The organism is Streptomyces yamdrokensis, from assembly GCF_053890455.1.
The window spans coordinates 3021803-3079473 of the sequence record NZ_CM132679.1 but is presented as its reverse complement, the minus strand read 5'-3'; the positions used below and the strand labels follow the sequence as shown (position 1 = coordinate 3079473).

At 71.0% G+C, this 57671-nt stretch carries 39 protein-coding genes and 3 rRNA genes (2 of these 42 running past the window's edge); 27 read left to right on the top strand and 15 right to left on the bottom strand.

Features of this window, described 5'->3' with window-relative positions; translation table 11 throughout:
• The 3 genes in view from ACWZEH_RS13350 to ACWZEH_RS13340 are tightly spaced (at most 54 nt apart) and all read right to left on the bottom strand, a layout consistent with a single transcriptional unit that may run on beyond the window.
• Positions 1-609 carry the 5' portion of a coenzyme F420-0:L-glutamate ligase gene (locus ACWZEH_RS13350; protein WP_456198376.1) on the bottom strand. The gene continues 741 nt to the left of window position 1, outside the view, so 609 of the gene's 1350 nt are visible here — the first part of the coding sequence; the start codon lies at positions 607-609; its stop codon lies beyond the left edge, outside the window.
• On the bottom strand, positions 606-1664 hold the full coding sequence (locus ACWZEH_RS13345; protein WP_456198374.1) for a 2-phospho-L-lactate transferase: 1059 nt from the start codon (positions 1662-1664) through the stop codon (positions 606-608). Before ACWZEH_RS13345 ends, ACWZEH_RS13350 begins: the two co-directional genes overlap by 4 nt.
• 54 nt (positions 1665-1718) lie before the next feature.
• Positions 1719-2300 carry a cysteine dioxygenase gene (locus ACWZEH_RS13340; protein WP_456198372.1) on the bottom strand — a complete coding sequence of 194 codons (582 nt, stop codon included), beginning with the start codon at positions 2298-2300 and terminating at the stop codon, positions 1719-1721.
• A gap of 803 nt (positions 2301-3103) precedes the next feature.
• Between ACWZEH_RS13340 and ACWZEH_RS13335 the strand changes: the two genes are divergently transcribed.
• The 3 genes from ACWZEH_RS13335 (at position 3104) to ACWZEH_RS13325 (ending at position 9034) form a co-directional block, all read left to right on the top strand.
• Complete coding sequence (locus ACWZEH_RS13335; protein ID WP_003990679.1) at positions 3104-3367, top strand: WhiB family transcriptional regulator; 264 nt, start codon at positions 3104-3106, stop codon at positions 3365-3367.
• Positions 3368-3596: 229 nt separating this feature from the next.
• Positions 3597-7463 (top strand): glycosyltransferase family 2 protein, encoded by a 3867-nt coding sequence (locus ACWZEH_RS13330; protein ID WP_456198370.1) that lies wholly within the window; start codon positions 3597-3599, stop codon positions 7461-7463.
• Complete coding sequence (locus ACWZEH_RS13325; protein ID WP_456198368.1) at positions 7460-9034, top strand: DUF5719 family protein; 1575 nt, start codon at positions 7460-7462, stop codon at positions 9032-9034. The genes ACWZEH_RS13330 and ACWZEH_RS13325 overlap by 4 nt, the downstream gene beginning before the upstream one ends.
• Positions 9035-9057: 23 nt before the next feature.
• On the opposite strand, the gene ACWZEH_RS13320 is transcribed toward ACWZEH_RS13325, so the two are convergent.
• Positions 9058-9507 carry a metallopeptidase family protein gene (locus ACWZEH_RS13320; RefSeq protein ID WP_456198366.1) on the bottom strand — a complete coding sequence of 150 codons (450 nt, stop codon included), beginning with the start codon at positions 9505-9507 and terminating at the stop codon, positions 9058-9060.
• 331 nt (positions 9508-9838) lie between these two features.
• Here ACWZEH_RS13320 and ACWZEH_RS13315 point away from each other — a divergent pair, with 331 nt between their 5' ends.
• The 8 genes from ACWZEH_RS13315 (at position 9839) to ACWZEH_RS13280 (ending at position 18856) form a co-directional block, all read left to right on the top strand.
• Positions 9839-10252, top strand: a complete 414-nt coding sequence (locus ACWZEH_RS13315) for a DUF3499 domain-containing protein (RefSeq protein ID WP_456198364.1) — start codon at positions 9839-9841, stop codon at positions 10250-10252.
• A 252-nt stretch (positions 10253-10504) separates the two neighbouring features.
• Positions 10505-11869: a phosphomannomutase/phosphoglucomutase gene (locus ACWZEH_RS13310; RefSeq protein WP_456198362.1), complete on the top strand. Its 1365-nt coding sequence runs from the start codon at positions 10505-10507 to the stop codon at positions 11867-11869.
• Between the two features lie 502 nt (positions 11870-12371).
• Positions 12372-12542 carry a Trm112 family protein gene (locus ACWZEH_RS13305; RefSeq protein ID WP_456198360.1) on the top strand — a complete coding sequence of 57 codons (171 nt, stop codon included), beginning with the start codon at positions 12372-12374 and terminating at the stop codon, positions 12540-12542.
• 80 nt (positions 12543-12622) lie between these two features.
• Positions 12623-13750 (top strand): SIS domain-containing protein, encoded by a 1128-nt coding sequence (locus ACWZEH_RS13300; RefSeq protein WP_456199583.1) that lies wholly within the window; start codon positions 12623-12625, stop codon positions 13748-13750.
• 163 nt (positions 13751-13913) lie between these two features.
• Positions 13914-15065: a mannose-6-phosphate isomerase, class I gene (gene manA, locus ACWZEH_RS13295; protein ID WP_456198358.1), complete on the top strand. Its 1152-nt coding sequence runs from the start codon at positions 13914-13916 to the stop codon at positions 15063-15065.
• 145 nt (positions 15066-15210) lie between these two features.
• Positions 15211-16185, top strand: a complete 975-nt coding sequence (locus ACWZEH_RS13290) for a cation diffusion facilitator family transporter (RefSeq protein ID WP_456198356.1) — start codon at positions 15211-15213, stop codon at positions 16183-16185.
• A gap of 412 nt (positions 16186-16597) precedes the next feature.
• Positions 16598-18055 carry an adenosylhomocysteinase gene (gene ahcY / locus ACWZEH_RS13285; RefSeq protein WP_456198354.1) on the top strand — a complete coding sequence of 486 codons (1458 nt, stop codon included), beginning with the start codon at positions 16598-16600 and terminating at the stop codon, positions 18053-18055.
• Positions 18056-18241: 186 nt separating this feature from the next.
• Positions 18242-18856 carry a hypothetical protein gene (locus tag ACWZEH_RS13280; RefSeq protein WP_456198352.1) on the top strand — a complete coding sequence of 205 codons (615 nt, stop codon included), beginning with the start codon at positions 18242-18244 and terminating at the stop codon, positions 18854-18856.
• 42 nt (positions 18857-18898) lie between these two features.
• Here the strand turns inward: ACWZEH_RS13280 and ACWZEH_RS13275 are convergent, their stop codons facing one another.
• On the bottom strand, positions 18899-19831 hold the full coding sequence (locus ACWZEH_RS13275; RefSeq protein WP_456198350.1) for an RDD family protein: 933 nt from the start codon (positions 19829-19831) through the stop codon (positions 18899-18901).
• A gap of 174 nt (positions 19832-20005) precedes the next feature.
• On the opposite strand from ACWZEH_RS13275, the gene ACWZEH_RS13270 reads away from it, so the two are divergent.
• The 4 genes from ACWZEH_RS13270 to rrf all read left to right on the top strand — a co-directional run bounded on the left by ACWZEH_RS13270 (position 20006) and on the right by rrf (position 26782).
• Positions 20006-21013: a stage II sporulation protein M gene (locus ACWZEH_RS13270; protein ID WP_456198349.1), complete on the top strand. Its 1008-nt coding sequence runs from the start codon at positions 20006-20008 to the stop codon at positions 21011-21013.
• 585 nt (positions 21014-21598) lie between these two features.
• Positions 21599-23128, top strand: a 16S ribosomal RNA gene (locus tag ACWZEH_RS13265).
• A gap of 318 nt (positions 23129-23446) precedes the next feature.
• Positions 23447-26566: ribosomal RNA gene (locus tag ACWZEH_RS13260) — 23S ribosomal RNA — on the top strand.
• Positions 26567-26665: 99 nt separating this feature from the next.
• A 5S ribosomal RNA gene (gene rrf / locus ACWZEH_RS13255) occupies positions 26666-26782 on the top strand.
• Together the 16S, 23S and 5S rRNA genes form the textbook arrangement of a ribosomal RNA operon.
• Positions 26783-26892: 110 nt before the next feature.
• On the opposite strand, the gene ACWZEH_RS13250 is transcribed toward rrf, so the two are convergent.
• The 5 genes from ACWZEH_RS13250 to ACWZEH_RS13230 are packed head-to-tail and all read right to left on the bottom strand — an operon-like array spanning position 26893 to position 32518.
• Positions 26893-28203: a DUF58 domain-containing protein gene (locus tag ACWZEH_RS13250; protein ID WP_456198347.1), complete on the bottom strand. Its 1311-nt coding sequence runs from the start codon at positions 28201-28203 to the stop codon at positions 26893-26895.
• Positions 28203-29192 (bottom strand): AAA family ATPase, encoded by a 990-nt coding sequence (locus ACWZEH_RS13245; RefSeq protein ID WP_456198345.1) that lies wholly within the window; start codon positions 29190-29192, stop codon positions 28203-28205. The genes ACWZEH_RS13250 and ACWZEH_RS13245 overlap by 1 nt, the downstream gene beginning before the upstream one ends.
• Positions 29192-30388 carry a DUF4350 domain-containing protein gene (locus ACWZEH_RS13240; RefSeq protein WP_456198343.1) on the bottom strand — a complete coding sequence of 399 codons (1197 nt, stop codon included), beginning with the start codon at positions 30386-30388 and terminating at the stop codon, positions 29192-29194. The genes ACWZEH_RS13245 and ACWZEH_RS13240 overlap by 1 nt, the downstream gene beginning before the upstream one ends.
• Positions 30385-31134, bottom strand: coding sequence for a DUF4129 domain-containing protein (locus ACWZEH_RS13235; RefSeq protein WP_456198342.1), 750 nt, complete (start codon positions 31132-31134; stop codon positions 30385-30387). The genes ACWZEH_RS13240 and ACWZEH_RS13235 overlap by 4 nt, the downstream gene beginning before the upstream one ends.
• Positions 31135-31165: 31 nt before the next feature.
• Positions 31166-32518: a hypothetical protein gene (locus ACWZEH_RS13230; RefSeq protein ID WP_456198340.1), complete on the bottom strand. Its 1353-nt coding sequence runs from the start codon at positions 32516-32518 to the stop codon at positions 31166-31168.
• Between the two features lie 138 nt (positions 32519-32656).
• Here ACWZEH_RS13230 and mtnA point away from each other — a divergent pair, with 138 nt between their 5' ends.
• The 7 genes from mtnA to ACWZEH_RS13195 all read left to right on the top strand — a co-directional run bounded on the left by mtnA (position 32657) and on the right by ACWZEH_RS13195 (position 41633).
• On the top strand, positions 32657-33805 hold the full coding sequence (mtnA, locus tag ACWZEH_RS13225; RefSeq protein WP_456198338.1) for an S-methyl-5-thioribose-1-phosphate isomerase: 1149 nt from the start codon (positions 32657-32659) through the stop codon (positions 33803-33805).
• Between the two features lie 4 nt (positions 33806-33809).
• Entirely contained in the window at positions 33810-34499 is a 690-nt protein-coding gene (mtrA, locus tag ACWZEH_RS13220; RefSeq protein WP_193478414.1) for a two-component system response regulator MtrA, read from the top strand.
• Position 34500: 1 nt separating this feature from the next.
• Positions 34501-36669, top strand: a complete 2169-nt coding sequence (mtrB, locus tag ACWZEH_RS13215; protein ID WP_456198336.1) for an MtrAB system histidine kinase MtrB — start codon at positions 34501-34503, stop codon at positions 36667-36669.
• On the top strand, positions 36659-38524 hold the full coding sequence (locus ACWZEH_RS13210; protein ID WP_456198334.1) for an LpqB family beta-propeller domain-containing protein: 1866 nt from the start codon (positions 36659-36661) through the stop codon (positions 38522-38524). The genes mtrB and ACWZEH_RS13210 overlap by 11 nt, the downstream gene beginning before the upstream one ends.
• A gap of 125 nt (positions 38525-38649) precedes the next feature.
• Positions 38650-39639 (top strand): ComF family protein, encoded by a 990-nt coding sequence (locus tag ACWZEH_RS13205; protein WP_456198332.1) that lies wholly within the window; start codon positions 38650-38652, stop codon positions 39637-39639.
• Between the two features lie 311 nt (positions 39640-39950).
• Complete coding sequence (hpf, locus tag ACWZEH_RS13200) at positions 39951-40643, top strand: ribosome hibernation-promoting factor, HPF/YfiA family (RefSeq protein ID WP_456198330.1); 693 nt, start codon at positions 39951-39953, stop codon at positions 40641-40643.
• Positions 40644-40850: 207 nt separating this feature from the next.
• Positions 40851-41633 (top strand): response regulator, encoded by a 783-nt coding sequence (locus ACWZEH_RS13195; protein WP_456198328.1) that lies wholly within the window; start codon positions 40851-40853, stop codon positions 41631-41633.
• 6 nt (positions 41634-41639) lie between these two features.
• Here ACWZEH_RS13195 and ACWZEH_RS13190 read toward each other — a convergent pair whose 3' ends face one another.
• Together ACWZEH_RS13190 and ACWZEH_RS13185 are read right to left on the bottom strand one after the other, a co-directional pair.
• Complete coding sequence (locus ACWZEH_RS13190; protein ID WP_456198326.1) at positions 41640-42827, bottom strand: winged helix-turn-helix domain-containing protein; 1188 nt, start codon at positions 42825-42827, stop codon at positions 41640-41642.
• A 427-nt stretch (positions 42828-43254) separates the two neighbouring features.
• Positions 43255-43824, bottom strand: a complete 570-nt coding sequence (locus tag ACWZEH_RS13185; protein WP_456198324.1) for a GNAT family N-acetyltransferase — start codon at positions 43822-43824, stop codon at positions 43255-43257.
• A gap of 277 nt (positions 43825-44101) precedes the next feature.
• Here ACWZEH_RS13185 and secA point away from each other — a divergent pair, with 277 nt between their 5' ends.
• A complete protein-coding gene (gene secA / locus ACWZEH_RS13180) occupies positions 44102-46939 on the top strand; it encodes a preprotein translocase subunit SecA (protein WP_456198322.1) in 2838 nt (945 codons plus the stop codon).
• Between the two features lie 118 nt (positions 46940-47057).
• On the opposite strand, the gene ACWZEH_RS13175 is transcribed toward secA, so the two are convergent.
• Positions 47058-47837, bottom strand: a complete 780-nt coding sequence (locus ACWZEH_RS13175) for an Rv3235 family protein (protein WP_456198321.1) — start codon at positions 47835-47837, stop codon at positions 47058-47060.
• A gap of 360 nt (positions 47838-48197) precedes the next feature.
• Between ACWZEH_RS13175 and ACWZEH_RS13170 the strand changes: the two genes are divergently transcribed.
• The 3 genes from ACWZEH_RS13170 (at position 48198) to ACWZEH_RS13160 (ending at position 55280) form a co-directional block, all read left to right on the top strand.
• Entirely contained in the window at positions 48198-48713 is a 516-nt protein-coding gene (locus ACWZEH_RS13170; RefSeq protein WP_456198319.1) for a DUF6912 family protein, read from the top strand.
• 464 nt (positions 48714-49177) lie between these two features.
• Positions 49178-49843 (top strand): HAD family hydrolase, encoded by a 666-nt coding sequence (locus ACWZEH_RS13165; protein ID WP_456198317.1) that lies wholly within the window; start codon positions 49178-49180, stop codon positions 49841-49843.
• A gap of 508 nt (positions 49844-50351) precedes the next feature.
• On the top strand, positions 50352-55280 hold the full coding sequence (locus tag ACWZEH_RS13160) for an NAD-glutamate dehydrogenase (protein WP_456198316.1): 4929 nt from the start codon (positions 50352-50354) through the stop codon (positions 55278-55280).
• Positions 55281-55371: 91 nt separating this feature from the next.
• Here ACWZEH_RS13160 and ACWZEH_RS13155 read toward each other — a convergent pair whose 3' ends face one another.
• On the bottom strand, positions 55372-56289 hold the full coding sequence (locus tag ACWZEH_RS13155) for an ABC transporter ATP-binding protein (RefSeq protein WP_456198314.1): 918 nt from the start codon (positions 56287-56289) through the stop codon (positions 55372-55374).
• Complete coding sequence (locus ACWZEH_RS13150; protein ID WP_456198312.1) at positions 56282-57208, bottom strand: ABC transporter permease; 927 nt, start codon at positions 57206-57208, stop codon at positions 56282-56284. Before ACWZEH_RS13150 ends, ACWZEH_RS13155 begins: the two co-directional genes overlap by 8 nt.
• Before the next feature lie 325 nt (positions 57209-57533).
• Here ACWZEH_RS13150 and ACWZEH_RS13145 point away from each other — a divergent pair, with 325 nt between their 5' ends.
• Positions 57534-57671, top strand: the start of a protein-coding gene (locus ACWZEH_RS13145; protein WP_456198310.1) for a TetR/AcrR family transcriptional regulator. The gene runs 501 nt beyond the window's last position; the window shows 138 of its 639 coding nt (coding positions 1-138); it begins with the start codon at positions 57534-57536; the stop codon falls past the right edge of the window.

Below are 57671 nucleotides of genomic sequence, written 5' to 3'. Positions count from 1 at the left end.
GTCGCCCGCCGCGGCGAGTTCGTCGGCGGTGGCGACCACGGTGGCGCCCAGCGGATTGCCGTACGCGTCCGTTCCACCGCGCAGGTCGTCCAGGACGTGGACGCCCGCGGCGCCGATCGCGACGTCCGTCAGTCCCGCCCGCCAGGGGCGTCCGAAGGTGTCGGTGACCAGCACGCCGACCGTGACCCCGAGGGTGTCCCGCAGGCCCTCGCGGATCGCCCGCGCGGACGCGTCCGGATCCTCGGGGAGCAACAGCACCGTGCCGAAGGGCGTGTTGGAGGCGTCGACCCCGGCCGCGGCCATGACGAGGCCCTGCCGGTTCTCGACGATGCGCAGGGGACCGCGCCGGGCCACCACCCGTACCGTCTCCGCGTCGATCGCGGCCTCCCGGTCGGCGGCCTCCCGCACCCGGCCCTCCGCCTTGGAGACGATCTTGGAGGTGACGAGCAGCACGTCCCCGTCGGCCAGCCCCGGCTCCGCGGCCGCGATCAGCTTCGCGAGGTCGTCCCCCTGCCGGACCTCGGGCAGCCCCGCGACGGCCCACACCCGGTAGCCGCCGGACGCCGCGTCACCCGCGGGTACGCCGTCGTGCGCACGCGTGCCGTTCAAACCGCCCGCACCTCCTCCGCCAGAGCGAGCGCCTCCCGGGCCATCCGCGCGGTGGCGTCGACGTCGGTCATCATCAGGGGCACGGCCCGGCAGCGGATGCCCGCCTCCTCGACGTGCTCCGCGCTCGCCGCGTCGACCGTGTCGACCAGCCAGCCGTCCAGCAGGCCCGAGCCGTAGTGCTCGGCCACCGCCCGCGCCGTGGATTCGACTCCCACCGCCGCGAGCACCTTGTCGGCCATGCCGCGTACGGGCGAGTCGCCGACGATCGGCGACAGGCCGACCACCGGCACGCCCGCCTCGGCGATCGCCTCCCGGATGCCGGGGACGGAGAGGATCGTGCCGATGGAGACGACCGGATTGGACGGCGGGAAGAGGATCACGTCGGCCGCGGCGATCGCCTCCAGCACCCCCGGCGCCGGCTTCGCCTGCTCCGCGCCGACCGGCACGACCGCCTCGGCCGGGACCGACGCCCGCAGCCGCACCCAGTACTCCTGGAAGTGGATCGCCCTGCGCGTCCCGGAACCCGGCGCGGAGCCTGCCGCGGAGTCCGGCGCGGAGTCCGGCGGGTTCTCCCCGGTCCCGGACCCCGCCGACGGCCCCGCCGACGGGTCACCGTCGGGCAGGGTGACGGCGACATGCGTCTCCACGCGGTCGTCGGTCATCGGGATCAGCCGGACGCCCGGCTGCCAGCGCTCGCAGAGGGCCTGGGTCACCGCGCTCAGCGGATAGCCGGCGGCGAGCATCTGCGTCCGCACGATGTGCGTGGCGAAGTCCCGGTCGCCGAGCCCGAACCACCCCGGGCCGACGCCGTACGCCGCCAGCTCCTCCTTGAGCCGGAAGCTCTCGTCGGTCCGCCCCCAGCCCCGTTCCTCGTCGATGCCGCCGCCGAGGGTGTACATAACCGTGTCGAGGTCCGGGCAGACCTTCAGCCCGAAGAGGTGGATGTCGTCCCCGGTGTTGCCGATGACCGTGATGTCCGCGTCCGGCACGGCCCGCTTCAGACCGCGCAGGAAACGGGCACCGCCGATGCCGCCTGCCAGAACCACAATGCGCATGGGAAACAGTCTGTCAGCCGCCGGGCGGGACGCGGCACCGTGCCGGCCGGTCCGTCACACGGGCGGCCGGGCGGGGGCGTGCGTGGCGGGCCGGGCGGCCGGCCTGCGCTCCGTCCGTGCCTCGCGCTGCAGGGCGGCCGGGTGCATCGGCATCTCGGTCAGGCCCGGGTAGTACACGTGCAGGCTGACCGCCGGCTCCAGCGCGTCGTTGACGACCTCGTGCGCGTAGCCCGGGGCGAAGACCCGCTCCGTGCCCGCGGTCAGCGTGCGTGTGCCGCGTTCGGTGCGCTCGGTGAGGGAGCCGTCCAGGACGGTCAGGATGCCGGAGGAACGGCCGTGGTCGTGCGGACCGCTGCCCTGTCCGGGCACCCAGGACAGCAGCCACACCTCGTAGCCGACGGGGGTCTCCCCTGCTCGGGCGGAGCCGGGAGCCCGGGGAACGGCGCGCAGCCGGTGGTACCAGCGGCTGCTCGCGTCGTACCGCACCAGATGCTCCCACTGGGACCGGTCGGCGGCGAGCGAGCGGGCCAGGCCGACGAACTCGGCGACGGTCGTCGGGTGCTCGCGCGGGGGTTGCAGGAGGTGCGGTACTTCGAGGATGTCGCCGGCGATCTGGAGGTCACTGTCGCTGTTCATGGATGCGGTGGTTCCTCGGCGGAGAAGCGGTCGGGAAGGGTCGGTGAGCGGTGGGGGAGCGGTGAAGAAGCACTCGGGAGGCGGGGGGTGCGGCCGCCGTGCGGGCCGTGCGGAGAACCGGCCTGTCACAGACGACGTGCCGCGTGTGTCCGGGTCACGGACGGCGGCGGGAAGTGCCCTGATGGGAGCGGAGGGGACAGCGGTCGAGTCGAGGGTGACTCGAAGGGCCGGAGCGCGTTGGGCTCAACAACCGGAACAGCGACAGCTACAGCGAGCGTGGGCAGCACCGAGGGACCCGGCGGAGCGGGTCGAGGCGAGTGCCGGGTTCGCGAGCATGTCCACAAGGACAGCGGCTCACACCTCCAGTGTCAACTCGACGCCCGGATCGTGGGACACGGTTCACCTCATCAGGTTCACCTGTGAGGCGAAAGGTTTGCTCACGTGGTTCCGGGGACACAAGGGGCACACGGTCGGGTGCGCAAGTGCCGTTGCGACCCTGTGATCCGAATGTGATCCGGGTCGCTGTGGCGTGAGTGGGCCAACGGGATCGATCGCCCGGGCGTCCTCCTCCGTGGAGGCTCTGCGGGGGGCGGGTCGCCCTGAGGGTCCATCAGCGTGTCAACGTTTATGGCGATTTGAACACTTTCGGCTTGGGCTTGGTTCCGCAGAGTGAATAAGGGAGCCAATAGCAGATCTCGGCTTGACTCGCCCGGATCGGCGCACTTGTAATTTCACTCGTGTCGTTCGGCCGGAATCGGTAACGGCAGCATCACGGGGACGCGAAAGACGGACGAGGGGCGCACATGACGGAGCTGGTGCAGCAACTGCTGGTCGACGACGCGGACGAGGAGCTCGGCTGGCAGGAGCGCGCGCTGTGCGCCCAGACCGACCCCGAGTCGTTCTTCCCCGAGAAGGGCGGCTCCACCCGGGAGGCCAAGAAGGTCTGCCTCTCCTGTGAAGTCCGCTCCGAGTGTCTCGAATACGCCCTCGCCAACGACGAGCGCTTCGGCATCTGGGGCGGCCTGTCCGAGCGTGAGCGCCGTCGGCTGAAGAAGGCCGCCGTCTGAGGGGCGACGCGTCGCGCACGCCGCACCGTATGCGCGCCTTGTCCGTTCATGCGTCAGATGGCCGGAATGTATCCGCAGTTCACTTGCGACCCGTCGCGTGTGGGTTGTCCACAGGCGGCGGGCCGCCTTGCTGCCCAGCCGATAGTGTGGTTGCTCGTCCGAGACGCCACGCCGCCCCCACCGGGCACGGGCGTCCCCCACAGTCCACTGAACCGGGGCCCGTACCTCGATGTCCGTGCACAGCCACCCGGCAGCCCGCCAAGACGCCGCTGCCGCACCAGAGTTCCCGCGTCATGTGGTGACCGCGGTCCTCGTCTCCCACGACGGAGCCCGCTGGCTGCCCGACGCGCTCGCCGGGCTACTCGGCCAGGAACGCCCCGTCCAGTTCGCCATGGGCGCCGACACCGGCAGTGCGGACGACTCCGCCCGGCTGGTCACCGAAGCCCTCGGCGACGACCACGTCCTGCACCTCGCCCGGCGCACCGGCTTCGGCCAGGCCGTCGAGGAGTGTCACCGTGCCGCGCCGGACCTCACCCCGGACGACCTGCCCTACCTGAAGCGGCCCAGCGGCTGGGACCCGGTCACGCGCAGCTGGCACGACGACGCGTACGACCTGCCCGACCTCCCGCACGGGGAACCGGTGCAGTGGCTGTGGCTGCTGCACGACGACTGCGCCCCCGAACCCGACGCGCTGGCCCGGCTGCTGGGCGTCGTGGAGAACGAGTACGAACTCGGCCGGGACGACGTCGCCGTCGTCGGCCCCAAGCTCCGCGGCTGGTACGACCGCCGGCAACTGCTGGAGGTCGGTGTCTCCATCGCCAACTCCGGCCGCCGCTGGACCGGCCTGGACCGCCGTGAGCAGGACCAGGGACAGCACGACCAGGTCCGGTCCGTCCTGTCGGTGTCCACCGCGGGCATGCTGATCCGCCGCGACGTCTTCGACGAACTCGGCGGATTCGACCGGCACCTGCCCCTGATGCGGGACGACGTGGACCTGTGCTGGCGCGCGCACGCGGCGGGACACCGGGTGCTCGTCGCCCCCGACGCGGTCGTACGGCACGCCGAGGCCGCCTCCCGCGAGCGCCGCGCCGTCGACTGCGTGGGCCGCACCGCCGCCTCCCCGCACAAGGTGGACAAGGCGGGCGCCGTCCACACCCTGCTCGTCAACACCCGCACCGCGGCACTGCCCTGGGTGCTGCTGCGGCTCGTCCTCGGCACCGTGCTGCGGACCTTCGCCTACCTCGTCGGCAAGGTCCCCGGGCAGGCCGTGGACGAGATACGCGGCCTCGTGGGCACTCTGCTGCGGCCCGAACGCATCCTCGCCGGACGGCGCCGCCGCGGCGGCCCGCAGATCGACAAGGGCGAACTGCGGGCGCTGTTCCCGCCCCCCGGCGCGACCGTCCGCGTCACCGTCGAGCAGGCCGCGAGCAGCCTCGTCCGCCGCTCCGACCCCGAGATCACCACCGGCGCCGGACGGCACGGCGGCGCCGTCGAGTCCGGCCCCGGCGGGGACGACGCCGACTTCATCGAGGTCGAGCAGTTCGCCCGGCTCAAGCGGATCGCCCGCAAGCCCGGCCCGGTGCTCTTCCTGCTCCTGCTGCTCGTCTCCCTCGCGGCCTGCCGCACCCTGCTCGGCAGCGGCGCGCTCGCGGGCGGCGCCCTGCTGCCCGCCCCCGCCGGCTCCGGCGAGCTGTGGGCGCGCTACACGGACGCCTGGCACGCGGTGGGCGCCGGCGGCACCGGTTCCGCACCGCCCTACCTCGCCCTCGTGGCGTCCCTGGCCACCCTGATGCTCGGCTCGGCCGGGCTCGCCGTGACGGTCCTGCTCATCGGCTCGGTGCCGCTGGCCGGCCTCACCGCCTACTTCGCCTCCCGCCCGCTCGTCGAGTCCCGGCTGCTGCGCGCCTGGGCCGCCGTCGCCTACGCCTTCCTGCCCGCCGTCGCGGGCGCCCTCGCCGGCGGCCGGATCGGCACCGCCGTCCTCGCCGTGCTGCTGCCGCTGATCGCCCGCGCGGGCATCGCCGCGAGCGGACTCACCGACGACCCCGGTGTCCGTGGCAGCTGGCGCGCGACCTGGGCGTACGCGCTGTTGCTCACCCTCGCCACCGCGTTCACCCCGATCGTGTGGCCCATCGCCCTGTCCCTCGGCCTCGGCGTCCTCGCCCTGCGCAGGTCCGACCTCCTGGCCCACGGGCTCCGCTTCCTGGCCCAGCTCGGCACCCCGCTGCTGGTCCTCGCCCCCTGGTCGCTGTCGCTGCTCCCGTTCGGCTTCTTCCAGGAGGCGGGCCTGGAGTACGGCGCCTCCGCCGCCTCCGCCCTCGACCTGCTCGGCGCGAGCCCCGGCGGCCCCGGCGCGGTAGGCGGACCGGTGCTCGTCGGCATCGTGCTCGCCGCCCTCGCGGCCCTGCTCCGCTCCGAGCGACTCGTCGCCATCCGCGCCGCCTGGACGGCCGCCCTGGTCGGACTCGTCTTCGCGGTCCTGTCCAACGGCTCCACCTGGGCGGGGCCCGCGACCCTCGTCTACGGCATCGCCCTGCTGGCCGCGGCCACGCTCGGCGCCGACGGGGCCCGCGCGCGTGTCGCCGAGCAGAGCTTCGGCTGGCGCCAGCCGGTCGCCGTGCTGATCGCCCTCGCCTGCGCGGCCGGCCCGTTGCTGGCCGCCGCCGGCTGGGTGCTCCGCGGCGCCGACGGACCGCTCGAGCGGCGCGACCCCGTGCAGGTGCCCGCGTTCGTCGCCGAGGAGAGCGGCACCCGCGACCAGGCCCGCACCCTCGTCCTCGACAGCGCCTTTGCCGCCCGCGTCGACTACGTACTGGTCCGCGGCTCCGGTGCCCGCATGGGCGACGCCGAGACCGCCGCCGCGAGCGGTGTGACCACCGGGCTCGACAAGATCGTCGCCAACCTCGTCGCCGGCTCCGGCGCCGACCAGGCCGACCAGCTCGGCGGATTCGCGGTGCGCTACGTCCTCGTCCACCCGGGCGCTCCCCGTGAGGTCACCCGCGTCCTGGACGCCACGCCCGGCCTGACCCGGCTCAGCCAGCAGGCGGGTGGCGCGCTGTGGCGCGTAGACCAGAACGTGGCCCGCGCGACCATCGTCCCCGCCGAGGGCGGCGAGGGCGAGCCGCAGGCCGTGGCCGCCGGACCGGTCGGGATCAGCACCGAGATCCCCGACGGCGCCGAGGGGCGCGTCCTGCGCCTGGCCGACGCCGCGGCCGAGGGCTGGACCGCCACCCTCGACGGCAAGCCGCTGACCCGCACCACGGTCGACGGCTGGGCCCAGGGCTTCCGGCTCCCGGCCGCCGGCGGACAGTTGGCCGTCACCTACGAGGACCCGTTCACCCACACCGTGTGGCTGTGGGCGCAGGGGCTGCTCGCCGTCGTCCTCGTCGTACTCGCGCTGCCCGGCCGGCGCCGCGACGTCGACGACGACATGCCCGAGGAGCCGGCCGTCCCTGAAGAGGCGCTCGCCGGTGACGGCCGCCGCGCCCGGCGCCTGCGCGCCCAGGCGGAGGCGGAAGCCGCGGCCGCCGCCGGGGAAGCAGGCGCGGACGACGGTGTGACCGGGAGGGCGGACGACGAATTCGACGTCCCCCGGGAACCGGCTCCCGCGGCCGTTTTGCAGCAGCGGCCCTACGACGAATGGGACGCGTCGAGCTACCCGGACCCGGATCCGGACCCCGGGTACGACGGCGCCTACAGCGCAGCCGCCCCGTACCCGCAGGGAGAGCAGCAGCCGCCGTCACAACAGGGGCAGCAACAGCGGTACGCGACGGACGGTTACGGACAGCCGTACCCGGCGGACCCGTACCAGGCCGGCCAGGCCGGCCAGGCCGGCCAGTACGACCAGGCCGGCCAGTACGACCAGGCCGGCCAGTACGACCAGGCCGGCCAGTACGACCCGTACGCCTACGACGGCACGCCCCAGCAGCCGCAGTACGACCCGAGCGCGTACGACCCGTCGGCGTACGGGCAGGGCTACGGGGGTCACGACGGCTACGACCAGACCTACGCACAGGGCTACGACGCGTCGTACGACCCCGAGCAGCCGCACCGCCCCCAGCCGGGCAGTGAGCGTCCCGACGGGAGCCAGCAGTGAACCGCACCACCCTGTCCCTGATCGCGGGAGCCACCGCACTCGCCGCCGTCACCGGCTTCGCCGTCCTGACCGCGCCGGACCCCACGGCCGCGGACGACGGCGTCGCGGCGGCGGCGGCCCACCTGCCCGTGGAGCGCTCGAGCCTGCTGTGCCCGGCGCCCAGCGGCTCCGACCTCGCCGAGACGACGTACACGTCCTTCACGCCCGTCACGAAGGGCACGGAGAGCGAGGGCAGTGCCCGGCTCCAGCCGGCCGCCACGGGACAGCCCGCGGAGGAGGGCGAGGAGGGCACGGAGGAGGGCACGGACGAAGACGCCGAGGAGGGCGCAGAGGACGGCGACGGGGAGAAGGACACCGGGTCCGCGAAGCCCGGGAAGCCGGCGCTGGAGCACAAGGAGGAGCCCGGCAGGCCGGTCACCGTGGATGCCTCCGGTGGTGAGGCACCCGCGCTCGTCGGCACCGCCGAGGGCCGCTTCGCCCCCGGCTGGACCGTGCAGCAGACCACCGAGGTCGCCGCGGGCACCGGCCGGGGTCTGCAGGGCGTCAACTGCTCCGCCCCGGACACGGAGTTCTGGTTCCCCGGCGCGAGCACCGCGACCGAGCGCACCGACTACGTCCACCTGACCAACCCCGACGACTCCGCCGCCGTCGTGGACATCGAGGTCTACGGCAAGGACGGGGCCCTCGAGACCACGGTGGGAGAGGGCATCACGGTCAAGCCGCACTCCTCCGAACCGGTGCTGCTGTCCACGCTCACCGACGAGGAGCAGGCCGACGTGACGGTCCACGTCGTCGTCCGCAGCGGGCGGGTCGGCGCGGCAGTACAGGCCCTGGACGACTCGCTCGGCGGTGACTGGCTGGCAGCGTCGGCCGATCCGGCGGGCAGCCTCGTCCTGCCCGGCATCCCCGAGGACGCCACCGCCGTACGCCTGATCGCCTTCACACCCGGCACCGTCGACGCCGACCTGAAGGTGCAGCTCGCATCGCCCTCCGGGCTGATCACACCGGCCGGCAACGAGACGGTGCACGTGAAGGGCGGCATGACGACCGCCGTCGACCTCGGCGACGTCACGCGCGGCGAGGCGGGCTCCCTGGTCCTCACGCCGACGGGCGCTCCGGTGCCCGTCGTGGCGGCCGTCCGGGTGCTGCGCGGCAAGGGGGACAGCCAGGAGTCGGCCTTCGTCCCGGCGGCCCGCGAGGTCGGGGTGCGGGCGACGTCCGTCGACAACACGGCCAAGGGCAGCACCCTCGCCGTGACCGCGCCCGAGGGCGCCGCCAAGGTCGAGGTCACCGCCTCCGCGGGCAGCGAGGGCGGTACGCCGGTGACCGAGACATACACGATCAAGGCCGGTACCACCCAGAACATCGAGGTTCCGGCCCCGGACGACGTCGCGGGCACGTACGCGCTGACGGTCGAGCCCGAGTCGGACGGCACACCTGTGTACGCCTCACGGACCCTCACCGCCACGAAGGACGGCGTCCCGGCCTTCACGGTCCAGACCCTCCCCGACGACCGGGGCATGGTGGCGGTCCCGCAGACGCGGGAGGACCTGTCGGTCCTGCAGGAGTAGGGACCGCCGACAGCCTTCGGCCGTCAGTCCTCGCCGTACCGGGGATCCACGGTCTCCGGCGTCAGTCCCAGCAGCTCGGCGACCTGCTCCACGACGACCTCGTGGACCAGCGCCGCCCGCTCGTCGCGCCCCTTGGTGCGGATCTCCACCGGCCGGCGGTAGATCACGACCCGCGCGGGGCACCCCTCGCGGGTCGGCACGGTGCCGCCCAGCGGCACCGGCTCGTCGCTCCATCCCGCTCCGGGCGCGTCCAGGCGCGGGACCTCCAGCACGAGGAAGTCGATGTCGGCCAGCTGCGGCCACCGCCGCTCCAGCCGCTCCACGGAGTCCTGCACCAGATCCGCGAACGTCTCCGCGCGGCTGGCGGCGAGCGGCACCTGGGGAGGCGCGATCGGCCCGCGCATGCCCCGGCCGTGGCGATCACGACGGCGGGGCCCGCGGTCGGCGGCACGGGGCGTCACAGGGGTGTCCATCACGGTGAAGCGTAGTCTCCGCCGGTCCGACGCGCCCGGCACCCACACGGCTTCCGGGCCCCGGTCCCGCACGGGCCCGGAAGCAGACCCCCGCCCGCTTCGGATCCCGGCTCCCGCACGGCGCCGTCGCATGACCGTTCCGGCCAAGGTTCGACTCGATTCCATATCTTTCACGCATCGGTGATCTCAAGGTATTTGACAGTATTTGTACCAAGTGATGACCGGAGCGGGATCCGCGGATGTTCGGAATGCGAGCGTCGGAGCAGGTCAAAGGGGTGTGCCGAGAGGGGCGTGTGGGGCATTTCAGGCCACGACACGGGGGAGCGCGCGGGTGGGGAGTCGTCGCGGCCCGCTCAAGAGTGCGGTACCGTCCAACATCGTGAGCCCTGTACGTCGCTGTTCGCGCACCGCCTGCGGCCGTCCCGCCGTCGCGACGCTGACGTACGTCTACGCCGACTCGACCGCGGTCCTCGGCCCGCTCGCCACCTACGCCGAACCCCACTGCTACGACCTGTGCGCCGAGCACTCCGAGCGCCTCACCGCACCGCGCGGCTGGGAGGTCGTCCGTCTGCTCGACGGTTCGGCCCCGGCGCGGCCCAGCGGGGACGACCTCGAAGCGCTCGCGGACGCGGTGCGCGAAGCGGCCCGGCCCCAGGAGCGGGCGGCCGGCGGCGGGCGCGGCGCGGACCCGATGGAGGTCGCGCGACGCGGCCACCTGCGCGTGCTCCGCTCTCCCGACAACTGATGCCGGACGACGCGCGCCGGCTCTGACGCCTGATCCCTGAACGGCCCTCGCCTGCGCGGCCGCTCACACGGCCACGCCGGTTGTCCGGGTGGGCCGCTCCTTCGCCTGGTCGTGGTGGGGCGGAGCACCTTCGTCCTCGGACGGATGCTGCCCCGGCCCGGTGCCCGTCGCCCACCACGGACCGCCCGCAGCGCAGTGTCACCCCCTGCGGGTAGTTTGTGGTGACCGACAGGACCTCCGGAAGGGCTGGCCGTGGCTGCTGATCTGTCACAGATCGTGAAGGCGTACGACGTACGCGGGGTCGTCCCCGACCAGTGGGACGAGTCCCTGGCCGAACTCTTCGGCGCCGCCTTCGCACGGGTGACCGGCGCGAGTGCCATCGTCACCGGGCACGACATGCGGCCCTCCTCGCCCGGCCTGTCGGGCGCCTTCGCCCGCGGCGCCGCGGCACAGGGCGTCGACGTGACCGAGATCGGCCTCTGCTCCACGGACCAGCTCTACTACGCCTCGGGCGCACTGGACCTGCCCGGCGCGATGTTCACCGCCTCGCACAACCCGGCCCGGTACAACGGCATCAAGCTGTGCCGCGCGGGCGCCGCGCCGGTCGGCCAGGACACCGGCCTGACCGAGATCCGCGGACTCGTCGAGAAGTGGAGCGAGTCGGGCCGCCCCGAGCCGGCCGCCACGGCGGGGACCGTCACCCGGCGCGAGACGCTGGACGACTACGCGGCACACCTGCGCTCCCTCGTCGACCTGACCTCCGTCCGGCCCCTGAAGGTCGTCGTCGACGCGGGCAACGGCATGGGCGGGCACACCGTCCCCACCGTCCTGGCCGGCCTGCCGCTCACCGTCGTCCCGATGTACTTCGAACTCGACGGCACCTTCCCCCACCACGAGGCCAACCCGCTCGACCCGGCCAACCTCGTCGACCTGCAGCAGCGGGTCCGTGAGGAGGGGGCCGACCTCGGCCTCGCCTTCGACGGCGACGCCGACCGCTGCTTCGTCGTCGACGAGCGCGGCGAGCCGGTCTCCCCGTCCGTGATCACCGCCCTGGTGGCCTCCCGCGAACTCGCCCGCAACGGCGGCAAGGGCACGGTCATCCACAACCTGATCACCTCCTGGTCGGTGCCGGAGGTCGTCGAGGAGAACGGCGGCACGCCGGTACGCACCCGCGTCGGCCACTCCTTCATCAAGGCCGAGATGGCCACCAGCGGCGCGATCTTCGGCGGCGAGCACTCGGCGCACTACTACTTCCGCGACTTCTGGAACGCCGACACGGGCATGCTCGCCGCCCTGCACGTCCTCGCCGCCCTCGGCGGCCAGCAGGGCACCCTGTCCGCCCTGGTCGACCAGTACGACCGCTACGCGGGCTCCGGCGAGATCAACTCCACGGTCGACGACCAGGCGGCCCGCCTCACGGCGATCAGGGCCGCGTACGAGGGCCGCGACGGCATCACCCTGGACGAACTGGACGGCCTCACCGTCACCGCCGCCGACTGGTGGTTCAACGTCCGCCCCTCCAACACGGAACCCCTCCTCCGCCTGAACGCGGAGGCCCGCGACCAGGCCACCATGGCCAGAATCCGCGACGAGGCCCTGGCCGTCATCAGAGGCTGACGCCCGGGGCGGAGCCGCGGCCGGTTCCGCGGCCGGCGCAGCGTCCCGTACGGCCCGTCACACGTCCGTCCCGTGCGGCCGGACGGGACGGCGGCCGTACGGCCGGGCCCCGTGTGCGGGAGGGGCCCATCGCGTCGACGCCCTCCTCCGCCTTGCGGTCGCACGCACCGGGACCCCGCTCCCCCCGCCGGGAAGACGCCGCCGGTCACCTCCGACTCGATCCGCCGGACAGACCCCGGCTCTCCCGGGCACCGCGTCAGGGGATTCCGGCCCGAAACCGCGACGGCCCGCTCGGGGCGTACCCCCTGACGTGCCGTCCGAAGGCCCGCGGCCCGGGGCCGGCTCTCACGGACGGGCACGTCAGGGAGTACGCCGGCGGCCACCGCACTCCCGCCGGACCGGAGCGCCGGGCACACCCTCCGCCGCCCGCCCGCAGTGCCCCCACCGGCGGTACCCTGACCGGGCACATCCGCATACGCCCGCCCCGAAGGGAACCCACCCCATGCCGCTGGAAACCGGCCTCCTGGAGATCCTCGCCTGCCCGGCCTGCCATTCCTCCCTCAAGGAGCAGGACAACGAGCTGATCTGCACCGGCCAGGAGTGCGGCCTGGCGTACCCGGTCCGCGACGGCATTCCCGTCCTCCTCGTCGACGAGGCCCGCCGCCCCGGGTGAGTGACGATCCGGCGGTCCTGCGCACCAGCGGATCCGCCGCCCCGCGTACCGCCGCCCCGCCGATCGGAGACTGCCGCCCCATGCTCGACGAATCGCTGCTGGACTCACCGGAGGGCCTCGCCGAGGCCGACCGCCGCGGGCTGCTCCGCGGCGCGGCCGAGGCGGGCGCCCGTGTCCGCACCGCCGCCCGGTACGCCGCCGAGGCCGGTGTCCACGACCTCAAACCGGACGGCCGTCCCCGCGCCGTCCTCATCGCGGGCCCCGGCGCGGCCGCCACCCAGACCGCCGACCTCCTCGGCACGCTCGCCGGCGCCGGCAGCCCCGTCACCCGGCTCGCACCCACCGGCGTGGCCTCCGCCGCGGGCGCGCTGCGCTGGGAGCTGCCCGGCTGGGCCGGCTCCGTGGACCTGCTCCTGATCGCCACCCCGGACGGCACCGAGCCGGGCCTGTCCCTGCTCGCCGAGCAGGCCTACCGCCGCGGTTGCACCGTCGTCGCCGTGGCCCCCGCCCGGACCCCGCTCGCCGAGACGGCCAGCGGCTCCCACAGCCTGTTCGTCCCCATGGCGACCGCGTCCTACGAGCAGGACGAGGAACTCGCCGCCTCCGCCCCCGGAGTCCTGTGGGCGCTGCTCACCCCGCTGCTCGCGCTCCTGGACCGCGCCGGGCTGCTCACCGCCCCGCCGGACGTCCTGGAGAAGGTCGCCGACCGCCTCGACCGCATCGCCGAACGCTGCGGCCCGGCCGTCGCCACCTACAGCAACCCCGCCAAGACCCTGGCCGCCGAACTCGCCGACGCGCTCCCCGTCGTGTGGACCGAGGGCACCTCGGCCGGCCCGGCGGGCCGCCGCTTCGCCGCCGCGCTCGCGGAACTGTCCGGCACCCCCGCCGTCGTCGCCGAACTCCCCGAGGCACTCGGCTCGCACAACGCCCTGCTGGCAGGCCCGCTCGCGGGCCGCGCCGACCCGGACGACTTCTTCCGTGACCGCGTGGAGGAGACGCCCGCCCTCCACGCGCGCGTGGTGCTGCTCCGCGACCGTCCGATCGGCGGCCTCACCGCCGCCCCGGCCGCCCGTGAGCTGGCCCTCGGCCACGACACACCGATCAGCGAACTGGAACCGGAGGAGGGCGGCGAACTGGAGACCCTCGCCGAACTGATCGCCGTCACGGATTTCGCCGCCGTTTACCTGGCGCTCACCTCAAGAGCCTGATCATGCGAGGAACAGGGCCGGCGCGGATGTTCTGACCAGGACTTCCGAGGACGTCGGGCCTGCCGCGCACGCACGTACCACCGTGCACGCACGCACGTACCACCGCGCACGCCGCCCCTCCGTCCTCCGCCGAGAACCTGCCGAACGACCCAGAGAGAACCCCATGGATCGCCTCGACAACACCGTCCGCCCCTATGCCTGGGGTTCCACCACCGCCATCGCCCGGCTCCTCGGTGTCGAACCGACCGGCGAGCCGCAGGCGGAGATGTGGATGGGTGCTCACCCCGGCGCGCCCTCGCGCACCGGCCGGGGCACACTCGCCGAGGTCATCGACGCCGATCCGGAGCGGGAACTCGGCGCGGCCTCGGCCGAGAAGTTCGGCCCGCGCCTGCCCTTCCTCCTCAAGCTCCTCGCCGCCGGCGCGCCCCTGTCCCTCCAGGTCCACCCCGACCTGGACCAGGCGAAGGCCGGATACGCGGACGAGGAGCGACGCGGCGTCCCCGCCGACGCCGCGCACCGCACCTACAAGGACGCCAACCACAAGCCCGAACTGATCTGCGCCCTCACCGACTTCGACGGCCTCTGCGGCTTCCGCGACCCGCTGCGCGCCGCCGAACTGCTCGACGCCCTCGGCGTGGACTCCCTCAAGCCGTACGTCGACCTGCTGCACGCGCACCCCGAGCAAGCGGCCCTGCGCGAGGTCCTCACCGCGATCCTCACCGCCGACCGGGACGAGATGGCCCACACCGTCACCGAGGCGGCCGCCGCCTGCGACCGCCTCGGCGGCGACCACGCCCCGTACGCCGCCATCGCCCACCACCACCCGGGCGACCCCGGCGTCATCGCCGCCATGCTCCTCAACCACGTCCGGCTCCAGCCCGGCGAGGCCCTCTACCTCGGTGCCGGCGTCCCGCACGCCTACCTGAACGGCCTCGGCGTCGAGATCATGGCCAACTCCGACAACGTGCTGCGCTGCGGACTGACCCCCAAGCACGTGGACGTCCCCGAACTCCTGCGCATCGTCCGCTTCGAGGCCGGTGACCCCGGAGTGCTGCGCCCGGAGGCCGCACCCGACGGCGAGGAGCTCTACGACACCCCCATCGACGAGTTCCGGCTCTCCCGCTACGTCCTGCCCGCGGGCGGCACCACCCACGACCTCACGCGGGCCGCCCCCCAGATCCTGCTCTGCACCGCCGGCTCCCTGCGTGCGGGCGAGCACGAACTGTCCCCGGGCACCTCCGTGTTCGTCCCCGCAGGCGAAAAGGCCGAAGTGTCCGGTACCGGAACTCTGTTCAGGGCCACGGTCGTCGTCTGACCGGCCGGTGACGACGGTCTGACACACCGCGGCCCGATCGGGCTGCAACAATGTCCCCCCGTTACAGGACGGTCAACACCCCGGGCGGCGTAAGAAGACGCCGACCCGGGCCCGTCAACGGCGTACGAAGGGACAACGCGTACACATGAGCGCGTCAGGCGGCACCAAGGCGATCGTTGCGGCACTCGTCGCCAACGCCGCGATCGCGGTAGCGAAGTTCGTGGCGTACCTTTTCAGCGGCTCCTCGTCGATGCTCGCCGAATCCGTGCACTCCGTCGCCGACTCCGGCAACCAGGCCCTGCTGCTGCTCGGCGGCAAGCGGGCCAGGCGGCAGGCCACCCCGCAGCACCCCTTCGGCTACGGCCGCGAGCGCTACATCTACGCCTTCCTCGTCTCCATCGTGCTGTTCTCGGTCGGTGGCCTGTTCGCCCTCTACGAGGGCTACGAGAAGATCAAGCACCCGCACGAGCTGGAGAACTGGTACTGGCCGGTCGGCGTCCTGGTCTTCGCGATCATCGCCGAGACCTTCTCCTTCCGTACCGCCATCAAGGAGTCCAACGCGGTGCGCGGCGAGCGCTCCTGGAAGGAGTTCGTCCGCCACGCCAAGGCCCCCGAGCTGCCGGTCGTCCTCCTGGAGGACCTCGGCGCCCTCGTCGGCCTCGTCCTCGCCCTCGGCGGCGTCGGCATGGCCCTGCTCACCGGCGACAGCGTCTGGGACGGCATCGGCACCCTCTGCATCGGCGTCCTGCTGATCCTGATCGCCGTGGTCCTCGCACTCGAGACGAAGTCCCTGCTGCTCGGCGAGGCCGCGGGAGCCGAGGAGACCCGGAAGATCGAGGCCGCCGTCGTCGACGGCGACACCGTCACCCGCATCATCCACATGCGCACCCTCCACATCGGCCCCGAGGAGCTGCTGGTCGCCGCGAAGATCGCCGTACGGCACGACGACACGGCCGCGGAGATCGCCGCCGCCATCGACGCCGCCGAGTCCCGCATCCGCGAGGCCGTCCCGATCGCCCGTGTGATCTACCTGGAGCCCGACATCTACAGCGAGACCGAGGCCGCCAAGGGCGCCGACGCCGCAGCCAGCCCCGGAGGCCCCGCACCGACGGAGCACTGAGCCCGCGCCCGTCCGGCCCTGCCGGCCGGCGCACCTCCTGATCGGCCACGACCACCGACCGGTGACGACCACCGGCTCCGGTGGTCGTGGCCGTTCCCCGCCGTTCACCACGGCTCCTCGCCGTTGCCCGCCGTTCTTTGCCCCACCTCTCATCGCCCTCAGTGTTCGGCCTGATGTGTTCGGCAACCGGCTGGGGGCGGCCCCGCCCGGCGGTGTAGCTTGGGACGGAGCCAGACGTCGCTGCTGATGGCGGTCGGGCGGTCCCCCTGCGGACCGGCCGAGGGAGAGAGGGCCTCCGACGGACTGCGCTGCGCGCACGCGGGGCATGCCTGTGCCCTCCCCGGGCACTCCTGTGTCCGCCGCGCAGAACAGCCGTACCCACCTCGACCCACACCCCGAGGAGCAGCTCTCCATGACGACTGTCGACACCCGACAGGACTTCAAGGTCGCCGACCTCTCCCTGGCCGCCTTCGGCCGCAAGGAGATCACCCTGGCCGAGCACGAGATGCCGGGCCTGATGGCGATCCGCAAGGAGTACGCCGAGGCACAGCCCCTGGCCGGCGCCCGTGTCACCGGCTCCCTGCACATGACCGTGCAGACCGCCGTCCTCATCGAGACCCTGACCGCCCTCGGCGCTCAGGTCCGCTGGGCGTCCTGCAACATCTTCTCCACCCAGGACCACGCCGCGGCCGCCATCGCCGTCGGCCCGAACGGCACGCCCGAGAACCCGCAGGGCATCCCCGTCTTCGCCTGGAAGGGCGAGACGCTTCAGGAGTACTGGTGGTGCACGGAGCAGGCGCTGACCTGGCCGGACACCGCCACCGGCGGCCCGAACATGATCCTGGACGACGGCGGTGACGCCACCCTCCTGGTCCACAAGGGCGTCGAGTACGAGAAGGACGGCAAGGTTCCCTCGGTCGACACCGCAGAGTCCGACGAGCACCGCGTCATCCTCGAACTCCTCACCCGCACGGTGAGCGAGAGCCCGCAGAAGTGGACCCAGCTGGCGTCCGAGATCCGCGGCGTGACCGAGGAGACCACGACCGGCGTCCACCGCCTGTACGAGATGCACCGCGACGGCACCCTCCTGTTCCCGGCGATCAACGTCAACGACGCCGTCACCAAGTCGAAGTTCGACAACAAGTACGGCTGCCGCCACTCCCTGATCGACGGCATCAACCGTGCCACGGACGTGCTGATCGGCGGCAAGACCGCGGTCGTCTGCGGCTACGGCGACGTCGGCAAGGGATGCGCGGAGTCCCTGCGCGGCCAGGGCGCCCGCGTGATCGTCACCGAGATCGACCCGATCTGCGCCCTGCAGGCGGCGATGGACGGCTACCAGGTCACGACGCTGGACGAGGTCGTCGACCAGGCCGACATCTTCGTCACCACGACCGGCAACAAGGACATCATCATGGCCTCGGACATGGCCAGGATGAAGCACCAGGCCATCGTCGGCAACATCGGCCACTTCGACAACGAGATCGACATGGCCGGCCTTGCCAGGACCCCCGGCATCGTCAAGGACGAGGTCAAGCCGCAGGTCCACACCTGGACCTACCCCGACGGCAAGGTCCTCATCATCCTCTCCGAGGGCCGCCTGCTGAACCTGGGCAACGCCACCGGCCACCCGTCGTTCGTGATGTCCAACTCCTTCGCGGACCAGACCCTGGCCCAGATCGAGCTGTTCACCAAGCCCGACGAGTACCCGACCGGCGTCTACGTGCTGCCCAAGCACCTGGACGAGAAGGTGGCCCGGCTGCACCTCGACGCGCTCGGCGTGAAGCTGACCACCCTCCGCCCCGAGCAGGCCGAGTACATCGGTGTGACGGTCGAGGGCCCGTACAAGTCGGACCACTACCGCTACTGAGTCCGGCGCCCGAGCCGACGCCCACCGGGCCGGGGCTCCCGCCACGGTGAGCGCGCCCGTGCACCGGCGCGCTCACCGACGGCAGGACCATCCGGGACAGGCCCCCGCACCCCCGTGACGGGGGCCTGTCCCGTTGGCCGGCCAGTGACCGGACAACCGGCCCGCCCGTCAAGACCCAGGACCTCCATGCCCCGCGGCCGCTATTCGCTCCACGATCCGCACGATCACACCCCTCTCGCCGAAGAGCACTTCCACTGCGCCCCCGGTCCCTCCGGCTGGCGCTACGTCTCCCAGCTCACCGCCCCGTCCGGCGATCACCTGGGCTCGGTCGACCTGGCGCTCGACGAACTCGGCCGCCCCATCCGACTCGAACTGCATGCCGCGAGCTGGCAGGTTCGCGGCGCCGCCCTCGACGGCGTCACCTGGGTCCGTACCGACCCCACCGGAACCCACGCCACCGAAGGCAATACACGCGCCCACGCCTTCACCGGCTCCTCGCCCGCGTTCCTCATCGCCACCGCCCGTCTCCTGCGCCTCACCCCTTCCGCCCCGGCCACCCGCGTGCGCCTCGTCGCCTTCACGGACCCGGTGCTCGCCCCGCTCACCGTGGACCAGTCCTGGACCTTGGTGGAAAGAGAAGCACACGCCACTGACAACGGACCCCTGACCGTGGACGCATACCAGGTCACAGCCCTGGACACGGGTGAGCAGCACACCGTGCACCTCTCCGGGGACGTGGTCCTCGCGGCCCCCGGCATCGAACTCGAGGACCTCGAGTCACCCCCCTCGGCGCTCGACTGATCCCCCACCCCGGGCGCGCCCGCCCCGAAAACGCCGTACGCCCTACGCCGGCGGCACGAACCCGGTCGACGGCCCTTCGGCCGCAGGCGGGGGAGAAGCCGGAGAAGCGGGGGGCGAGGGGTATGCGGTTGGTGGAGCCGCCCGATCGACGGGCGGCGGGGCGTACGGACCCGCCGGTCCGAATGCGCCGACCGGCCCGCCGCCCATGGCGGCCGCTCCACCGGCACCCTGGCCGAAGGCACGCCGCGCGTCCCGGGCCTGCCGTTCCTGCACCACCGCCGCCAGATACGCCGCCGCCGGCACGCCCTGCGGCACCGGCGCCCCCGTCCGGTCCGCCAGATCCGCCGCCAGCCGCTCCGCCATCGCCTGCCCCACCTGCGGGTCCAGCTGCCGCATCCGCGTCAGGTACTGGCGTACGGCGAGCCACAGCCCGTCCGGCACCGCGGACAGATCGAGCCCCGAGAACCGGCCGGCCAGCCAGGGCGGAGGTGGTGGCACCGAGCCCACGGGTCCGACCGGCAGCCTCTCCCGAACGACGAGTGTCCCGGCGAAGACGTCCCCGAGCCGTCGCCCCCGCGACGACACGAGCGAGGCGATGCACGCGATGACGCCCATCGTCATCAGGATCTCGATCACTCCGATCAGTCCTCGCACCAGCGCGTGCCGGAAACGGATCGGCCCACCGTCGTCCCGCACCACCCGCAGCCCGCAGGCCACCTTCCCGAGCGATCGACCGTGGGTGAGGGTCTCCACCGCGATCGGCCCGCCCACCAGCAACAACAGAAAGACCGCGAGGAAGATCGCCGTCTGCGCCGCCTGGTCCAGGGAAGACGTCGAAGCCACCAGCGCGATGGTCGCCGCGACATAGACCGTCATGGCCGCGGCCAGATCGAGCAGCACGGCCAGCGCCCTGCTGGGCAGCTTCGCGGGGCGCAGCTCCAACGCCACAGCCTCGCCCGTCACCAGCTCACTCACGTCCGCCCGCCCTTCCCCTGCCCTGCCCGGAACACCGCCAGTCTGCCAAGCTGATGGCACATCGCACCGCAGTACGACCAGCCGATCATCCCGTACCACCAAGCCGGCCGGTCCGTACGACCGACGAAGAACTCGCGGCGGGAGCCGACGAACAGCCGAGGAGCAGGCACACCGATGGACCTGGACGTCTTCGTCTCCGCCCACCGCGCGGAGTGGGACCGCCTCGACGCCCTGCTCCGGCGCCAGCGCCGGCTGACCGGCGCCGAGGCCGACGAACTCGTCCTCCTCTACCAGCGCACGGCCACGCACCTTTCGCTGATCCAGTCCGCAGCCCCCGACCCGCAACTGACCGGCAGGCTCAGCCAGCTGGTGGCACGCGCGCGTGGCGCAGTGACGGGGACCCGCCGCGCGTCCTGGCGGGACGTCACTCACTTCCTCTCGCACAGCTTCCCGGCCGCTGTGTACCGGGCACGCCACTGGTGGGTGCCCACCGCGCTCCTGTCCACCGCGGTCGCGGCCCTCCTCGGCTGGTGGATCGGCACGCACCCCGAAGTCCAGGCATCCATCGCCGCACCCGCCGAGCTGCGCGAGCTCACCCGCCCCGGCGGCCAGTACGAGACGTACTACTCCAGTAACCCCGCGGCCTCGTTCGCCGCCCAGGTCTGGACGAACAACGCATGGGCCGCCGCCCTCTGCCTGATCCTGGGTGTCTTCCTGGGCCTGCCGGTCATCTGGATCCTCTTCACGAACATGCTCAACCTGGGCGTCGGCTTCGGACTGATGGCCTCCGCGGGGAGGCTCGACACCTTCCTCGGTCTCGTGCTGCCCCACGGCCTCCTCGAACTGACCGCGGTCTTCGTCGCCGCCGGCACCGGCCTGCGCCTCGGCTGGACTCTCATCGACCCCGGGACACGCCCGCGACGCAGAGCCCTCGCGGAGGAGGGCCGGGCAGCGCTGGCCATGGCGATCGGCCTGGCGCTGGTCCTCTTCGTCTCCGGCGCGATCGAAGGCTTCGTCACCCCGTCCGGCCTTCCCACCTGGGCCCGCATCACCATCGGAGTCGTCGCGGAGCTGGCCTTCCTGGCCTACGTCTATGTCCTGGGCGGACGCGCGGCGCGGGCCGGTGAGACCGGCGACCTGGAGACGGCCGAACGCAGCGCCGTCGTGCCGACAGCCGCCTGATGTGCGTGGAGCTCCGTTCAGCTGCTAGTCTCCTCTTCGCCCCGCAGGAACCGTTGACACGGACCGAGCGGGGAGGTAGATTTGAACAGTTGCCTGGAGCTGGGCTCTGACCCGCAGCGGCAACCGTAAGCATCTATCTGCTTCTCGAGATTCAAGAATTCGACGAAGCCCCTCCCGATAAATCGGAAAAATTCGGCCGGTCAGTCCGGCACGAAACATCTGATAAAGTCGGAGCCGCCGGAAAGGGAAACGCGGAAGCGGGAACCCGGAAGGCGAAACCCCGAGGAAATCGGATCGGAAAGATCTGGTAGAGTCGGGGACACGAAATACCGAAGGGAAGCGCCCGGAGGAAAGCCCGAGAGGGTGAGTACAAAGGAAGCGTCCGTTCCTTGAGAACTCAACAGCGTGCCAAAAATCAACGCCAGATATGTTGATACCCCGTCTCCGGCCGTTCGGCCGGGACGAGGTTCCTTTGAAGAAAAACACAGCGAGGACGCTGTGAACGGCCGGGCCTATTCCGCCCGACCGTTCCGCTCTCGTGATGTGTCGACCCGCAGTCCTTAATCGGACGCAGGCGGGAAAGCATTCACGGAGAGTTTGATCCTGGCTCAGGACGAACGCTGGCGGCGTGCTTAACACATGCAAGTCGAACGATGAACCACTTCGGTGGGGATTAGTGGCGAACGGGTGAGTAACACGTGGGCAATCTGCCCTTCACTCTGGGACAAGCCCTGGAAACGGGGTCTAATACCGGATAACACTTCCACTCGCATGGGTGGGGGTTAAAAGCTCCGGCGGTGAGGGATGAGCCCGCGGCCTATCAGCTTGTTGGTGAGGTAATGGCTCACCAAGGCGACGACGGGTAGCCGGCCTGAGAGGGCGACCGGCCACACTGGGACTGAGACACGGCCCAGACTCCTACGGGAGGCAGCAGTGGGGAATATTGCACAATGGGCGAAAGCCTGATGCAGCGACGCCGCGTGAGGGATGACGGCCTTCGGGTTGTAAACCTCTTTCAGCAGGGAAGAAGCGAAAGTGACGGTACCTGCAGAAGAAGCGCCGGCTAACTACGTGCCAGCAGCCGCGGTAATACGTAGGGCGCGAGCGTTGTCCGGAATTATTGGGCGTAAAGAGCTCGTAGGCGGCTTGTCGCGTCGATTGTGAAAGCCCGGGGCTTAACCCCGGGTCTGCAGTCGATACGGGCAGGCTAGAGTGTGGTAGGGGAGATCGGAATTCCTGGTGTAGCGGTGAAATGCGCAGATATCAGGAGGAACACCGGTGGCGAAGGCGGATCTCTGGGCCATTACTGACGCTGAGGAGCGAAAGCGTGGGGAGCGAACAGGATTAGATACCCTGGTAGTCCACGCCGTAAACGGTGGGAACTAGGTGTTGGCGACATTCCACGTCGTCGGTGCCGCAGCTAACGCATTAAGTTCCCCGCCTGGGGAGTACGGCCGCAAGGCTAAAACTCAAAGGAATTGACGGGGGCCCGCACAAGCAGCGGAGCATGTGGCTTAATTCGACGCAACGCGAAGAACCTTACCAAGGCTTGACATACACCGGAAAGCATTAGAGATAGTGCCCCCCTTGTGGTCGGTGTACAGGTGGTGCATGGCTGTCGTCAGCTCGTGTCGTGAGATGTTGGGTTAAGTCCCGCAACGAGCGCAACCCTTGTCCCGTGTTGCCAGCAAGCCCCTTCGGGGGTGTTGGGGACTCACGGGAGACCGCCGGGGTCAACTCGGAGGAAGGTGGGGACGACGTCAAGTCATCATGCCCCTTATGTCTTGGGCTGCACACGTGCTACAATGGCCGGTACAATGAGCTGCGATACCGTGAGGTGGAGCGAATCTCAAAAAGCCGGTCTCAGTTCGGATTGGGGTCTGCAACTCGACCCCATGAAGTCGGAGTTGCTAGTAATCGCAGATCAGCATTGCTGCGGTGAATACGTTCCCGGGCCTTGTACACACCGCCCGTCACGTCACGAAAGTCGGTAACACCCGAAGCCGGTGGCCCAACCCCCTTGTGGGGAGGGAGCTGTCGAAGGTGGGACTGGCGATTGGGACGAAGTCGTAACAAGGTAGCCGTACCGGAAGGTGCGGCTGGATCACCTCCTTTCTAAGGAGCACTTCTAGGCTGCCAGGCTTGCCTGGTGGTCCAGGGGCCAGTACATCGGCGCATGTCCGATGCTGGTTGCTCATGGGTGGAACGTTGATTATTCGGCACTCTTGATCGTCTTCTTCTTCCAGTACTGCCCGCACGGGTGTGGAACGTCGGGGGAGGCGGCGGGGAGTGCCGGGCACGCTGTTGGGTGTCTGAGGGCACGGCCGTAAGGTCTGTCTTCGGGATGCCGACCCCAGTGAACTCCGGTTGTTGCCGGGGGTGATGGGTGGTTGGTCGTTGTTTGAGAACTGCACAGTGGACGCGAGCATCTGTGGCCAAGTTTTTAAGGGCGCACGGTGGATGCCTTGGCACCAGGAACCGATGAAGGACGTGGGAGGCCACGATAGGCCCCGGGGAGTCGTCAACCAGGCTTTGATCCGGGGGTGTCCGAATGGGGAAACCCGGCAGTCGTCATGGGCTGTCACCCATACCTGAACACATAGGGTATGTGGAGGGAACGCGGGGAAGTGAAACATCTCAGTACCCGCAGGAAGAGAAAACAACCGTGATTCCGGGAGTAGTGGCGAGCGAAACCGGATGAGGCCAAACCGTATGTGTGTGAGACCCGGCAGGGGTTGCGCATGCGGGGTTGTGGGATCTCTCTTTCACGGTCTGCCGGCCGTGGGACGAGTCAGAAACCGTTGATGTAGGCGAAGGACATGCGAAAGGTCCGGCGTAGAGGGTAAGACCCCCGTAGTCGAAACATCAGCGGCTCGTTTGAGAGACACCCAAGTAGCACGGGGCCCGAGAAATCCCGTGTGAATCTGGCGGGACCACCCGCTAAGCCTAAATATTCCCTGGTGACCGATAGCGGATAGTACCGTGAGGGAATGGTGAAAAGTACCGCGGGAGCGGAGTGAAATAGTACCTGAAACCGTGTGCCTACAAGCCGTGGGAGCGTCGCGCAAGGACTTGTCCTTGCGTCGTGACTGCGTGCCTTTTGAAGAATGAGCCTGCGAGTTTGCGGTGTGTTGCGAGGTTAACCCGAGTGGGGAAGCCGTAGCGAAAGCGAGTCCGAACAGGGCGTTTCAGTAGCATGCTCAAGACCCGAAGCGGAGTGATCTAGCCATGGGCAGGTTGAAGCGGAGGTAAGACTTCGTGGAGGACCGAACCCACCAGGGTTGAAAACCTGGGGGATGACCTGTGGTTAGGGGTGAAAGGCCAATCAAACTCCGTGATAGCTGGTTCTCCCCGAAATGCATTTAGGTGCAGCGTCGTGTGTTTCTTGCCGGAGGTAGAGCACTGGATAGGCGATGGGCCCTACCGGGTTACTGACCTTAGCCAAACTCCGAATGCCGGTAAGTGAGAGCGCGGCAGTGAGACTGTGGGGGATAAGCTCCATGGTCGAGAGGGAAACAGCCCAGAGCATCGACTAAGGCCCCCAAGCGTACGCTAAGTGGGAAAGGATGTGGAGTCGCACAGACAACCAGGAGGTTGGCTTAGAAGCAGCCACCCTTGAAAGAGTGCGTAATAGCTCACTGGTCTAGTGATTCCGCGCCGACAATGTAGCGGGGCTCAAGCGTACCGCCGAAGTCGTGTCATTCATACAACAGGGCCAACGCCCGTATGGATGGGTAGGGGAGCGTCGTGTGCCGGGTGAAGCAGCCGCGGAAGCGAGTTGTGGACGGTTCACGAGTGAGAATGCAGGCATGAGTAGCGATACACACGTGAGAAACGTGTGCGCCGATTGACTAAGGGTTCCTGGGTCAAGCTGATCTGCCCAGGGTAAGTCGGGACCTAAGGCGAGGCCGACAGGCGTAGTCGATGGATAACCGGTTGATATTCCGGTACCCGCTGTGAAGCGTCAAACATCGAGCATCGTGATGCTAAGGCCGTGAAGCCGTTCCGGACCCTTCGGGGAATGGAAAGTGGTGGAGCCGCCGGCCCAAGCGGTTAGTAGGTGAGTGATGGGGTGACGCAGGAAGGTAGTCCAGCCCGGGCGGTGGTTGTCCCGGGGTAAGGGTGTAGCCCGTCATCCAGGTAAATCCGGATGGCATGTGGGTGAGACCTGATGCCGAGCCGATTGTGGTGAAGTGGATGATCCTATGCTGTCGAGAAAAGCCTCTAGCGAGTTTCATGGCGGCCCGTACCCTAAACCGACTCAGGTGGTCAGGTAGAGAATACCGAGGCGTTCGGGTGAACTATGGTTAAGGAACTCGGCAAAATGCCCCCGTAACTTCGGGAGAAGGGGGGCCATGTCCGGTGATGGGGTTTTCCCTCTGAGCTGGGTGTGGCCGCAGAGACCAGCGAGAAGCGACTGTTTACTAAAAACACAGGTCCGTGCGAAGCCGTAAGGCGATGTATACGGACTGACGCCTGCCCGGTGCTGGAACGTTAAGGGGACCGGTTAGTCACTCTTCGGGGTGGCGAAGCTGAGAACTTAAGCGCCAGTAAACGGCGGTGGTAACTATAACCATCCTAAGGTAGCGAAATTCCTTGTCGGGTAAGTTCCGACCTGCACGAATGGCGTAACGACTTCTCGACTGTCTCAACCATAGGCCCGGTGAAATTGCACTACGAGTAAAGATGCTCGTTTCGCGCAGCAGGACGGAAAGACCCCGGGACCTTTACTACAGTTTGATATTGGTGTTCGGTTCGGCTTGTGTAGGATAGCTGGGAGACTTTGAAGCTGCCACGCCAGTGGTGGTGGAGTCGTCGTTGAAATACCAGTCTGGTCGTGCTGGATGTCTAACCTGGGTCCGTGATCCGGATCAGGGACAGTGTCTGATGGGTAGTTTAACTGGGGCGGTTGCCTCCTAAAGAGTAACGGAGGCGCCCAAAGGTTCCCTCAGCCTGGTTGGTAATCAGGTGTTGAGTGTAAGTGCACAAGGGAGCTTGACTGTGAGACCGACGGGTCGAGCAGGGACGAAAGTCGGGACTAGTGATCCGGCGGTGGCTTGTGGAAGCGCCGTCGCTCAACGGATAAAAGGTACCCCGGGGATAACAGGCTGATCTTCCCCAAGAGTCCATATCGACGGGATGGTTTGGCACCTCGATGTCGGCTCGTCGCATCCTGGGGCTGGAGTCGGTCCCAAGGGTTGGGCTGTTCGCCCATTAAAGCGGTACGCGAGCTGGGTTTAGAACGTCGTGAGACAGTTCGGTCCCTATCCGCTGTGCGCGTAGGAGTCTTGAGAAGGGCTGTCCCTAGTACGAGAGGACCGGGACGGACGAACCTCTGGTGTGCCAGTTGTCCTGCCAAGGGCATGGCTGGTTGGCTACGTTCGGGAGGGATAACCGCTGAAAGCATCTAAGCGGGAAGCCTGCTTCGAGATGAGGACTCCCACCTCTATAAGAGGGTAAGGCTCCCAGTAGACGACTGGGTTGATAGGCCGGATATGGAAGCACGGCAACGTGTGGAGTTGACCGGTACTAATAGGCCGAGGGCTTGTCCTCAGTTGCTCGCGTCCACTGTGTTGGTTCTGAAACCACGAACAACCCCGCACCCGTCCCCGGACGGTGTGTGGTGCGGTTGGATTGATTGTTTCATAGTGTTTCGGTGGTCATAGCGTAGGGGAAACGCCCGGTTACATTCCGAACCCGGAAGCTAAGCCTTACCGCGCCGATGGTACTGCAGGGGGGACCCTGTGGGAGAGTAGGACGCCGCCGAACAATTTTTGTGAAGGGAAAGCCCCGTGCCATTCGGCACGGGGCTTTCTGCGTTATAGCGGCTCCGGGGCCGGTCCGCTCTGCCTTTCCTCCTGCCCCTTCCCTCTCTTCCCTCAGAGGCGGCCCGCTGCCTTCAAAGCGAGGTAGGCGTCTGCCAGGGCCGGTGCCAGGCCGTCCGGGGTTGCTTCGACGACCGTGACGCCGTGGCGGCGAAGTTGTTCCGTGGTGCGGTCGCGTTCCGTCTGAGCCTGGGCCGCTGCCGCGGCCTCGTATACGGCGTCGGTGTCTCCGCGGGCGTTGGACATCCGTGCCAGGTACGGGTCGGCGACCGAGGCGAGCAGGACTGTGTGGCGCTGGGTGAGCCGGGCCAGCACGGGGAGCAGACCCTCCTCGATGGGGGCCGCGTCGAGCGTCGTGAAAAGGACGATCAGGGAGCGGCGAGGGGCTGTGCGCAGGGCTGTGGCCGTCAGGCTTCGGGCGTCGGTTTCGACGAGCTCCGGTTCCAGGACGGCCATGGTGTTGACCAGGGAAGGGAGGAGGTCGCCTGCCGAGCGGCCCTGGACGAGGGCGCGGAGGCGGCGGTCGTGGGCGAGGAGGTCGACGCGGTCGCCGGCCCGGGAGGCGAGGGCCGCGAGGAGCAGGGCCGCGTCCATGGAGGCGTCCAGACGGGGGATGTCGCCGACCCGGCCCGCGGAGGTGCGGCCGGTGTCGAGGACCAACAGGATGTGCCGGTCGCGTTCGGGGCGCCAGGTGCGTACCGCTACGGCGGACTGCCGGGCTGTGGCACGCCAGTCGATGGAGCGGGTGTCGTCGCCGGGGACGTACGCCCGCAGGCTGTCGAACTCCGTGCCCTCGCCGCGGCTGAGGACGCTGGTGCGGCCGTCCAGCTCGCGCAGCCGGGCCAGTTTGGAGGGCAGGTGTTTGCGGCTGGTGAACGGTGGCAGCACACGGACCGCCCAGGGGACGTCATGGGTGCCCTGGCGGGCGAAGAGACCGAGCGGGCCGTAGGACCGGACGGTGACCCGGTCGGCCAGGCGGTCGCCGCGACGGGTGGGGCGCAGACGGGTGGTGACGCGTCGGCGTTCACCCGCGGGGACCGTGAGGCGGTGCCGGGAGGCTGCCACCTCGGTGCCGGGCTGCCAGCTGCTGGGGGGCCAGGCGTCACGGATACGGGCCCGGAGCGGGCGACGGGACGTGTTGGTGACCGTCAGGGTGATGTCGGCGCTGTCACCCAGGCGTACGGAGGTGTCGCCGGAGCGGCTGAGACCGAGCCGGCGCACTGGGGCGGCCAGGGCGAAGTCGCAGGCACAGGCCACCGCCAGGGGGGCGTTGACGGCGAGCAGGCCCGCCCAGCCCGGTTCCCAGAGACCGACGGGGAGAGAGCCGAGTGCCGCCAGGAGGGCGGCGCGTCCGGTGAGTGCCATCAGCGGGGGACGGGGACGTGGGCGAGGATCGCGTTGATGACCGAGTCGGTCGTGACGCCTTCCATCTCGGCCTCCGGGCGCAGCTGTACGCGGTGACGGAGAGTGGGGAGGGCGAGGGCCTTGACGTCGTCGGGGATGACGTAGTCGCGTCCGGTCAGCCAGGCCCAGGCACGGGCGGTGGACAGGAGGGCGGTGGCTCCTCGGGGGGAGACGCCGAGGGCGAGGGACGGCGACTCGCGCGTGGCGCGGCAGATGTCGACGACGTAGGCGGTGATCTCGGGGGACACCGTCGTCTTCGCCACCGCGGCGCGGGCGGTTTCCAGATCGGCGGCGGTGGCGACGGGGCGTACGCCGGCGGCGCGCAGGTCCTGGGGGTTGAAGCCCTCGGTGTGGCGGGTGAGGACGTCGATCTCGTCCTGGCGTGAGGGGAGCGGGATCGTGAGTTTGAGGAGGAAGCGGTCGAGCTGGGCCTCGGGGAGGGGGTAGGTGCCCTCGTACTCCACGGGGTTCTGGGTGGCGGCGACCAGGAAGGGGTCGGGGAGGGGTCGGGGGGTGCCGTCGACGGTGACCTGGCGCTCCTCCATGGCCTCCAGCAGCGATGCCTGGGTCTTCGGGGGCGTGCGGTTGATCTCGTCCGCGAGGAGGAGGTTGGTGAAGACCGGGCCGGGCTGGAAGGAGAACTCGGAGGTGCGTGCGTCGTAGACCAGGGAGCCGGTGACGTCGCTCGGCATCAGGTCGGGGGTGAACTGGACGCGCTTGGTGTCGAGGTCGAGGGCCGCGGCGAGGGTGCGGACGAGCAGGGTCTTGGCGACACCGGGGACGCCTTCGAGGAGGACGTGTCCGCGGCACAGCAGTGCGACGGCGAGGCCGGTGACAGCGGGGTCCTGGCCGACCACGGCTTTGGCGATCTCGGCGCGCAGGGCTTCCAGGGAGGCACGGGCGGCGGCCGGGTCCCCGGTGTGCGCGGCGTTGTCAGTGGTCGGGTCCATCATGGACGGCGTACCTCTCTTTCGAGGGCGTCGAGTCGGTCGGCGAGGGTGATCAGGGCTGCGTCGTCGCCGGGTGGCGGGCCGAACAGGAGATCGTGCAGGGACTGTCCGTCGCCGTGGAGGCGGGTGGACAGGGAGGGAAGCAGGGTCTCGGGCGTGTGCGCCCGGGACACGGGGACGCCCACGAGAGGGGCGAGGCGCGTGCGGGTGGTGGAGCGCAGAGCGGTGGCCGCGCGGTCGCGGGCGTTCGCCTTGCGGTAGAGGCGGGCGCGGCCTTCGACGGTTTCGGAGGCGCGGATCGCGACGGGAAGTCTTTCGGGGACGAGCGGGCCGAGCCGGCGTGCCCGCCACAGGGCGGTCAGGGCCGCCGCGACGAAGAGCTGCGCGGTGCCCCAGAGCCAGCCGGAGGGAAGCAGGTCGAAGAAGCTGCGTTGGCCTTCCTCGGCGGCGGCGGAGGCGTCGGCGAGTGTGGGGAGGTACCAGACGAGATGCGGGCGGGAGCCGAGGAGCTGGAGGGCGAGCGAGGCGTTGCCGTGCTCCTCGAGGCGGTCGTTGAGAAGGATGTCGGGGGCACCGAGGAGGACCGTGTCGCCGCCTCCGGTGGCCGCGGGAATGCGCAGCAGGGTGGCCAGGCGCTCGCTGGGGTAGCACTCGTCGGCGTCGAGATGGGCGGTGGTGTAGCGCAGGCCGCCCGTGTCGGCGGAGCCCGCGCGGACGGCGGCGGGCAGGTCGCAGACCGGGTCGAGGGTCGAACCGAAGCTGGTGGCCGGGTCGGCGATGACGCCCGGGGCGAGCCGGTCGACGGACGTACCGCCGGCGGAGACCAGGACGGTGCGGCCGCCGGAGTCGGCGAACTCGGAATGCAGTCTCGACTGCTGGCGGTGTGTCAGGAGGTCGGGGACGGCGACCAGGAGGGTCGTGTCGGGTTTCGCCGCGGCGGACGCCTCTTCCAGGGTGGTGACCACGCGCGTGTCCACGCCGCGGTCGGCGAGGAGTTCGGCGACCGCGCGGCTGCCGTGGGGGTCGGCGGAGCGCGGGTCGAGTTCGCCGTGGCGGGCGTCGGAGCGGACCACGGCGATGACGACGGCCGCCACGGCCAGCAGCGCGAGTGCGAGGACGACGCCTCGCGCGCGGGTCCACACCTGGCGGGCGGTGGGCGAGGCCGAGGTGGAGGGGAGCGGGGCCTCGGTCGTCATCCGGCGGCTCCCTGGCGGGCGTTGTCGCCCGTGTCGCTGTGGTTCTGGTTGCCGGCGGAGGTGCTCGCGAGCCGGGGCTTGGTCCGTTCCAGGTCGCGGTCGAGTTCGGTGAGCTGCCGGTACGACTCCTCCGTCGCGGTGCGGCCGCCGTATGTCACGTCGTCGAAGCTCCTGGCCGCGGTGTGCAGCCGGCCGGTGTGGGCGGGCAGGGCGCGGCCGGCCTCCGCGGCGGCCTCGTCGGCGGTGCGGCCGGGGTGGAGGTCGAGCAGGGCGCGTTCCTCCAGGGCGCGGACGAGGGCGCGCATGCGTTCCTGGACGGCCTGGTTCCAGTGGCCCTGGGCGGCGTGCGCCTCGGCGGTCGCGCGGTGTTCGGCGGCGCTGCGGGGGCGGTCGTCGAACAGGACGGGCGCGGAGGGCGGCCGGCGGCGTGGGGTGCCCAGGCGCCACCACAGGGCACCCAGGACGGCAAGCACGGCGGCGACGATGACGATCAGTCCGAGAGTGCCGCCGGGCGCGGCGGTGGAGGCGGCGTCGAACAGTTTGCCGACCCACTCCCAGAAGGCGTCCAGGGCTCGCTGGAACCAGCTGGGGTCGTTCTCGTGGTACATCTGCTTGGACAGTTCGCGCCGGGCCGCCTCCCGCGCGGGGTCGCGCGGGAGGGTGACGGGCGGCTCGCCGTCACCGCGCGGCAGCGCCAGGACTGCGCTGCCGGCGGCTTCGGGCAGCGTCGGCGCCGATGTGAGCACGGTGAGCACTCCCCCCGCGGTGTGCACCCTGTCAGCTCCCCGGGACGGTGCCGGGCCCGTAACCCTGGACGCCGGCGGCGCGGCCCAGTTCGAGGTCGAGGGCCTCGCGGCGGATGCGCTGGTCGATGTAGAGGAGCACGGTGACGCCGGCCGTGATCGGGTACGTGATCATGGCGCCGATGACCGCGCCGATTCCGGTGATGACGAGGAACGTCCAGCCGATGTCGCCGCCGGCGCTGTTGAGGAAGCCGGTGACGCCGTCGCCGGTGAGGGCCGCGGCGATGAAGGTGAAGGGGATAATGATGATCGACGCGACGACGTTCGCGATGATCGTCGCGAGCAGCTGGATGCCGAAGATCCGCCACCAGGAGCCGCGCACCAGCTTCGCGGACCGGCTCAGGGCCTTGAGGACGCCCTGCTTCTCCAGCATCAGCGTGGGCGAGGCCAGCGAGTATCGGATCATCAGCCACAGGGCGACGAGGCCGGCGCCGATGATGCCCAGGACGGTGAGTGCCACCGCGCCTCCGCCGCCGACCGTGGCGGTCATGAGGAGGCCGGGTACCGCGCCCACCGTGATGACGAGCAGGGTGATGAGCAGCAGCAGGCAGATCAGGCCGAACAGCCTCAGGATCTGGGGGCGGGCGTCGCGCCAGGCCTCGGCGGCGGTGACCGACGTGCCGAGCACGGCGCGGCTGGTGACGGTGGTGAGCAGGGCGGTGGCGGCGACGGTGCCGATCAGGGTGACCACGAAGATCACCCCGCTGTTGAGCAGGGAGTCGCCCATGGCGGCGGTCAGCTCGTCGAGGGTCGCGCTCGGATCGCCGAGGGCGGCGGCGCTGGAGCTGTCCAGGAAGAACCCCTGGACGAGGACGGCGACGATCTCGGTGAGGACGGCGACGGTCAGCGCGATGCCGAGGACGGTGCGCCAGTGGGTGCGCATGGTGGAGACCGCACCGTCGAGGATCTCGCCCACGCCGAGCGGGCGGAGCGGGATCACACCGGGCTTGGCCGCGGGCGGGGGGCCGCCCCAGCCTCCTCCCCAGGAGCCGGGACCGCCGGGACCGCCGTAGCCGCCGGGGCCTGCGTACCCGCCGCCGTAGCCACCGGGTCCGTAACCGCCGGGTCCGTGGTGGCCGGGCCCGGCCGGGGGCGGGGCGCCCCAGCCCGGCGGGGGCGGGGGAGCCTGGCCGGGGTCCGGGGCGCCGGGCCGGTCGGTGGGCGCGGACCACTGGCCCGGCGGCTGCTCCTTCGACCAGCCCGGGCCCTGCGGGGCGGTCTGGTCGGGGTTCGGGCGGTCTGCGGGCCCGGCAGGCCCGGACGCGTCCGGCCCCTGCCCTTCGGACGGGGCGGATCCGGGCGAAGCCCAGCCCGGAGTGTCGTTCATCGTCGCTCCTTCACGGTGCCCGTCCGCGGTCGCGGCGGCAGGTTCGCTGCCATCGTGCCACGGGGTGGTCGGCGACGGACCGGCCGAGGTGAGGACCGTGTCTTCAATTGTCCGCGTTCCAGGGGGCAGACTGGCCGCATGGCTGATCAGTACGCACACAGCGGCGACCACAAGCGGCCGACCGAGACCCCGGTGATCCGCTGGGAGGAGCCACCGGAAGGGCCCGTTCTGGTACTCCTCGACCAGACCAGACTGCCGGCCGAGGAGGTTGAGCTCGTCTGCACGGACGCCCCCGCGCTGGTGGAGGCGATCGGCTCGCTCGCCGTGCGCGGTGCGCCGCTGCTGGGCATCGCGGGAGCGTACGGCGTCGCTCTCGCCGCCGTACGGGGCTTCGACGTGGACGACGCCGCGGCCGCGCTCGAGGGCGCCCGGCCCACCGCGGTGAACCTCGGGGTGGGGGTGCGCCGGGCCCTGGACGCCCACCGGGACGTCCTCGCCCGCGGCGGTGACCTCCGGGAGGCGGCCGGGGCGGCGCTGGCCGCGGCACGGCAGCTGCACCGGGAGGACGCCGAGGCCAGCGCCCGGATGGCCGGGCACGGGCTGGCGCTGCTGGACGAGCTGATGCCCGGCGGCGGGCACCGGATCCTCACCCACTGCAACACCGGTTCGCTGGTGTCGGGCGGGGAGGGCACGGCGTTCGCGGTGGCGCTGGCGGCGCACCGGTCGGGCCGGCTCAGACGGCTGTGGGTGGACGAAACGCGTCCGTTGCTGCAAGGTGCTCGCCTGACGGCATACGAGGCCGCCCGTAGCGGCATGGCGTGCACGCTGCTCACCGACAGTGCGGCGGGATCGCTGTTCGCGGCGGGCGAGGTGGACGCGGTACTGATAGGGGCGGACCGCATCGCGGCCGACGGCTCGGTGGCGAACAAGGTGGGGAGCTATCCGCTCGCGGTGCTCGCGCGGTACCACCATGTGCCGTTCATAGTGGTGGCACCGGTGACGACGGTCGATCCTCAGACACCGGACGGGGCGTCCATCGAGATCGAGCAGCGTCCCGGACATGAAGTGACCGAGGTCACGGCACCGCAGGTGCCGGTGGCCGGAACCGAAGCGGGAGGCGGGATTCTTGTGGCACCCCTGGGGACCCAGGCGTACAACCCGGCGTTCGACGTGACACCACCAGAGCTGGTCACGGCGATCGTCACGGAGGAAGGTGCCGTCTCACCCGTGACGGCAGAGGCCCTGGCCGAGCTGTGTGCCAGGTCACGCCAGGTCACGAATAGCTAATGGGATGATGTCGTTTATGAAGGGACGAGTCCTTGTCGTCGACGACGACACCGCACTGGCCGAGATGCTCGGCATTGTGCTGCGTGGTGAAGGTTTTGAGCCGTCTTTCGTAGCCGACGGCGACAAGGCGCTGGCCGCTTTCCGTGAGGCCAAGCCCGATCTGGTGCTGCTGGATCTGATGCTGCCCGGCCGGGACGGCATCGAGGTGTGCCGCCTGATCAGGGCGGAGTCCGGGGTGCCGATCGTGATGCTCACGGCGAAGAGCGACACCGTCGATGTCGTGGTGGGCCTGGAGTCCGGTGCCGACGACTACATCGTCAAGCCGTTCAAGCCGAAGGAACTGGTCGCCCGGATCCGGGCGCGGCTGCGCAGGTCGGAGGAGCCCGCGCCGGAACAGCTCGCCATCGGCGACCTGGTGATCGACGTGGCCGGGCACTCCGTGAAGCGGGAGGGACAGTCGATCGCGCTGACCCCGCTGGAGTTCGACCTGCTGGTCGCGCTGGCCCGCAAGCCGTGGCAGGTGTTCACACGTGAGGTGCTCCTCGAGCAGGTCTGGGGGTACCGCCACGCGGCCGACACCCGGCTGGTGAACGTCCACGTCCAGCGGCTGCGCTCCAAGGTCGAGAAGGACCCGGAGAAGCCGGAGATCGTGGTGACCGTCCGTGGAGTCGGCTACAAGGCAGGGCCGAGCTGACATGTCCGGTGACAGTGCCGCTTCGGGCTCCGGCCGGTCCGGGGACCGACCGGAGCGGCCTGTCGGCCCGACGTCCGAGGGCCGCGCCCCAAGGCGTTCCCGCTGGGGGCGCCTCCTGGAGGGCGGGCTGCTCCGGGGCGGAGTCCAGGGCAGCCCGGTCGTCCGCCTGTTCGTGCGCTGGGTGCGCCGGCCGCTGCTGCCCGTCATGCGGCTGTGGCGGCGCAACATCCAGCTCAAGGTCGTCGTCACCACTCTGCTGATGTCGCTGGGCGTGGTCCTGCTGCTGGGCTTCGTCGTCATCGGCCAGGTGCGCAACGGCCTGCTGGACGCCAAGGTGAAGGCGTCCCAGAGCCAGGCCACCGGCGGGTTCGCGGTGGCCAAGCAGCAGGCCGACGAGGCCGAGAGCGGTACGGTCGAGGACCCGTCCGCGGTGGACGGGTCCTCGCAGAGCGTCATCCAGTGGATGAGCGACCTCGTGGAGTCGCTCTCCAGCGGCGGCCAGGGCGCCTTCGACGTGGTCACCCTGCCCATGGGCGACCAGAGCGGCGGCGGGCGCGGGCCGCGCGCCTCCGGGCACGTCGACCCGGCCCAGAGCGTGCCCGTCGACCTGCGGGACCGGATCGACACCAGCACGGGGGCGACGCAGCGGTACACGCGGATCGTCTACAGCGACGGCGCGGACTCCCAGCCCGGTCTGGTCATCGGCAAGCAGGTCAACGACCCCAACGGTGATCCGTACCAGCTGTACTACCTCTTCCCGCTGTCGCAGGAGGAGAAGTCGCTGAGCCTGGTCAAGGGCACGCTGGCGACCGCCGGCCTGTTCGTCGTCGTCCTCCTCGGGGCGATCGCCTGGCTCGTGGTGCGGCAGGTCGTGACGCCGGTGCGGATGGCGGCCGGGATCGCCGAGCGATTGTCCGCCGGGCGGCTCCAGGAACGGATGAAGGTCACCGGCGAGGACGACATCGCGCGGCTCGGCGAGGCCTTCAACAAGATGGCGCAGAACCTCCAGCTGAAGATCAACCAGCTCGAGGACCTGTCACGGATGCAGCGCCGGTTCGTGTCGGACGTCTCCCACGAGCTGCGGACACCGCTGACGACCGTACGGATGGCGGCGGACGTCATCCATGAGGCGCGTGAGGACTTCGACCCGGTGACCGCGCGGTCGGCCGAACTGCTCGCCGACCAGATCGACCGGTTCGAGTCGCTGCTCTCGGACCTGCTGGAGATCAGCCGGTTCGACGCGGGCGCGGCGGCCCTGGAGGCGGAGCCGGTCGACCTGCGGATCGTCGTACGGCGCGTGGTCGGCGGGGCCGAGCCGCTCGCCGAGCGCAAGGGCACGCGGATCAAGGTGGTCGGCGACCAGCAGCCCGTCGTCGCCGAGGCCGACGCCCGGCGGGTGGAGCGCGTCCTGCGCAACCTCGTCGTCAACGCCGTGGAGCACGGCGACGGCAAGGACGTCGTCGTCAAGCTCGCCGCGGCGGGCGGGGCGGTCGCCATCGCCGTGCGGGACTACGGCGTCGGGCTCAAGCCCGGTGAGGCGACCCGGGTCTTCAGCCGCTTCTGGCGGGCGGACCCGGCACGCGCGCGGACCACCGGCGGTACCGGGCTGGGGCTGTCCATCGCGCTGGAGGACGCGCGGCTGCACGGCGGCTGGCTCCAGGCCTGGGGTGAGCCGGGCGGCGGCTCGCAGTTCCGGCTGACGCTGCCCCGCACGGCGGACGAGCCGCTGCGGGGCTCCCCGATACCGCTGGAGCCCAGGGACTCGCGGCGCAACCGCGGACTCGACGCCGCCGGTCTGCCGCACGGCGGCGGGGACGGTGGGAAGCGGGCCACCCTGCCCGCGCCGCCCGCGGACACCGAGGGCTCCGCCCGCGCGGCCCGCGATCCGATCGCTCCGCTGGCGGCCGCCGTGCCACCCACGGCCGATCCGACGGCACTGCCCGGCAACGGCGCGCGCGTGGTGTCGCGCCCGGCAGCCGGCGCGCCGCGCCGGGGGGAGCCGGCGGGAGCGGTCGGGGAAGACGCGGAGTCTGCCGACGCGGGCGCCGATGCCGCCGCGGACGACGATTCCGGTGATGTGAACGAAGAGGACGGCCTGGACGATGTGGACGGCCTGGAGGGGCTCGACGGCCTCGGGGACAGGCAGGGGGAGGCTTCACGTGGGCGGTGAGCGCGCGGGGCGCGGCCGAAGGACGCCGGCACGGGTGATCGCGTACGCCACCAGCGGTGCCCTACTGCTGGCGGGGTGCGCCTCGATGCCCGACAGCGGGGATCTGAGGGGCGTGGAGTCCACGCCCCGGCAGGACGCGCAGGTGCGGGTGTTCGCGGTGCCGCCGAGCGAGGACGCGTCGCCCGCACAGATCGTGCAGGGCTTCCTGGAGGCGCTGACCAGTGACGATCCGGACTACAAGACCGCGCGCCAGTATCTGACCACCGAGGCGGCTCAGGCCTGGAAGCCCGAGCTGTCCACCACGGTGCTGGCGGACGGGCCGGGTGCGCAGGCCGACCGGCCGGGCCGGGAGGAGACCGGCGCGGTCTCCTTCACGCTGACCGGCGAGAAGGTCGCCACCGTGGACGCGCAGCAGGCGTACGCGTCCGCCACCGGGCCGTACAGCAAGCTCGTGCATCTCACGCGGGACGCGAAGAGCGGGCAGTGGCGCATCGACGGAGTCCCGCAGGGCGTCGTCATGGGCAAGTCGGACTTCCAGCGCAACTACATGTCCGTCAGCAAGTACTACTTCGCCTCGAACACCTCGAGGGCCGCCGCGGACGGACCTCCGATGGCGGTCGCCGACCCGGTGTACGTCCGCAGCCATGTGGAGCCCACCACCCAGATGGTGCGTTCGCTCCTGGGCGGGCCCACGACCTGGCTCGGCCCGGTCGTCAGGTCGAGCTTCCCCGCGGGTGCGGCGCTGCACGAGGACGCCGGGCCGCTGACGGCGGACGACCGCGGCAAGCTGACCGTGCCGCTCAACGACAAGGCGGCCGGCACCGGTACCAAGCGGTGCAGGGAGATGGCCGCCCAGCTGCTGTTCACACTGCGCAACCTCAGCCCCGCCGTGGACGAGGTCGTGCTGCGGGCAAAGGGGAAGCAGCTGTGCTCGCTGACCCAGGAGGCGACCGGGACCGTGGCCGACCGGGGCTCGCTGAACAGCCCCGACTACCTGTACTTCATCGACGGGGACCACCGGCTGGTGCGGATCCCCGCCGGCAGCAACGCCACCCAGCCGGACCCGGTGCCCGGCGCGCTCGGCGAGGGCGAGACCCTGCTGCGGTCGGTGGCCGTCTCGCGGGACGAACGCACGGCGGCCGGGGTCGCGCTCGACGGGGAGTCGCTGTACGTGGGCTCGATCGTGCCGGGCGGTTCGCTCGGGGAGCCCGTGCTGAGCAGCCGGGGCGAGTCCGAGGACGACCGGCTGACCGCGCCCAGCTGGGACGCGCAGGGCGGTCTGTGGGTGGCCGACCGCGACCCCGCCGATCCGGGACTGTTCCTGCTCGAGGAGGGCGGGGGAGAGCCGCTGGAGGTGCGCACTCCGGGCCTGGACGGGAGCATCCAGTCGGCCCGGGTTGCCGCCGACGGGGTCAGGATCGCGCTCGTGGTGACCAAGGGCGACCGGCGCTCCCTGATGATCGGACGGATCGAGCGGAGCGGGACGGACGGGCAGGAGGGGCCGGCCGGGCCGGCCGAGAAGACAGGCGCGAGGCCCGCTGTCACCGTGCTGCAACTAAGGGCCGCGACACCCGAGTTGGAGAAGGTCACCGCCATGTCGTGGACCGGCGACAGCCGCCTCGTCGTGGTCGGGCGCGAGGAGGGCGGGGTGGAGCAGATGCGGTACGTCGAGGTCGACGGCTCCGTACCGGAGGTCTCGCAGCCCGCGGCCCTGACGGGAGTCGAGGCGGTCACCGCGTCCGCCGACGAAAAGGTGCCGCTGGTGGCCCACTCGGTGGACGGGATCGTCCGGCTGCCGTCGGGGGCCCAGTGGCAGAAGGTGACGGAGGGGACCGCGCCGGTGTATCCGGGATGAGCGCTCGCCCGGCGGATGCCGGGCAGGGCCGGGATTTCGCCGGTCGGGTGAAGGGTTGCCGGGCGAGCCGGGGAGGGTTTTCCACAGGGGTGGCCGGGCGCGGTGTGCCTTGGCACAGTGGGGCCATGCGGGGCTGGTGGCAGGACCTCACCGACCTGGTGCTTCCGGCCGAGTGCGGCGGATGCGGCAGGCCTCGTACGGTGCTGTGCGACCGGTGCCGTACGGCGCTGAGCGGTGCCGCGCCTCGTCGGGTGCGCCCGGAGCCGGAGCCGGCCGGGCTGCCGGTGACGCACGCGGCCGCCCGGTACGCGGACGAGGTGCGCGCCACACTGCTGGCCCACAAGGAACGGGGTGCCCTGGCCCTGTCCCGGCCGCTGGGCGAAGCCCTGGCGAAAGCCGTGCGCGGGGGACTGCGGGGGGCGGTGCGGCGGGACTCCGGTGAGCCTTCGGGGCCGCTCCACGGCGACCGGGGCACGGTGCTGCTGGTGCCCGTGCCGTCCGCGCGGCGGGCCGTGCGGGCCCGTGGCCACGACCCCGCCCTGCGGATCGCCCGGGCGGCGGCGGGTGCGCTGCGCCGGCAGGGGGTGCCCGCCTCGGTGCTTCCCGCGTTGCGGCAGCGGCGGGGCGTGGCCGACCAGTCCGGTCTCGACGCCCGGGAGCGGCTGGCCAACCTCGCCGGTGCGCTGGTGGTGGCGCCGGGCTGTGGCCGGCTGTTGCGCGAGGGGCAGGTCGTCCTCGTGGACGACCTGATGACCACCGGGGCGTCGCTGGCGGAGGCCGCGCGTGCGGTGCGGACCGTGCTGCGGGCCCCGGACGTGACGGACCGGGCGATGGTTCACGCGGGGCCTGCCGGGGCGTGCGCGGGGGCGCAGGGGCGTGCGCAAGTGGATCTCAGGGCCGATTCGAGTATTTCGGCGCCCTCGTTCGTGTACAGAGGGGAGACCTGGGAAAGGTGTGGAGAACAGCGAAACGGGCCGGCTCACCAGAGGGCGGGCCGGCGGTCCGGCGGATCAGTGGGTACGGCTGGTGCGGACAGGGCCGACCGGCCCATTGACGTGAAGTGCGCTGCGGTTGTTGCGGCTTCACCGGATTCATTCGAAATGAACCGGAACTGATGGGGAACTTGCATCGTTGCAGGTAGTGAGAGCGTGAATTCACCTGAACGGAGGTAGGCGGTAGGAGAGGGTGACGACATCCGTCCGGGCGAGATATGTTCGGTCGTGAGGGAAAGCCGCAGGCCACACCTCTCGAATCCGAATGCCGTGCTACGGGTTTTTCGCAATCACCCGGGCCGGTGGACTGGGGATCTCGCTCCTGGGGGAGGAGGTGGAAGTCACCGAGTCAGAGGTTCCGGGGCCGACCGGAGCCTGGTGCAAAAGGGAGACGCTCCGCACCGAGGCGGAGTGATCCGGGAACGGAGTTCTGCGTGGACATCGTCGTCAAGGGCCGCAAGACCGAGGTGCCCGAGCGGTTCCGGAAGCACGTGGCCGAGAAGCTGAAGCTGGAGAAGATCCAGAAGCTCGACGGCAAGGTGATCAGCCTCGACGTCGAGGTGTCCAAGGAGCCCAACCCCCGACAGGCCGACCGCAGTGACCGGGTGGAGATCACGCTCCACTCCCGCGGTCCGGTGATCAGGGCGGAGGCAGCGGCGAGCGACCCGTACGCGGCGCTCGACCTGGCAGCGGAGAAGCTGGACGCCCGACTGCGCAAGCAGCACGACAAGCGTTACTCACGGCGCGGCGCGCGCAGGATCTCGGCAGCGGAGGTGCCCGCCCACGTCCCCGACGCGGCGACACTCGACGGAACGGGGGCGCTGGTCCCCCAGGAGAAGCAGGAAGCCGTCCCCACCAAGAAGATCGGCTCGCTGGAGGTGCAGGGCGAAGGACCCCTCATCGTCCGCGAGAAGACCCACGTGGCCGCCCCCATGACCCTGGATCAGGCGCTCTACGAGATGGAACTGGTCGGGCACGACTTCTATCTGTTCGTCGACTCCGAGACCAAGGAACCCAGTGTCGTCTACCGACGGCACGCCTACGACTACGGCGTGATCCACCTCAGCACGGACACCATGGTCACGCAGCCGCACGCCCCTGGTGCGGGCGGGACGCTCGGCGGCTGACCGAGCCGGGTCGCAGCTGGACCGGTGCCCCTGGTGCGCGCATGTGCGCCCCCAGGGGCACCGGTGTGCGACCACTTCGCACACCGAGCTGTCACCCCCGTGCCGTCCGGGCATGGAATCATGGCGGCAACGGCCCAAACGGTGGGCCGTTGCCTTGGGTTGGCGATGGCTCAGGACCACAGGCCACAGCCTTCAGGGGGAGGAACGATGGCGGACAGCTTCGGACCGATGCGTGGAGAGGACTCCGACGACGGCGACACCGGCGGGGGACCGGACGCGCGCTCCAGGTACGGGGAACCGGCGGGCGAGCCGGCGAAGGAGCCGGAACGGGAGCCGATCAGAGTCCTCGTGGTGGACGACCACGCGCTCTTCCGCCGCGGCCTGGAGATCGTGCTCGCGGCCGAGGAGGACATCCAGGTCGTCGGTGAGGCGGGGGACGGCGCGGAGGCCGTGGAGAAGGCCGCCGACCTGCTGCCGGACATCGTCCTGATGGATGTGCGGATGCCCAAGCGGGGCGGTATCGAGGCGTGCACCTCCATCAAGGAGGTCGCCCCCAGCGCGAAGATCATCATGCTGACGATCAGCGACGAGGAGGCGGATCTCTACGACGCCATCAAGGCGGGCGCGACCGGTTACCTCCTCAAGGAGATCTCCACGGACGAGGTGGCCACCGCCATCCGCGCGGTGGCCGACGGACAGTCGCAGATCAGCCCGTCCATGGCGTCGAAGCTGCTCACCGAGTTCAAGTCGATGATCCAGCGCACCGACGAGCGCCGGCTGGTGCCCGCGCCCCGGCTGACGGACCGTGAACTCGAAGTGCTCAAGCTCGTCGCCACGGGGATGAACAACCGCGACATCGCCAAGGAGTTGTTCATCTCGGAGAACACCGTGAAGAACCATGTGCGCAACATCCTGGAGAAGCTGCAGCTGCACTCCAGGATGGAAGCGGTGGTCTACGCGATGCGGGAGAAGATCCTCGAGATCCGCTGAGCGCAGTCAGGCGAGGGCGCGCGACAGCTCCCGGGTGAGCGGCTCGCGCAGCTTTGGCGACTCGACCCGCTCCACGCGGACGTCCGTGCAGTCCACCCAGCCCGCGGCCTCCACCAGGGCCTGCGCGACGGCCGGCACCGCCTTGGGGCCGTCCAGCGTGAGCTGCCTGGCCACCAGGGTGCGGCCCTCGCGGGCCGGGTCGACGCGGCCGACGAGCCGGCCGCCGGCGAGCACGGGCATCGCGAAATAGCCGTGCACCCGCTTCTGCTTCGGCACGTAGGCCTCCAGGCGGTGGGTGAAGCCGAAGATCCGCTCGGTGCGCGCCCGCTCCCAGACCAGGGAGTCGAACGGGGACAGCAGCGTCGTGCGGTGGCGTCCGCGCGGAGGCGTGGCGAGGGCCTCGGGATCGGCCCAGGCCGGCTTGGACCAGCCCTCGACCGTGACCGGCACCAGACCCGAGTCGGCGATCACCGCGTCGACCTGCTCGCCCTTGAGCCGGTGGTAGTCGGCGAGGTCGGCGCGGGTGCCCACGCCGAGGGACCTGCCGGCCAGGCGGACCAGGCGGCGCAGGCACTCCGCGTCGTCCAGCCCGTCGTGCAGCAGGGTGTCCGGGATCGCGCGCTCGGCGAGGTCGTAGACCCGCTTCCAGCCGCGGCGCTCGACGCACACCACCTCGCCGTACATCAGGGCACGCTCGACGGCGACCTTGGCGCCGGACCAGTCCCACCACTCGCTGGTGCGCTTCGCGCCGCCCAGCTCGGTGGCCGTGAGCGGGCCCTGGGCGCGGAGCTGCCCGACGACCTGGTCGTAGACGCCGTCGGGGAGGTCGTGGTTCCACTGCGGGCGGGCCCGGTAGGCGCGGCGGCGGAAGGCGAAGTGCGGCCACTCCTCGACCGGCAGCAGGCAGGCCGCGTGCGACCAGTACTCGAACGCGCGCGGCGGCTCGGACCCGGCCTTCCAGTACGCGTCCTCGACCGTCGCCCGGCCGACGGCGCCGAGGCGGGCGTAGGGGATCAGTTCGTGGGAGCGGGCGAGGACCGAGATGGTGTCGAGCTGCACCGCGCCCAGGTGACGCAGGACCCCCTGGACACCGGAGCGGCGGTCGGGGGCGCCCAGGAAGCCCTGGGCCCGTAGGGCGATGCGGCGGGCCTCGGCCGCCGAGAGGTCCGTGGACGGACGAGGGAGGATCGTCATACGTCCGCACGATAGAGGGCGGCACTGACACGACGGCCGGGCAGCAGGCCGCCGCGGGGCTTGCCGGTCCGGCAGGCCGTGGTTCTCGGCAGGAACCGCAGGACAGTTCATCGAGGAACAGGCTTCGGGGGTGCCGGTGGCCGGCCCGGGGACGAGCCGGGGCGGAGGCCGGGCCGAGGGCCGGGAGTGGCGCCGGGAGGGGACGGAGGCCGGCGGGGGAGGGTCTCGGCCGAACCCGGACACGTCGCCCGGTACGTACGGGGCCGGTACGACGGGCTCGTTGCCCGGCGGGTCGACGAGAGGGCGGCGAAGGCCCCGTGGACGGCCTGTCCGCCGACGTCGCCGACGAGGGCCCGGGGGGCCGAGTTCGGCCTCGTGGCCGGAGCCGCGGGACGGGCCGGAGGGCGGTCCTGGGCCCGGTGGGCCGTTACTCCGCGGCGGGCAGGTACGGGGCCGTCGCCGCGAGGCCCAGGTCGGACGGGAGGAGGGAGCCGATCCAGCAGTCGCGCAGCACCCCCTTGTTGTTGAGCGCGGAGCGCAGGGTCCCCTCGACGACGAAGCCCGCCCGTTCCGCCACCGCGCGGGAGGCCCGGTTGCCGACCTCGGCGCGCCATTCCACGCGGTCGACGGAGATCTTCGTGAAGGCCCACCGCGAAACGGCGACCGCCGCCTCGGTGACGTAGCCGCGACCGCGGTGCTCCTTGACGCCCCAGTAGCCGATCTCCGTCACACCCAGGGACCGCATGGTGATGCCGAGCATGCCGGTGAGCTCACCGGAGGGGAGGAACGCGCCGAAGGTGAACATCGAACCGTTCGCCCAGCCGTCCGGGGTCATCTCCTGCGTGAAGCCCCGCGCGTGCTCGGGAAGGTACGGGGAGGGAACCGTGGTCCAGCGCTGGATGTCGGGGTCCTGGCAGGCGGCGTACACGGCGTCGGTGTCCTGCGGGCCGACCGCACGCAGCAGGAGACGGTCCGTGGTGAGGGTGACGGGGTCCATCGGCCGATTCTGCTCACGGAGGAGAGAGCGGCGCCAACCCTTTGCCGTACGTGAGGAAATGATCACCCTTCGCACAATTCGACGGGTGGGGCGGCACCATTCGCAGCGGCCGGACGTTCTTCCTTCGAAGCAGCCGTGAAACAGATATGACGCTGTGCGCGGTCACCGTCACGGCAGGCCTCCCGGCGTGGTGGGGTCCTCGCATACGATGGCCGTTGCTCAGCAGTGAAACGGAAACCGACCGTCCCAGGCCCGACCGGCAAGGAGACCACCCCCCGTGTCCGTCCTCTCCAAGATCATGCGTGCAGGCGAAGGCAAGATCCTGCGCAAGCTGCACCGCATCGCGGGCCAGGTCAACTCCATCGAAGAGGACTTCGCCGACCTCTCCGACGCCGAGCTGCGGGCCCTCACCGATGAGTACAAGCAGCGGTATGCCGACGGTGAGAGCCTGGACGACCTGCTCCCCGAAGCCTTCGCCACCGTCCGTGAGGCCGCCAAGCGCGTCCTGGGCCAGCGGCACTACGACGTGCAGATCATGGGCGGCGCCGCCCTGCACATGGGATACGTGGCCGAGATGAAGACCGGTGAGGGCAAGACCCTCGTCGGCACGCTGCCGGCGTATCTGAACGCCCTGTCGGGCAAGGGCGTCCACATCATCACGGTCAACGACTACCTGGCCGAGCGCGACTCCGAGATGATGGGCCGCGTCCACAAGTTCCTGGGCCTGGAGGTCGGCTGCATCCTGGCCAACATGACTCCGGCCCAGCGTCGCGAGCAGTACAGCTACGACATCACCTACGGCACGAACAACGAGTTCGGCTTCGACTACCTGCGCGACAACATGGCGTGGTCGAAGGAGGAACTGGTCCAGCGCGGCCACAACTTCGCCATCGTCGACGAGGTCGACTCGATCCTCATCGACGAGGCCCGCACGCCGCTGATCATCTCCGGCCCGGCCGACCAGGCCACCAAGTGGTACGGCGACTTCGCCAAGCTGGTCAAGCGTCTCAAGCGCGGCGAGGCCGGCAACCCGCTCAAGGGCATCGAGGAGACCGGCGACTACGAGGTCGACGAGAAGAAGCGCACGGTCGCCATCCACGAGTCCGGAGTCGCCAAGGTCGAGGACTGGCTGGGCATCGACAACCTCTACGAGTCGGTCAACACCCCGCTGGTGGGCTACCTGAACAACGCCATCAAGGCGAAGGAGCTCTTCAAGGGCGACAAGGACTACGTGATCATCGACGACGAGGTCATGATCGTCGACGAGCACACCGGCCGTATCCTCGCGGGCCGCCGCTACAACGAGGGCATGCACCAGGCGATCGAGGCGAAGGAGGGGGTGCCGATCAAGGACGAGAACCAGACGCTCGCCACCATCACCCTCCAGAACTTCTTCCGCCTCTACAAGCGCCGCGACCAGGACGACAAGGAACAGCCGGGCCTGTCCGGCATGACCGGTACGGCGATGACCGAGGCCGCCGAGTTCCACCAGATCTACAAGCTCGGCGTGGTCCCCATCCCGACCAACCGGGACATGGTCCGCATGGACCAGGCGGACCTGATCTACCGCACCGAGGTCGCCAAGTTCGAGGCCGTCGTCGACGACATCGAGGAGAAGCACGGCAAGGGTCAGCCGATCCTGGTCGGCACCACCTCGGTGGAGAAGTCCGAGTACCTCTCGCAGCAGCTCAGCAAGCGCGGCATCCAGCACGAGGTGCTGAACGCCAAGCACCACGACCGTGAGGCGACGATCGTCGCCCAGGCCGGCCGCAGGGGCGCCGTCACCGTCGCGACCAACATGGCCGGCCGTGGTACGGACATCAAGCTGGGCGGCAACCCCGAGGACCTCGCCGAGGCGGAGCTGCGCCAGCGCGGCCTCGACCCCGAGGAGCACATCGAGGAGTGGGCGCACGCCCTGCCGGAGGCGCTCGCGCGGGCCGAGGACGCGGTCAAGGCGGAGAAGGAGGAGGTCGAGCGGCTCGGCGGGCTCTACGTGCTCGGCACCGAGCGCCACGAGTCGCGGCGGATCGACAACCAGCTGCGCGGCCGTTCCGGCCGTCAGGGCGACCCCGGCGAGTCCCGCTTCTACCTCTCGCTCGGAGACGACCTGATGCGCCTGTTCAAGGCCCAGATGGTCGAGCGCGTGATGTCCATGGCGAACGTGCCGGACGACGTGCCGATCGAGAACAAGATGGTCACGCGCGCGATCGCGTCGGCCCAGTCGCAGGTCGAGACGCAGAACTTCGAGACCCGTAAGAACGTCCTGAAGTACGACGAGGTCCTCAACCGCCAGCGCGAGGTCATCTACGGCGAGCGGCGCCGTGTCCTGGAGGGCGAGGACCTGCAGGAGCAGATCCACCACTTCATGGACGACACCATCGACGCCTACGTCCAGGCGGAGACGGCCGAGGGCTTCCCCGAGGACTGGGACCTGGACCGGCTGTGGGGCGCCTTCAAGCAGCTCTACCCGGTCAGGATCACGGTCGAGGAGCTGGAGGAGGAGGCCGGCGACCGGGCCGGTCTGACGGCGGAGTACATCGGCGACACGGTCAAGGACGACATCCGCGAGCAGTACGAGCAGCGTGAGGCGCAGCTCGGCTCGGAGATCATGCGTGAGCTGGAGCGCCGGGTCGTGCTGTCGGTCCTGGACCGCAAGTGGCGCGAGCACCTCTACGAGATGGACTACCTCCAGGAGGGCATCGGCCTGCGCGCGATGGCGCAGAAGGATCCCCTGGTCGAGTACCAGCGCGAGGGCTTCGACATGTTCACCGCGATGATGGACGGCATCAAGGAGGAGTCCGTCGGCTACCTGTTCAACCTGGAGGTCCAGGTCGAGCAGCAGGTCGAGGAGGTCCCGGTCGAGGACGCCAGGCCGGAGCCGGTGGCGCAGGACGCGGTGCCCGCGCAGGCGGGTGCCCGGCCGGAGATCCGCGCCAAGGGGCTCGACGCCCCGCAGCGGCGGAACCTGCACTTCTCCGCGCCGACGGTGGACGGCGAGGGCGGCACCGTCGAGGGCGAGTTCGCCGAGGACGAGCCGGTGCGCTCCGAGGCCGACGGCCTCACGCGCGCCGAGCGCCGCAAGCAGGCGCGGGGCGGACGCCGCCGCAAGAAGTGACCGCGGCTCCACCAAAGGCGTGAGCCACCGGTGGAGAGACGGGCCGAGGCCGAGGGCCGGGCACCCCAGGGGTGCCCGGCCCTCGGGCGTCGTAGGGGCCCGGTGGGGCGTACGGGGCTCAGCGGCCGTGCGGGTGGGGCGGGCGGGGGCCGCCCAGCTCCACGGCGGTGCAGCGCCAGCGCAGGTCGTCGCCCTGTTCGAGGCGGAAGGCCATGGCCCGCAGCCTGTCGCCCGCGCCGATCCGGGCGAACACCTCGAGGGCACCCTCGCGGGGGACGTAGTAGCCGATGTCGCGCACGACCGGACGGGTACCGCGGGTGCGCAGCGGACCGCGCTCGGCGAGGTCCGCCAGCTCGTCGTAGGCGCGGCCCGCGGTGTGCCGGAGCATGGAGTGGACGGGCCGCTGACCGCTCAGGACGGCGAGGAGCAGCTCGGCGAAGTGGTCGGTGGGGCGGGGCTGCGGGACGGGCCGGCGGGGGGTCTGGGCGGGCACCCGGGGTGCGGCGGGAGCCGGCTCCGGCACGGGGCCGGCGACCGGCGCGGGGGCGGCGGCGAGGTGCGGCGGCCGGGGCGTGGCGGGGCGCGGAGCGCGGGCGGAGACGGCCCGCACGGCGCGCACGGACGCTTCCTGCGCGGGGGCTGCGGGCAGTGCCGGACGACGAGGGCGTTTGGGTGTCGCCGGGGCTGTCGTGGCGAAGGACGGCGGGCGGTTGTCGGCGGGGCGGGTGGAGGTGGCGCGGGGCGGGGGAGAGGGGCGGTCCTCGCCGTGCGGAGGGGCGGGGGCGGTGCCTCCCGCGGGGATGCGCGGCGGGGTGGTGCCGGCCGGGCGGCGCGTGTCGCGGCGGCCGGGAGGACGCGTGCCGGTGCGGCGCTGAGCCCTGGTCATGACCTTGTTCATGGGACCCCGTTCAACGGGCCGGGCGGCGCCGCCGGCCGGGGGACCGGGGCGATACCAGGCAGTAACTTCGTGGTGGTGATCTTCTACGGGGCGACGGAGGGCGGCGGCAAGGAGCCGTGAGCCGTGTCGGGGCGGCCGGAGGATTCACTTATCCGAGTGAACGGCACCCGGTCGACCCTGTACGGGAGCGGGCGTACCGGGTGAATTCCGGGCCCGGAGTGGACGCCCTCGAGGGGGTGGGCAGCAACCCGATGGGGGACGCCCGCACGTATCCTGAGGGCCCACCTGGCCGGATGCGGCCGCCCCCCCCAGAGGTGTCCCGCGATCCCCGGCGGACCCCCGACCACGAAAGCGGCCGACATGCGCGTCTACGTCCCCCTGACCCTCTCCGGTCTCGCCGAGGCGTACCGGACGGGAGAGCTGGGCGCGAGGCCGTTCCCCGCCTACGGTGTGACGCCCGCGCTGCGCGAGTGGTACCGCTCCGAGGACCTCGAGGAACTGGAGTACGCGGCGCTGGGCCGTGCCGCGCTGGCCTCGCTGCGGCTGCTGACGGCGGACGCCGGCGCCCCGCGGCGCCGGGTCGTGGTCGCCGTGGACGTACCCGACCGGGCGGTCTCGGCCGACCCCGCCGGCCCCGGTGAGCTGCGGGTCGACGGGGCCGTGCGGCTGGGCCGTGCGGCGGCGGTGCACGTGGACGCGCCGGACGCGGAGCCGGACGTGGCGTCCGCCGCGCGGGCCCTGCCCGCGGCGGACGCCGGGGACGCCGACGCACAGTCCGCCGTGGACGGGGCGGAGGACCACGAACTGCTGTGGTACGCCACACAGGAGATCCCGAACCTGGTGGGGCCGACGGCCCAGGGCCCGTCGCGAAAGTGACGCCGCGCGGCCGCCCTTCGGGCGACGACGCCGCTTCCGCGACAGGCCCTGGGCGCGACACCGGGGGCGGGCCCGTGCGGGCGGTGGAGCGCGCCGGCGGGGCCACGGGGGACCCGTGCGGTCCCGCGGCTCCCGGGTGGACCGCGGCCCGGCGGTTGTCCAGGGCTCGGGGCGGCCCGAGGGCCCGGGGCCGGTGCGACCGGCCCTGCGGTGGCGGAGTGCGTGGGCCGTCCGGTGGCCCGTCCTGGGAGCCGGGAAGGGCGGGAGCCGGCGCACCGGGCCGGCGTCGCCCGGGCCACCTGCCCGAAGGGTCCCGGGGGCGTGCGGGCCGGTGTCCTCGCGCGGACGCCCGCCGGGCGAAACACGGGGTTCGCCGTCGGGTTCGTCGCCGTGCCCGTGGTCGTCGGATACGGCGGCGACCTGCCGTTCTCCCCGTTGTCGGTGGCGGCGGGTACTTTCCTTCCATGGGGATGCACAGGGACGCGCACATCGTCTGGGACTGGAACGGCACGCTGTTCCACGACGTCGACGCGGTCATCGGGGCGACGAACGCGGCCTTCGCCGAGCTGGGTCTGGAGTCGCTCACGCTGGAGCGGTACCGGGAGCTGTACTGCGTGCCGGTGCCGAAGTTCTACGAGCGGCTGATGGGGCGGCTGCCCACCGAGACCGAGTGGGAGCTGATGGACGCGACCTTCCACCGGTACTACACCGAGCACCGGGTGCGGTGCGCGCTCGCCGAGGGGGCGGCGGAGCTGCTGGCCGGATGGACGTCGGCGGGGCGCAGCCAGTCGATCCTCAGCATGTACGGACACGAGGACCTGGTGCCCCTGGTCCGGGGCTTCGGCATCGAGCCGCACTTCATACGCGTCGACGGGCGGACCGGGCCGTCGGGTGGCGGCAAGTCCGAGCACATGGTGCGGCACCTCGGCGCGCTGACCGGCGTGGACCCGTCGCGCACGGTGGTGATCGGCGACGCCGCCGACGACGCGCTGGCCGCGCGGCACGTGGGGGCGTCAGCCGTGCTCTACACCGGCGGCTCGCACAGCAGAGCGAGCCTCGAGGCGGTGGGGGTGCCGGTGGTGGACACGCTGGCGGAGGCCGTCGAGGAAGCGGAACGCCTGGCGAGCTGAACCGGGTGCCAAGCGCCACGGTGAAGGGCGGACGGCGGGCGGGAAGCGGACGGCGGGCGACCCGGTGACACCGGGTGCGCACTGTGCAGAACGTCAAAGTTCCGCCCCCTGTTTTGTACACATACGGCTCATGACGGGCCCCCCGCGGGGGGCGATAGCCTGGGTGGCGTGATCAGCGCGATAGCTCGCGGGGGCCTCGCCGTCCCCGCTGTGCGCCCGGCGAGCACGGACGACATCCGTGGCCGGGCGGCGCTCGCTGGTCCTCGCGGGCGGGACGGGACCCGGCGGGTCCCCGGGACGCGCCGCATCCCCCGGGTTCACACGCCGCGGAGAGCAGCGTCACACCCGTCGGGCGCGTCGAAATGGGCAGAGAAGCCCCCGCTCGTCTCATCCCGCGGCATAGCGTCGGTACGGAGCGGACACCCCGCCACGTACCACCGCACCGCGGGCGCAGAAACCGTACTTCCTTCTACGTCACGCAACGGCGCGCGACAGGAGCCAGAGGACAATGCAGACCAAGCTGGACGAAGCAAAGGCCGAGCTGCTCGAAAAGGCTGCCCGGGTAGCTGAGAACAGCCCGGCCGGGGGGAAACTGCCGACCGGGACGACGGACAAGGGCATGCCCGACCGGGACACCGTGCTCGCGTTCCTCCAGCGCTACTACCTGCACACCGCCCCGGAGGACCTTGTCGGCCGCGACCCGGTCGACGTCTTCGGAGCCGCCGTCTCCCACTTCCGGCTGGCCGGGAACCGTCCCCAGGGCACGGCCAGTGTCCGGGTCCACACCCCGACCGTGGAGGAGAACGGCTGGACGTGCAGCCACTCCGTCGTCGAGGTGGTCACCGACGACATGCCCTTCCTCGTGGACTCCGTCACCAACGAGCTGACCCGCCAGGGCCGCGGCATCCACGTCGTCATCCACCCGCAGGTGGTGGTGCGCCGCGACCTCACCGGCAAGCTGATCGAGGTGCACGCCGAACCCGCTGGGGGCGAGCTGCCGCACGACGCCCACGTCGAGTCCTGGATCCACGTCGAGACCGACCGGGAGACCGACCGCGGGGACCTCAAGCAGATCACCGTCGACCTGCTGCGCGTCCTGTCCGACGTCCGTGAGGCCGTCGAGGACTGGGGCAAGATGCGCCAGGCGGCGACCCTGCTGGCCGACGGCCTGCCCGGCGAACCCGTCCCCGCCGACGTGCCGGGCGGTCAGGTGGAGGAGGCCCGGGAGCTGCTGCGCTGGCTCGCCGACGACCACTTCACCTTCCTCGGCTACCGCGAGTACCAGTTGCGCGACGACGACTCGCTGGTCGCCGTCCCCGGCACCGGCCTCGGCATACTGCGCTCCGACCCGCACCACCTCACCGACGACGGCCACCCGGTCAGCCCCTCCTTCGAGCGACTGCCCGCCGACGCCCGCGCCAAGGCGCGCGAGCACAAGCTGCTCGTCCTGACCAAGGCCAACAGCCGGGCCACCGTGCACCGGCCGTCCTACCTGGACTACATCGGCGTCAAGAAGTTCGACGCGGACGGCAACGTCGTCGGCGAGCGCCGCTTCCTCGGCCTGTTCTCCTCCGCCGCCTACACCGAGTCCGTCCGCCGGGTCCCGGTGATCCGCCGCAAGGTCGAGGAGGTCCTCGAGCGCGCCGGCTTCTCGCCGCACAGCCACGACGGACGCGACCTGCTGCAGATCCTGGAGACCTACCCGCGCGACGAGCTCTTCCAGACCCCGGCCGACGAGCTCCGGGCCATCGCCACCTCGGTGCTCTACCTCCAGGAGCGCCGCCGCCTCAGGCTCTACCTGCGCCAGGACGAGTACGGGCGCTACTACTCCGCCCTCGTCTACCTCCCGCGCGACCGCTACACCACCGGTGTGCGGCTGAGGATCATCGACATCCTCAAGGAGGAGCTCGGCGGCATCAGTGTCGACTTCACCGCCTGGAACACCGAGTCGATCCTCTCCCGGCTGCACTTCGTGGTCCGCGTCCCGCAGGGCACCGAGCTGCCCCAGCTCTCCGACCACGACCGCGAGCGCATCGAGACCCGGCTCGTCGAGGCCGCCCGCTCCTGGGCCGACGGCTTCGGTGAGGCCCTCACCGCCGAACTGGGCGAGGAGCGCGCCGCCGAACTGCTGCGCCGCTACTCGGGCGCCTTCGCCGAGGGGTACAAGGCCGACCACACCCCACGCGGCGCCGTCGCCGACCTGGTACGGCTCGAACAGCTCGACGACGAGAAGAACTTCGAGCTCAGCCTGTACGAGCCGGTGGGCGCGGCCCCCGAGGAGCGCCGCTTCAAGATCTACCGCAAGGGTGAGGCCGTCTCCCTCTCCGCCGTGCTGCCCGTGCTCCAGCGGCTCGGCGTCGAGGTCGTCGACGAGCGGCCCTACGAGCTGCGCTGCTCCGACCGCAGCGTGGCCTGGATCTACGACTTCGGGCTGCGGCTGCCCAAGGCCCCCGGCGGCGCCGACTACCCCGGCGACGACGCCCGTGAGCGGTTCCAGGACGCCTTCGCGGCGACCTGGACCGGCAAGGCGGAGAACGACGGCTTCAACACCCTCGTGCTGAGCGCCGGGCTGACCTGGCGGCAGGCGACGGTGCTGCGCGCGTACGCCAAGTACCTGCGCCAGGCGGGCTCCACCTTCAGCCAGGACTACATGGAGGACACCCTCCGCAACAACGTCCACACCACCCGGCTGCTCGTCTCCCTCTTCGAGGCGCGGATGGCACCGGAGCGGCAGGGCGCCGGGTTCGAGCTGGTGGACGCGCTGCTGGAGGAGCTCGACGCCGCCCTCGACCAGGTCGCCTCGCTCGACGAGGACCGCATCCTGCGCTCCTTCCTCACGGTGATCAAGGCGACGCTGCGCACCAACTTCTTCCAAAGGACGAGCGGCGGCCGCCCGCACGACTACGTCTCCATGAAGTTCGACCCGCAGGCCATGCCCGACCTGCCCGCGCCGCGTCCGGCGTTCGAGATCTGGGTGTACTCGCCGCGGGTCGAGGGCGTGCACCTGCGGTTCGGCAAGGTCGCGCGCGGCGGCCTGCGCTGGTCGGACCGCCGGGAGGACTTCCGCACCGAGATCCTGGGCCTGGTCAAGGCACAGATGGTGAAGAACACCGTCATCGTGCCGGTCGGCGCCAAGGGCGGCTTCGTCGCCAAGCAGCTGCCGGACCCGTCCGTGGACCGTGACGCCTGGATGGCCGAGGGCGTCGCCGCGTACAGGACGTTCATCTCGGCGCTGCTCGACATCACCGACAACATGGTGGCCGGCGCGGTCGTGCCCCCGGCGGACGTCGTCCGGCACGACGGGGACGACACCTATCTCGTCGTCGCGGCGGACAAGGGCACCGCCAAGTTCTCCGACACCGCCAACGAGGTGGCCGAGGCCTACGACTTCTGGCTCGGCGACGCCTTCGCCTCCGGCGGCAGCGCCGGATACGACCACAAGGGCATGGGCATCACGGCCCGCGGCGCCTGGGAGTCCGTCAAGCGCCACTTCCGGGAACTGGGCGTGGACACCCAGAGCCAGGACTTCACGGTCGTCGGCATCGGCGACATGTCCGGCGACGTGTTCGGCAACGGCATGCTGCTCAGCGAGCACATCCGGCTGGTCGCCGCCTTCGACCACCGGCACATCTTCATCGACCCCACCCCGGACGCGGCCGTCGGCCACGCCGAGCGCCGCCGCCTGTTCGACCTGCCGCGCAGTTCCTGGGAGGACTACGACACCGGTCTGCTGTCGGCCGGCGGTGGCGTGTTCCCGCGCAGCGCCAAGTCCATCCCGGTCAACGCGCAGATCCGCGAGGCGCTCGGCATCGAGTCCGGGGTCACCAAGATGACCCCGGCGGACCTGATGAAGGCGATCCTCAAGGCGCCGGTGGACCTGTTGTGGAACGGAGGCATCGGCACGTACGTCAAGGCGGCGAGCGAGTCCAACGCCGACGTCGGCGACAAGGCCAACGACCCCATCCGCGTCGACGGCGGGGACCTGCGGGTCGACGTCGTCGGTGAAGGCGGCAACCTGGGCATGACCCAGCTCGGCCGGATCGAGTTCGCGCTGCACGGCGGCCGGATCAACACCGACGCCATCGACAACAGCGCCGGCGTGGACACCTCCGACCACGAGGTGAACATCAAGATCCTGCTCAACACCCTGGTCGCGGACGGCGACATGACGGTCAAGCAGCGCAACAAGCTGCTCGCCTCGATGACCGACGAGGTCGGCGGGATGGTGCTGCGCGCCAACTACGCGCAGAACACCGCCATCGCCAACGCCCTGGCCCAGTCCAAGGACATGCTCCACGCCCAGCAGCGCTTCATGAAGCACCTGGTGCGCGAGGGCCACCTCGACCGGGCCCTGGAGTTCCTGCCCGCCGACCGCCAGATCCGCGAGCGGCTGAGCGCCGGGCAGGGCCTGACCGGTCCGGAGACGGCCGTGCTGATGGCGTACACGAAGATCACGGTCGCCGACGAGCTGCTGCGCACCTCACTGCCCGACGACCCGTACCTCAAGGTGTTGCTGCACTCCTACTTCCCGGCCCCGCTGCGCGAGCAGTTCCCCGACCGGATCGACGCGCACCCGCTGCGCCGCGAGATCACCACGACCGTCCTGGTCAACGACACGGTCAACACGGGCGGTACGACGTATCTGCACCGGATGCGGGAGGAGACCGGCGCCTCGCTGGAGGAGATCGTCCGGGCCCAGACCGCGGCCCGCGCGATCTTCCGTGCCGCCATGGTGTGGGACGGGGTCGAGGCCCTCGACACGTTGGTCGCGGCGGACGTACAGACCCGGATCAGGCTGCACTCGCGCCGGCTGGTGGAGCGCGGCACGCGCTGGCTGCTGAACAACCGGCCGCAGCCGCTGGAGCTCGAGGAGACGGTGACGTTCTTCGCCGAGCGCGTCGAGCTGGTCTGGTCGCAGCTGCCGAAGCTGCTGCGCGGTGCGGACCTGAAGTGGTTCCAGAAGATCCACGACGAGCTGACGGGTGTCGGCGTCCCGTCGGAACTCGCCACCCGTGTGGCCGGGTTCTCCTCCGCGTTCGCGGCGATCGACATCGTCTCGGTGGCCGACCGTATGGGCAAGGAGCCGCTGGACGTCGCCGAGGTGTACTACGACCTCGCGGACCGGCTGTCCATCACCCAGCTGATGGACAGGATCAGCGAACTGCCCCGCGCCGACCGCTGGCAGTCCATGGCCCGCGCGGCGATCCGAGAGGACCTGTACGCGGCGCACTCGGCGCTCACGGCCGACGTGCTCGCGGCGGGCGACGGCACGGCGACACCGGAGCAGCGGTTCAAGGTGTGGGAGGCGAAGAACGAGGCCATCATCAGCCGGGCCCGCACCACCCTGGAGGAGATCCAGAGCTCGGACACCTTCGACCTGGCGAACCTGTCGGTGGCGATGCGGACGATGCGGACGCTGCTGCGCTCGCACTCGTAAGGCGGCACGCGCCCGCCCACGGCTCACAACCCGCAGGGGCGCCCCGGACCATCGTGTCCGGGGCGCCCCTGCGGCGTTGCGGTGCCGGTGCTCAGGCGGGCTTCGAAACGGGCTGGGAGTCCGGCTTCGGCTCGGTCTCCGGCTTCGGTTTCAACTCCGTCTCCGTCTCCGTCTTCGGTTTCGGCTTCGGCTTCGGTTTCGGGGTGGGCCTGCGGGCCTTGTCCGGGCCGCCGGTGAACTTCTCGTACTCCTTGAGGACCTCGTCCGTCGGGCCGTCCATGCGCAGTTCTCCCCGCTCCAGCCACAGCACGCGGTCGCAGGTGTCGCGGATGGACTTGTTGCTGTGGCTGACCAGGAACACCGTCCCGGCGTGTTGGCGCAGCTCGCGGATGCGGGCCTCGGAGCGCTTCTGGAAGGAGCGGTCGCCGGTGGCCAGCGCCTCGTCGACGAGGAGGACGTCGTGGTCCTTGGCCGCCGCGATGGAGAAACGGAGCCGGGCGGCCATGCCGGAGGAGTAGGTGCGCATCGGCAGGGTGATGAAGTCGCCCTTCTCGTTGATGCCGGAGAAGTCGACGATCTCCTGGTACCGCTCCCGGACCTGCTCGCGGGACATGCCCATCGCGAGCCCGCCCAGCATGACGTTGCGCTCGCCGGTGAGGTCGCTCATCAGGGCCGCGTTGACGCCGAGGAGGGAGGGCTGGCCGTCGGTGTAGATCCGGCCGTTCTCCACCGGGAGCAGTCCGGCGACGGCCTTGAGCAGGGTCGACTTGCCCGAGCCGTTGGTGCCGATGAGGCCGATGGCCTCGCCCCGGTAGGCGACGAAGGACACGTTCCGCACCGCGTGGACCTTGCGCACGCCGGACGCCTTCTCGGTCTTGCGGCGGCGCACGATGCGGTTGAGGGCGGCGGTGGCGCTGCCACGCCCGGCGCCGGTGCCGTTGACCCGGTAGACGATGTCGACGCCGTCGGCGACGACGGTGGGGATCTTCTCGTCGGTGTTGTCAGCCACGGCCGTAGGTCTCCTCAGCCTTCCAGAAGTACACGAAGCCGATCACGCCGGCCAACAGCGCCCAGCCCACCGCGAACGCCCACACGTGCGGCGGCAGGTACGAGGAGCCGTAGCCGTCGATCAGCGCGAAGCGGACCAGGTCCATGTAGACCGCGGCGGGGTTCAGCTGCAGGACGTCGGCGAGCCAGTGGGGGACGTCCTTGTCGGCGAGCATCGCCGGGATGCTGAACATGACGCCCGAGGCGTACATCCAGGTCCGCAGCACGAACGGCATCAGCTGGGCCAGATCGGGGGTCCTGCTGCCCAGGCGCGCGAAGACCAGCGCGAGGCCGGTGTTGAAGACGAACTGGAGCAGCAGCGCGGGGACGACCAGCAGCCAGGACAGCGCGGGCATGCTGCCGAACGCCATCACCACGACGACCAGGACGACCATCGAGTACAGCAGCTGCTGCAGCTGCTGCAGCGCGAAGGAGACGGGCAGCGAGGCCCGCGGGAAGTGCAGGGCCCGCACCAGGCCGAGGTTGCCGGAGATGGCCCGCACCCCGGCGAGGACCGAGCTCTGCGTGAACGTGAACACGAACACGCCCGTCACCAGGAACGGGACGTAGACCTCGCTCGGGATGCCCCGGCGGGCACCCAGCAGCAGGCCGAAGATGAAGAAGTACACGGCCGCGTTCAGCAGCGGCGTGGCCACCTGCCACAGCTGGCCGAGCTTGGCCTGGCTGTACTGCGCGGTCAGCTTCGCCCGGGAGAAGGCGAGGATGAAGTGCCGGCGCGCCCACAGCTCGCGGACGTAGGCGGGCAGGGTGGGGCGGGCGCCGCTGACCGTGAGGCCGTGGCGGGCGGCGAGGGCGGGGAGGTCGTCCTCGGCGGCCGGGTGGACCGGTGCGGGAGGCGGTGTGTGGAGGACCTGACTCACATCCGCTGCTTTCGCTAGGGGGGTGGGGGAGACGGTGGAGTGGTGCGGTGCCGGGTTCCGGCCGGTGTTTCCCTGCGCGTCGTCGCGCGTTCACCTACGTCGGGACGGCACCGTATCGTCGCAACGCGAGCGTAGGCCGAACGCACGTCGGAACGCAACCGTTTCGTCGTGGCGGCCCAGGGTCCGGCCCGTCCTCTCCCGGCCCGCCCTCTCCCGGGCCCGGCCAGGCCCGTTCCGGGCCCGGGGCGGGCCGCCCCCGTGCCTGTCCGTGCCGGATCGGTGTACGTGCCGTCGTCAGAACGGGTCCGTATCGTCGTCGCGCCCTATGCTGGTCCGCATGACGACGAACGCCGAGGAGCCCCAGCCGCCTCCGCGCCGCAGGGCTCCCGCCGGGGCGGCCGTACTGCGCGAGGACGTGACGGAGGCGATCCGGGCGGCCGTCTTCGAGGAACTCGCGGCCGTC

Excerpts from the sequence above, each read along its gene's own strand:
- ACWZEH_RS13345 (WP_456198374.1), bottom strand. The coding sequence starts at position 1,664 with ATGCGCATTGTGGTTCTGGCAGGCGGCATCGGCGGTGCCCGTTTCCTG.
- ACWZEH_RS13340 (WP_456198372.1), bottom strand. The coding sequence starts at position 2,300 with ATGAACAGCGACAGTGACCTCCAGATCGCCGGCGACATCCTCGAAGTA.
- ACWZEH_RS13335 (WP_003990679.1), top strand. The coding sequence starts at position 3,104 with ATGACGGAGCTGGTGCAGCAACTGCTGGTCGACGACGCGGACGAGGAG.
- ACWZEH_RS13330 (WP_456198370.1), top strand. The coding sequence starts at position 3,597 with ATGTCCGTGCACAGCCACCCGGCAGCCCGCCAAGACGCCGCTGCCGCA.
- ACWZEH_RS13320 (WP_456198366.1), bottom strand. The coding sequence starts at position 9,507 with ATGGACACCCCTGTGACGCCCCGTGCCGCCGACCGCGGGCCCCGCCGT.
- ACWZEH_RS13305 (WP_456198360.1), top strand. The coding sequence starts at position 12,372 with ATGCCGCTGGAAACCGGCCTCCTGGAGATCCTCGCCTGCCCGGCCTGC.
- ACWZEH_RS13300 (WP_456199583.1), top strand. The coding sequence starts at position 12,623 with ATGCTCGACGAATCGCTGCTGGACTCACCGGAGGGCCTCGCCGAGGCC.
- manA (WP_456198358.1), top strand. The coding sequence starts at position 13,914 with ATGGATCGCCTCGACAACACCGTCCGCCCCTATGCCTGGGGTTCCACC.
- ACWZEH_RS13290 (WP_456198356.1), top strand. The coding sequence starts at position 15,211 with ATGAGCGCGTCAGGCGGCACCAAGGCGATCGTTGCGGCACTCGTCGCC.
- ahcY (WP_456198354.1), top strand. The coding sequence starts at position 16,598 with ATGACGACTGTCGACACCCGACAGGACTTCAAGGTCGCCGACCTCTCC.
- ACWZEH_RS13280 (WP_456198352.1), top strand. The coding sequence starts at position 18,242 with ATGCCCCGCGGCCGCTATTCGCTCCACGATCCGCACGATCACACCCCT.
- ACWZEH_RS13270 (WP_456198349.1), top strand. The coding sequence starts at position 20,006 with ATGGACCTGGACGTCTTCGTCTCCGCCCACCGCGCGGAGTGGGACCGC.
- ACWZEH_RS13250 (WP_456198347.1), bottom strand. The coding sequence starts at position 28,203 with ATGGCACTCACCGGACGCGCCGCCCTCCTGGCGGCACTCGGCTCTCTC.
- ACWZEH_RS13245 (WP_456198345.1), bottom strand. The coding sequence starts at position 29,192 with ATGGACCCGACCACTGACAACGCCGCGCACACCGGGGACCCGGCCGCC.
- ACWZEH_RS13240 (WP_456198343.1), bottom strand. The coding sequence starts at position 30,388 with ATGACGACCGAGGCCCCGCTCCCCTCCACCTCGGCCTCGCCCACCGCC.
- ACWZEH_RS13230 (WP_456198340.1), bottom strand. The coding sequence starts at position 32,518 with ATGAACGACACTCCGGGCTGGGCTTCGCCCGGATCCGCCCCGTCCGAA.
- mtnA (WP_456198338.1), top strand. The coding sequence starts at position 32,657 with ATGGCTGATCAGTACGCACACAGCGGCGACCACAAGCGGCCGACCGAG.
- mtrA (WP_193478414.1), top strand. The coding sequence starts at position 33,810 with ATGATGTCGTTTATGAAGGGACGAGTCCTTGTCGTCGACGACGACACC.
- mtrB (WP_456198336.1), top strand. The coding sequence starts at position 34,501 with ATGTCCGGTGACAGTGCCGCTTCGGGCTCCGGCCGGTCCGGGGACCGA.
- ACWZEH_RS13205 (WP_456198332.1), top strand. The coding sequence starts at position 38,650 with ATGCGGGGCTGGTGGCAGGACCTCACCGACCTGGTGCTTCCGGCCGAG.
- ACWZEH_RS13195 (WP_456198328.1), top strand. The coding sequence starts at position 40,851 with ATGGCGGACAGCTTCGGACCGATGCGTGGAGAGGACTCCGACGACGGC.
- ACWZEH_RS13190 (WP_456198326.1), bottom strand. The coding sequence starts at position 42,827 with ATGACGATCCTCCCTCGTCCGTCCACGGACCTCTCGGCGGCCGAGGCC.
- ACWZEH_RS13185 (WP_456198324.1), bottom strand. The coding sequence starts at position 43,824 with ATGGACCCCGTCACCCTCACCACGGACCGTCTCCTGCTGCGTGCGGTC.
- ACWZEH_RS13175 (WP_456198321.1), bottom strand. The coding sequence starts at position 47,837 with ATGAACAAGGTCATGACCAGGGCTCAGCGCCGCACCGGCACGCGTCCT.
- ACWZEH_RS13170 (WP_456198319.1), top strand. The coding sequence starts at position 48,198 with ATGCGCGTCTACGTCCCCCTGACCCTCTCCGGTCTCGCCGAGGCGTAC.
- ACWZEH_RS13165 (WP_456198317.1), top strand. The coding sequence starts at position 49,178 with ATGGGGATGCACAGGGACGCGCACATCGTCTGGGACTGGAACGGCACG.
- ACWZEH_RS13160 (WP_456198316.1), top strand. The coding sequence starts at position 50,352 with ATGCAGACCAAGCTGGACGAAGCAAAGGCCGAGCTGCTCGAAAAGGCT.